General features: G+C 62.2%; 59 protein-coding genes (1 of these 59 only partly in view). 34 read left to right on the top strand and 25 right to left on the bottom strand.

Features of this window, described 5'->3' with window-relative positions:
* The 20 genes from JQ863_RS14210 to JQ863_RS14115 form a co-directional block, all read left to right on the top strand.
* Positions 1–829, top strand: partial view of an NADH-quinone oxidoreductase subunit E gene (locus JQ863_RS14210; protein ID WP_204114809.1) — the 3' portion only. 323 nt of this gene lie to the left of the window's left edge; the window shows 829 of its 1152 coding nt (coding positions 324–1152); the start codon falls outside the window, past its left edge; the stop codon is at positions 827–829.
* 3 nt (positions 830–832) lie between these two features.
* The gene (locus JQ863_RS14205) at positions 833–1060 is read left to right on the top strand and encodes a DUF5337 domain-containing protein (RefSeq protein ID WP_204114808.1); all 228 of its coding nucleotides are present in this window, start codon (positions 833–835) and stop codon (positions 1058–1060) included.
* 4 nt (positions 1061–1064) lie between these two features.
* Positions 1065–2360, top strand: coding sequence for an NADH-quinone oxidoreductase subunit NuoF (nuoF, locus tag JQ863_RS14200; protein ID WP_204114807.1), 1296 nt, complete (start codon positions 1065–1067; stop codon positions 2358–2360).
* 8 nt (positions 2361–2368) lie between these two features.
* Complete coding sequence (locus JQ863_RS14195) at positions 2369–2647, top strand: hypothetical protein (RefSeq protein WP_204114806.1); 279 nt, start codon at positions 2369–2371, stop codon at positions 2645–2647.
* Positions 2640–3137 carry a DUF3291 domain-containing protein gene (locus JQ863_RS14190; protein WP_204114805.1) on the top strand — a complete coding sequence of 166 codons (498 nt, stop codon included), beginning with the start codon at positions 2640–2642 and terminating at the stop codon, positions 3135–3137. The genes JQ863_RS14195 and JQ863_RS14190 overlap by 8 nt, the downstream gene beginning before the upstream one ends.
* On the top strand, positions 3134–3469 hold the full coding sequence (locus JQ863_RS14185; RefSeq protein ID WP_204114804.1) for a hypothetical protein: 336 nt from the start codon (positions 3134–3136) through the stop codon (positions 3467–3469). The genes JQ863_RS14190 and JQ863_RS14185 overlap by 4 nt, the downstream gene beginning before the upstream one ends.
* A gap of 149 nt (positions 3470–3618) precedes the next feature.
* Positions 3619–4032 (top strand): DUF5333 domain-containing protein, encoded by a 414-nt coding sequence (locus JQ863_RS14180; protein WP_204114803.1) that lies wholly within the window; start codon positions 3619–3621, stop codon positions 4030–4032.
* Between the two features lie 3 nt (positions 4033–4035).
* Positions 4036–6048, top strand: coding sequence for an NADH-quinone oxidoreductase subunit NuoG (gene nuoG, locus JQ863_RS14175; RefSeq protein WP_204114802.1), 2013 nt, complete (start codon positions 4036–4038; stop codon positions 6046–6048).
* An 11-nt stretch (positions 6049–6059) separates the two neighbouring features.
* Positions 6060–6479, top strand: a complete 420-nt coding sequence (locus JQ863_RS14170) for a hypothetical protein (RefSeq protein ID WP_204114801.1) — start codon at positions 6060–6062, stop codon at positions 6477–6479.
* A gap of 6 nt (positions 6480–6485) precedes the next feature.
* Complete coding sequence (gene nuoH, locus JQ863_RS14165; protein WP_204114800.1) at positions 6486–7526, top strand: NADH-quinone oxidoreductase subunit NuoH; 1041 nt, start codon at positions 6486–6488, stop codon at positions 7524–7526.
* A 3-nt stretch (positions 7527–7529) separates the two neighbouring features.
* A complete protein-coding gene (gene nuoI / locus JQ863_RS14160) occupies positions 7530–8024 on the top strand; it encodes an NADH-quinone oxidoreductase subunit NuoI (RefSeq protein WP_204114799.1) in 495 nt (164 codons plus the stop codon).
* On the top strand, positions 8021–8428 hold the full coding sequence (locus JQ863_RS14155; protein ID WP_204114798.1) for a carboxymuconolactone decarboxylase family protein: 408 nt from the start codon (positions 8021–8023) through the stop codon (positions 8426–8428). Before nuoI ends, JQ863_RS14155 begins: the two co-directional genes overlap by 4 nt.
* Entirely contained in the window at positions 8425–9033 is a 609-nt protein-coding gene (locus JQ863_RS14150) for an NADH-quinone oxidoreductase subunit J (RefSeq protein WP_204114797.1), read from the top strand. Before JQ863_RS14155 ends, JQ863_RS14150 begins: the two co-directional genes overlap by 4 nt.
* A gap of 125 nt (positions 9034–9158) precedes the next feature.
* Positions 9159–9464, top strand: a complete 306-nt coding sequence (gene nuoK, locus JQ863_RS14145) for an NADH-quinone oxidoreductase subunit NuoK (protein WP_204114796.1) — start codon at positions 9159–9161, stop codon at positions 9462–9464.
* 5 nt (positions 9465–9469) lie between these two features.
* Positions 9470–11671, top strand: coding sequence for an NADH-quinone oxidoreductase subunit L (nuoL, locus tag JQ863_RS14140; protein ID WP_204114795.1), 2202 nt, complete (start codon positions 9470–9472; stop codon positions 11669–11671).
* A complete protein-coding gene (locus JQ863_RS14135) occupies positions 11671–13212 on the top strand; it encodes an NADH-quinone oxidoreductase subunit M (protein ID WP_204114794.1) in 1542 nt (513 codons plus the stop codon). The genes nuoL and JQ863_RS14135 overlap by 1 nt, the downstream gene beginning before the upstream one ends.
* Before the next feature lie 15 nt (positions 13213–13227).
* A complete protein-coding gene (gene nuoN / locus JQ863_RS14130) occupies positions 13228–14667 on the top strand; it encodes an NADH-quinone oxidoreductase subunit NuoN (protein ID WP_204114793.1) in 1440 nt (479 codons plus the stop codon).
* Positions 14668–14758: 91 nt separating this feature from the next.
* Positions 14759–15511, top strand: coding sequence for a biotin--[acetyl-CoA-carboxylase] ligase (locus JQ863_RS14125; protein ID WP_204114792.1), 753 nt, complete (start codon positions 14759–14761; stop codon positions 15509–15511).
* A gap of 13 nt (positions 15512–15524) precedes the next feature.
* Positions 15525–16298, top strand: coding sequence for a type III pantothenate kinase (locus JQ863_RS14120; RefSeq protein WP_204114791.1), 774 nt, complete (start codon positions 15525–15527; stop codon positions 16296–16298).
* A gap of 4 nt (positions 16299–16302) precedes the next feature.
* The gene (locus tag JQ863_RS14115) at positions 16303–17973 is read left to right on the top strand and encodes a ribonuclease J (protein WP_204114790.1); all 1671 of its coding nucleotides are present in this window, start codon (positions 16303–16305) and stop codon (positions 17971–17973) included.
* A 62-nt stretch (positions 17974–18035) separates the two neighbouring features.
* Here JQ863_RS14115 and JQ863_RS14110 read toward each other — a convergent pair whose 3' ends face one another.
* The 5 genes from JQ863_RS14110 to JQ863_RS14090 form a co-directional block, all read right to left on the bottom strand.
* Complete coding sequence (locus JQ863_RS14110) at positions 18036–19490, bottom strand: DEAD/DEAH box helicase (RefSeq protein ID WP_204114789.1); 1455 nt, start codon at positions 19488–19490, stop codon at positions 18036–18038.
* Between the two features lie 195 nt (positions 19491–19685).
* Positions 19686–20639: a glycosyltransferase family 2 protein gene (locus tag JQ863_RS14105; protein WP_204114788.1), complete on the bottom strand. Its 954-nt coding sequence runs from the start codon at positions 20637–20639 to the stop codon at positions 19686–19688.
* The gene (locus JQ863_RS14100; protein WP_204114787.1) at positions 20639–21400 is read right to left on the bottom strand and encodes a hypothetical protein; all 762 of its coding nucleotides are present in this window, start codon (positions 21398–21400) and stop codon (positions 20639–20641) included. The genes JQ863_RS14105 and JQ863_RS14100 overlap by 1 nt, the downstream gene beginning before the upstream one ends.
* Before the next feature lie 49 nt (positions 21401–21449).
* Complete coding sequence (locus tag JQ863_RS14095) at positions 21450–23057, bottom strand: peptide chain release factor 3 (protein ID WP_204114786.1); 1608 nt, start codon at positions 23055–23057, stop codon at positions 21450–21452.
* Between the two features lie 41 nt (positions 23058–23098).
* The gene (locus tag JQ863_RS14090) at positions 23099–24121 is read right to left on the bottom strand and encodes a Hint domain-containing protein (protein WP_204114785.1); all 1023 of its coding nucleotides are present in this window, start codon (positions 24119–24121) and stop codon (positions 23099–23101) included.
* A gap of 139 nt (positions 24122–24260) precedes the next feature.
* Here JQ863_RS14090 and JQ863_RS14085 point away from each other — a divergent pair, with 139 nt between their 5' ends.
* The 3 genes from JQ863_RS14085 to JQ863_RS14075 all read left to right on the top strand — a co-directional run bounded on the left by JQ863_RS14085 (position 24261) and on the right by JQ863_RS14075 (position 27388).
* Positions 24261–25040: an SDR family oxidoreductase gene (locus JQ863_RS14085; protein WP_204114784.1), complete on the top strand. Its 780-nt coding sequence runs from the start codon at positions 24261–24263 to the stop codon at positions 25038–25040.
* 7 nt (positions 25041–25047) lie between these two features.
* Positions 25048–26184, top strand: a complete 1137-nt coding sequence (locus JQ863_RS14080) for a hypothetical protein (protein WP_204114783.1) — start codon at positions 25048–25050, stop codon at positions 26182–26184.
* Between the two features lie 70 nt (positions 26185–26254).
* Positions 26255–27388, top strand: coding sequence for an ABC transporter ATP-binding protein (locus JQ863_RS14075; RefSeq protein WP_204114782.1), 1134 nt, complete (start codon positions 26255–26257; stop codon positions 27386–27388).
* 35 nt (positions 27389–27423) lie between these two features.
* On the opposite strand, the gene JQ863_RS14070 is transcribed toward JQ863_RS14075, so the two are convergent.
* Positions 27424–28089 carry an HTH domain-containing protein gene (locus JQ863_RS14070; RefSeq protein ID WP_204114781.1) on the bottom strand — a complete coding sequence of 222 codons (666 nt, stop codon included), beginning with the start codon at positions 28087–28089 and terminating at the stop codon, positions 27424–27426.
* A gap of 210 nt (positions 28090–28299) precedes the next feature.
* Here JQ863_RS14070 and tatA point away from each other — a divergent pair, with 210 nt between their 5' ends.
* The 4 genes from tatA (at position 28300) to JQ863_RS14050 (ending at position 31048) form a co-directional block, all read left to right on the top strand.
* Entirely contained in the window at positions 28300–28515 is a 216-nt protein-coding gene (gene tatA, locus JQ863_RS14065; protein WP_204114780.1) for a twin-arginine translocase TatA/TatE family subunit, read from the top strand.
* Positions 28516–28530: 15 nt separating this feature from the next.
* Positions 28531–29190, top strand: a complete 660-nt coding sequence (tatB, locus tag JQ863_RS14060; protein ID WP_204114779.1) for a Sec-independent protein translocase protein TatB — start codon at positions 28531–28533, stop codon at positions 29188–29190.
* Positions 29187–30074: a twin-arginine translocase subunit TatC gene (gene tatC, locus JQ863_RS14055; protein ID WP_204114778.1), complete on the top strand. Its 888-nt coding sequence runs from the start codon at positions 29187–29189 to the stop codon at positions 30072–30074. Before tatB ends, tatC begins: the two co-directional genes overlap by 4 nt.
* Positions 30075–30205: 131 nt before the next feature.
* Positions 30206–31048: an ATP-binding protein gene (locus tag JQ863_RS14050; RefSeq protein WP_204114777.1), complete on the top strand. Its 843-nt coding sequence runs from the start codon at positions 30206–30208 to the stop codon at positions 31046–31048.
* 30 nt (positions 31049–31078) lie between these two features.
* On the opposite strand, the gene JQ863_RS14045 is transcribed toward JQ863_RS14050, so the two are convergent.
* The 7 genes from JQ863_RS14045 to purF all read right to left on the bottom strand — a co-directional run bounded on the left by JQ863_RS14045 (position 31079) and on the right by purF (position 36994).
* Positions 31079–32275 carry a peptidoglycan DD-metalloendopeptidase family protein gene (locus JQ863_RS14045; RefSeq protein ID WP_204114776.1) on the bottom strand — a complete coding sequence of 399 codons (1197 nt, stop codon included), beginning with the start codon at positions 32273–32275 and terminating at the stop codon, positions 31079–31081.
* Positions 32276–32396: 121 nt separating this feature from the next.
* Positions 32397–33044 carry a protein-L-isoaspartate(D-aspartate) O-methyltransferase gene (locus JQ863_RS14040; RefSeq protein ID WP_204114775.1) on the bottom strand — a complete coding sequence of 216 codons (648 nt, stop codon included), beginning with the start codon at positions 33042–33044 and terminating at the stop codon, positions 32397–32399.
* Positions 33041–33823 (bottom strand): 5'/3'-nucleotidase SurE, encoded by a 783-nt coding sequence (gene surE / locus JQ863_RS14035; RefSeq protein ID WP_204114774.1) that lies wholly within the window; start codon positions 33821–33823, stop codon positions 33041–33043. The genes JQ863_RS14040 and surE overlap by 4 nt, the downstream gene beginning before the upstream one ends.
* Positions 33824–33916: 93 nt before the next feature.
* Positions 33917–34561: an SDR family NAD(P)-dependent oxidoreductase gene (locus JQ863_RS14030; RefSeq protein ID WP_204114773.1), complete on the bottom strand. Its 645-nt coding sequence runs from the start codon at positions 34559–34561 to the stop codon at positions 33917–33919.
* 31 nt (positions 34562–34592) lie between these two features.
* Positions 34593–35015, bottom strand: a complete 423-nt coding sequence (locus JQ863_RS14025; protein ID WP_204114772.1) for a DUF1284 domain-containing protein — start codon at positions 35013–35015, stop codon at positions 34593–34595.
* A gap of 36 nt (positions 35016–35051) precedes the next feature.
* Positions 35052–35306 (bottom strand): pilus assembly protein PilZ, encoded by a 255-nt coding sequence (locus JQ863_RS14020; RefSeq protein ID WP_204114771.1) that lies wholly within the window; start codon positions 35304–35306, stop codon positions 35052–35054.
* Positions 35307–35512: 206 nt separating this feature from the next.
* Positions 35513–36994 carry an amidophosphoribosyltransferase gene (gene purF / locus JQ863_RS14015; protein WP_204115168.1) on the bottom strand — a complete coding sequence of 494 codons (1482 nt, stop codon included), beginning with the start codon at positions 36992–36994 and terminating at the stop codon, positions 35513–35515.
* Between the two features lie 243 nt (positions 36995–37237).
* Between purF and JQ863_RS14010 the strand changes: the two genes are divergently transcribed.
* Complete coding sequence (locus tag JQ863_RS14010) at positions 37238–38170, top strand: homocysteine S-methyltransferase family protein (protein ID WP_204114770.1); 933 nt, start codon at positions 37238–37240, stop codon at positions 38168–38170.
* A gap of 12 nt (positions 38171–38182) precedes the next feature.
* Here the strand turns inward: JQ863_RS14010 and JQ863_RS14005 are convergent, their stop codons facing one another.
* From JQ863_RS14005 to secG, 9 genes are all read right to left on the bottom strand, one after another.
* Entirely contained in the window at positions 38183–38737 is a 555-nt protein-coding gene (locus JQ863_RS14005) for a CvpA family protein (protein WP_204114769.1), read from the bottom strand.
* 34 nt (positions 38738–38771) lie between these two features.
* Positions 38772–40139, bottom strand: a complete 1368-nt coding sequence (gene radA / locus JQ863_RS14000; protein ID WP_204114768.1) for a DNA repair protein RadA — start codon at positions 40137–40139, stop codon at positions 38772–38774.
* A 17-nt stretch (positions 40140–40156) separates the two neighbouring features.
* Positions 40157–40585: a paraquat-inducible protein A gene (locus JQ863_RS13995; protein ID WP_204114767.1), complete on the bottom strand. Its 429-nt coding sequence runs from the start codon at positions 40583–40585 to the stop codon at positions 40157–40159.
* Positions 40586–41026: 441 nt separating this feature from the next.
* The gene (locus JQ863_RS13990; protein ID WP_204114766.1) at positions 41027–41773 is read right to left on the bottom strand and encodes an ABC transporter ATP-binding protein; all 747 of its coding nucleotides are present in this window, start codon (positions 41771–41773) and stop codon (positions 41027–41029) included.
* Positions 41770–42552 (bottom strand): MlaE family ABC transporter permease, encoded by a 783-nt coding sequence (locus JQ863_RS13985; RefSeq protein WP_204114765.1) that lies wholly within the window; start codon positions 42550–42552, stop codon positions 41770–41772. The genes JQ863_RS13990 and JQ863_RS13985 overlap by 4 nt, the downstream gene beginning before the upstream one ends.
* Positions 42549–43583, bottom strand: coding sequence for an alanine racemase (gene alr / locus JQ863_RS13980; RefSeq protein WP_204114764.1), 1035 nt, complete (start codon positions 43581–43583; stop codon positions 42549–42551). The genes JQ863_RS13985 and alr overlap by 4 nt, the downstream gene beginning before the upstream one ends.
* 160 nt (positions 43584–43743) lie before the next feature.
* Complete coding sequence (locus JQ863_RS13975) at positions 43744–44295, bottom strand: hypothetical protein (protein WP_204114763.1); 552 nt, start codon at positions 44293–44295, stop codon at positions 43744–43746.
* A 116-nt stretch (positions 44296–44411) separates the two neighbouring features.
* On the bottom strand, positions 44412–46055 hold the full coding sequence (locus JQ863_RS13970) for a CTP synthase (RefSeq protein ID WP_204114762.1): 1644 nt from the start codon (positions 46053–46055) through the stop codon (positions 44412–44414).
* 185 nt (positions 46056–46240) lie between these two features.
* Positions 46241–46597: a preprotein translocase subunit SecG gene (secG, locus tag JQ863_RS13965; protein ID WP_204114761.1), complete on the bottom strand. Its 357-nt coding sequence runs from the start codon at positions 46595–46597 to the stop codon at positions 46241–46243.
* Positions 46598–46842: 245 nt separating this feature from the next.
* Between secG and nthA the strand changes: the two genes are divergently transcribed.
* Genes nthA through JQ863_RS13950 form a run of 3 tightly spaced genes read left to right on the top strand, consistent with a single transcriptional unit; the run spans position 46843 to position 48433 of the window.
* Positions 46843–47460 (top strand): nitrile hydratase subunit alpha, encoded by a 618-nt coding sequence (gene nthA, locus JQ863_RS13960; protein WP_204114760.1) that lies wholly within the window; start codon positions 46843–46845, stop codon positions 47458–47460.
* The gene (gene nthB / locus JQ863_RS13955) at positions 47457–48125 is read left to right on the top strand and encodes a nitrile hydratase subunit beta (protein WP_204114759.1); all 669 of its coding nucleotides are present in this window, start codon (positions 47457–47459) and stop codon (positions 48123–48125) included. The genes nthA and nthB overlap by 4 nt, the downstream gene beginning before the upstream one ends.
* Entirely contained in the window at positions 48125–48433 is a 309-nt protein-coding gene (locus JQ863_RS13950; protein ID WP_204114758.1) for a nitrile hydratase accessory protein, read from the top strand. Before nthB ends, JQ863_RS13950 begins: the two co-directional genes overlap by 1 nt.
* Before the next feature lie 87 nt (positions 48434–48520).
* Here the strand turns inward: JQ863_RS13950 and JQ863_RS13945 are convergent, their stop codons facing one another.
* The gene (locus JQ863_RS13945) at positions 48521–48916 is read right to left on the bottom strand and encodes a DUF6524 family protein (RefSeq protein WP_204114757.1); all 396 of its coding nucleotides are present in this window, start codon (positions 48914–48916) and stop codon (positions 48521–48523) included.
* Between the two features lie 142 nt (positions 48917–49058).
* Here JQ863_RS13945 and JQ863_RS13940 point away from each other — a divergent pair, with 142 nt between their 5' ends.
* Together JQ863_RS13940 and JQ863_RS13935 are read left to right on the top strand one after the other, a co-directional pair.
* Positions 49059–50354 (top strand): adenylosuccinate synthase, encoded by a 1296-nt coding sequence (locus JQ863_RS13940; protein ID WP_204114756.1) that lies wholly within the window; start codon positions 49059–49061, stop codon positions 50352–50354.
* 14 nt (positions 50355–50368) lie between these two features.
* The gene (locus tag JQ863_RS13935; RefSeq protein WP_204114755.1) at positions 50369–50602 is read left to right on the top strand and encodes a DUF2842 domain-containing protein; all 234 of its coding nucleotides are present in this window, start codon (positions 50369–50371) and stop codon (positions 50600–50602) included.
* Positions 50603–50711: 109 nt separating this feature from the next.
* On the opposite strand, the gene JQ863_RS13930 is transcribed toward JQ863_RS13935, so the two are convergent.
* Positions 50712–52784 carry a hypothetical protein gene (locus JQ863_RS13930; protein WP_239113291.1) on the bottom strand — a complete coding sequence of 691 codons (2073 nt, stop codon included), beginning with the start codon at positions 52782–52784 and terminating at the stop codon, positions 50712–50714.
* 142 nt (positions 52785–52926) lie between these two features.
* Here JQ863_RS13930 and JQ863_RS13925 point away from each other — a divergent pair, with 142 nt between their 5' ends.
* Positions 52927–53607 (top strand): thiamine diphosphokinase, encoded by a 681-nt coding sequence (locus tag JQ863_RS13925; protein ID WP_204114754.1) that lies wholly within the window; start codon positions 52927–52929, stop codon positions 53605–53607.
* Here the strand turns inward: JQ863_RS13925 and JQ863_RS13920 are convergent.
* Positions 53531–54472 (bottom strand): DMT family transporter, encoded by a 942-nt coding sequence (locus tag JQ863_RS13920; protein ID WP_204114753.1) that lies wholly within the window; start codon positions 54470–54472, stop codon positions 53531–53533. The genes JQ863_RS13925 and JQ863_RS13920 overlap by 77 nt on opposite strands.
* Positions 54473–54707: the final 235 nt, after the last annotated feature.

Here is a 54707-nt window from a genome sequence, read left to right as displayed (position 1 = left end):
CCTGATCGCGGTCTGCAAGGAAAAGATCGCCGACAAGCCGCACACCCTGTCGGCGGATGGCAAGTTTTCCTGGGAAGAGGTCGAATGCCTTGGCGCCTGCACCAACGCGCCCATGGCCCAGATCGGCAAGGATTACTACGAAGACCTGACCGCCGAAGGCTTTGCCCAGCTTCTCGATGTTCTGGCTGCCGGAAAGGTGCCGACACCGGGTCCGCAGAACGGGCGCTATGCCTCGGAACCGCTGGCGGGTCTGACCAGCCTCAAGGAATTCGACAGCGGTCATACGAAGTATAACGCTTCGGCCCAGCTTGCGACCGACCTTGGTGACACCGTGAAGCGGATCGACGGGACCGAGGTTCCGTTGCTGACGCCGTGGCTGAAAGATGGCGTGCCTGCGGGCCGCGCCGCCGAAGCAGGCCCGGCGCCCAAGGCTGCCCCCGCCGCGAAACCTGCGGTGAAGCAGGCGGAAGAGCAGAAGATCGCCAAGCCCAAGGTCGACAAGAAAGCCGATGCCGAGAAACCGGCCAAGGCAAAGCCTGCAAAGAAAGCGGCGAAACCGGCCAAGGCAGCAACCGCAGCGGCGGATGATCTCAAGCAGCTGAAGGGCGTTGGCCCGGCGCTTGAGAAGAAACTGCACGAAGCCGGGGTCACCTCATTCGCGCAGATCGCGGCCTGGGGTGCCGATGATATTGCCGAAATGGACGACAAGCTGTCGTTCAAGGGGCGCATCGAACGTGACGGCTGGGTCGAACAGGCCAAGCAACTTGCCGCGGGCGGGGACACCGAGTTCTCGAAGCGCGTCAAGGATGGCGACGTCTACGAGGGTTAAGACATGACGCGGACGGAAACAGATCTGGCCATTGCGAAACGAGGGCGTGTTGTCGCCCTCGTGATCGCGGGTGCCATGATCCTGTGGATGGCCGCACAGTTTGTGGGTGGAAAATACGATCTGCCGGGGCGCTATGCCCTGTTGATCGATTTCGCCGCCATCGCCGCGCTGATCTGGGCGCTGGTGAACATTTTCTGGATCTGGCGCGCACGCCAGCAAGACAAAGGGTAACGGGATGCTGAAGGATCAGGACCGGATCTTTACCAACCTCTACGGGATGCACGAACGCACCCTGGCCGGCGCCAAGGCGCGTGGCCACTGGGACGGCACGGCAAAGATCATCCAGAACGGGCGCGACTGGATCATCGACCAGATGAAAGCATCCGGTCTGCGTGGTCGCGGCGGCGCGGGCTTCCCCACGGGGCTGAAATGGTCCTTCATGCCGAAGGAAAGCGACGGGCGCCCGGCCTATCTGGTCGTGAACGCCGATGAATCCGAGCCCGGCACCTGCAAGGACCGCGAAATCATGCGCCACGATCCGCACACGCTGATCGAGGGCTGCCTGATCGCCAGCTTCGCGATGAACGCGCACAGCTGCTATATCTACATCCGCGGCGAATATATCCGCGAGCGCGAGGCGCTTCAGGCCGCGATCGACGAAGCCTATGACGCCGGTCTTCTGGGCAAGAACGCCGCCGGTTCGGGCTGGGATTTCGACCTTTATCTGCATCACGGGGCAGGGGCCTATATCTGCGGCGAGGAAACCGCGCTTCTGGAATCGCTGGAAGGCAAGAAGGGCATGCCGCGCATGAAGCCGCCATTCCCGGCGGGTGCGGGTCTTTATGGCTGCCCGACCACGGTGAACAACGTGGAGTCGATTGCCGTTGTGCCGACCATCCTGCGGCGCGGGCCTGAGTGGTTTTCGTCCTTTGGGCGTCCCAACAACGCGGGCACCAAGATTTTCGGCATCTCGGGTCATGTGAACAACCCATGTGTGGTCGAAGAAGCCATGTCGATCAGCTTTGAAGAACTGATCGAGAAACATTGCGGCGGCATTCGCGGCGGCTGGGACAACCTTCTGGCTGTGATCCCCGGCGGCTCGTCGGTGCCGTGTGTGCGTGGTGAGAACATGAAAGATGCGATCATGGATTTCGACGCGCTGCGCGAGGTCGGGTCGAGCCTCGGCACCGCTGCGGTGATCGTGATGGACAAGCAGACCGATATCATCAAGGCGATCTGGCGGCTGTCGAAATTCTACAAGCACGAAAGCTGCGGCCAGTGTACGCCGTGCCGCGAAGGCACCGGCTGGATGATGCGCGTGATGGACCGTCTGGTGAAGGGCGAGGCCGAGATCGAAGAGATCGACATGCTGTTTGACGTGACCAAGCAGGTCGAAGGCCACACCATCTGTGCCCTTGGCGACGCGGCCGCATGGCCGATCCAGGGCCTGATCCGCAACTTCCGCGAGGAAATCGAAGACCGTATCAAAGCGCAGAAATCGGGCCGTATGGGCGCGATGGCGGCGGAGTGATGTGAACCTTGGGCGGCCTGATCCATATCCTCGCATTTGCAGCGCTTCTGTTCTTTGCAGGAGCGATGTTCACGCTTGCGCGAGCGGATGGCCGGACCGTGATTTCCACGCTTTTGTTCATTGCCGCTGCGATCGTCCTGCCGGCTGTGTTTGTTTTCATGGCAAGCATTTCGCCTAGCTTTCCCATTCCGCATGACGTCGCGTTTTCGGTTGCTGCCGTGGTGCCGATGTTGGCGCTGTTTGCCCTGAGCAAGTCGGTAGCGCGAAAGGTGGTGGCGAATGACTAGTGGATTCCACCTCGCGGAACTGAATGTCGGGCGACTTGTCGCGCCGACCGATGATCCGCGCGTGGCCGAGTTCATGGACAATCTCGACCGGATCAACGGCATGGGCAAGCGCATGCCGGGGTTTGTCTGGATGATGGAAGGCTCGGGCGAGCCGGGCACCGGCAATACCGAGAACAGCATCGGCGATGACCCGCAATCCGTTGCCAACTTGACTGTCTGGCAGGACGTAAAGTCGCTGGAAAACTTCGTCTGGAACACTGTTCACCGCCAGTTCTATGAGCGCCGTCAGGAATGGTTCGAGGTTCTGAGCGAGATGCATTTCGTCATGTGGTGGGTGCCGGAAGGCCATCAGCCGACACTGGACGAGGCGCTGGACCGGCTGGACCATCTGCGCGCAAAAGGTGCGTCGGACCACGCCTTTGACTGGGCCTGGCTGAAAGAGGCCGAGGCATGGAAAACCCATCAATGCACGGGGGTGGCCGCCGAATGATCCGAATTCTGACCCCGATCCTTGTGCTGTCACTTGCTCTGGCTGTTTCGGCCTGCAACCGCAACAAGCCCGGCATCGCCTTTGACGGCGCTTTCTTCGACACCAAGGTCACCAAAAGCGATGACGACCGCAGCGTGTTCACCGTTGTGATCGAGGACGTGTCGCAGTCGGTTTCCGGCGCGATGGAGGCCGGGCGGCACGCGGGCACGACCTATTGCATCAAGAATTACGGCTCGTCCAAGATCGACTGGGCGCCGGGCCCGGATGACGATCCAGCGACGCTGACCATTGTCGAGAACACGATGACCTTCCGCGGACGGTGCCGGGTATGACGAAGTTTCGCGCATATCCCTGCAAGGACGGGCCGGATTCCGCCGGTTCGGTCCGTGGTTATTGCATAACCAGCGGGGAGAAGACCTGTTTTGACATGGAAAAGGGCGCATCCCGCGCCCCCAGAACCATGTCCAAAAGGAATATTTCGATGCGTTTCATCCTGACCGTGGCCACCGCCGCTTCGCTTGCCCTGACACCCGTTGCCTCTGCCGCCAATTCCCGGCCGCCTTTGTCGGAAGTCAAGGAAATCACCGATGGAATCATGGTGCTTGGCATTGCCAACACGATCCGCCGCAAATGCGACGGCATTTCCGGCCGCATGGTGCGCGGCTGGAGCTATGTGCAGAAGTTGAAGGCACGCGCGAACGAGCTTGGCTATTCGGATGCCGAAATCCGGGCGCTGCTCAGCGACAAGGAGGCCGAGAAGCGCCTTGTCGAGCAAGGGCTGGCCTTTGTGGAAACGAAGGGCGTGGATCGCAACGATCCTGCCACGCTATGCGCCTACGGGCGCGAAGAAATCAAAAAGTCGAGCCTTATCGGCTCGTTTCTGAGGGCGAACTGACACATGTCTGACCTACGCAAGATCATCATCGACGACACCGAGATCGAGGTAGAGGGCGCAATGACCCTGATCCAGGCCTGCGAAGAGGCCGGGGTCGAAATTCCGCGTTTCTGCTATCACGAACGCCTGTCGATTGCGGGCAACTGCCGGATGTGCCTTGTCGAAGTGGTTGGCGGCCCGCCGAAACCGGCGGCCTCCTGCGCGATGCAGGTGCGCGACCTGCGCCCCGGTCCCGAAGGCCAGCCGCCTGTGGTCAAGACCAACTCGCCCATGGTCAAGAAGGCCCGCGAAGGCGTGATGGAATTCATGCTGATCAACCACCCGCTGGACTGCCCGATCTGTGACCAGGGTGGTGAATGTGATTTGCAAGACCAGGCAATGGCTTACGGGATTTCGAACACCCGTTTCAAGGAAGCCAAGCGCGCGGTGGATGACCTGAACCTCGGCCCGCTTGTGTCGACCACGATGACGCGCTGCATTTCCTGCACCCGCTGTGTGCGCTTCACGACCGAGGTCGCTGGCATCACCCAGATGGGCCAGACCGGGCGCGGCGAAGACGCCGAGATTACCAGCTATCTGAACCAGACGCTGGATTCGAACCTTCAGGGCAATATCATCGACCTGTGCCCGGTTGGGGCGCTGACCTCGAAACCGTATGCGTTCACCGCCCGTCCGTGGGAACTGACCAAGACCGAGACCATCGACGTGATGGACGCGCTTGGCAGCAATATCCGCGTCGACACCAAGGGCCGCGAAGTGATGCGCATCCTGCCGCGCAACCATGACGGCGTGAACGAGGAATGGATTTCCGACAAGACGCGCTTTGTCTGGGACGGGCTGCGCCGGCAGCGTCTGGACAAACCCTATGTGCGTGTCGACGGCAAACTGAAGCCCGCCACATGGGGCGAGGCCCTGGCCGCTGCCGCCGGTGCGATGAAGGGCAAGAAAGTTGCCGCTCTAGTGGGCGATCTGGCCCCGGCCGAGGCGATCTTTGCGCTGAAGGGCATCGTGGACGGGCTGGGCGGCACCATCGAATGCCGCACCAACGGCGCGGTTCTTCCGGCGGGCAACCGCTCGGCCTATGTCGGCACTGCCGCCATCGAAGATATTGATAACGCAAAGAATATCTACCTGATCGGCACCAACCCCCGGATCGAGGCACCGGTCCTGAACGCCCGTATCCGCAAGGCATGGGCCAAGGGCGCGAACGTGACCGTGGCCGGGCCCAAGGGCATGGACCTGACTTATGACTATTCCTACATGGGGCCGGGCCGCCTGATGGTGAACAAGCTGGTCGATGAGGCGCAGTCGCAGGACGATGCGATTGTCATCGTCGGTCAGGGCGCGATCAGTGAAGGTGACGGAATCGCGGTTCTGGGGCAGGCGATGCAACTGACCGAGAAGCTGGGCGGCAAGATGCTTGTGCTGCACACCGCCGCAAGCCGTGTCGCCGCGATGGACCTTGGGGCCGTGACCGAAGGTGGTCTTGATACCGCGATGGAAGGGGCCGAAGTGGTCTTTAACCTCGGCGCGGACGAGGTCGAGGTTGGCGAAGGTGCCTTCGTGATCTACCAGGGTAGCCACGGCGACCGTGGCGCACATCGGGCCGACGTGATCCTGCCCGCCGCCGCCTATACCGAGGAATCGGGGCTGTTCGTGAACACCGAGGGCCGCCCGCAACTGGCGCAGCGCGCCGGGTTCGCGCCAGGTGACGCCAAGGAAAACTGGGCGATCCTGCGGGCGCTGTCGGCGGAACTGGGCGCGACGCTGCCCTATGACTCGCTGGCGGAACTGCGCCACGCGATGATCGCCGAAGTGCCGCATCTGAAGAAGATCGACCAGGTGATCGAAAACGACTGGCAGCCGCTGCCGGGCAAAGAGCTTGGCAAGGGCGCGTTCAAGGACGCGATCGCCGATTTCTACCTGACCAACCCGATCGCGCGCGCGTCCGAGCTGATGGCAGAGCTTTCGGCCAACGCCAAGGCCCGTGCGGGCCAGAAGATCGCAGCGGAGTAAGACCCGGACCCATGACCGCCCCCCGTTTCATATCGCTTGTCGGACTGGCCGCTCTGGTCGGTCTGCCAGCCTGTGCCACGCAAGGCACGGGCGGCGATGTCTCGCGCGGGTCGGTGGCGTTCACGCCCGGGTATCAAGGGGTCGAAACCCGGCTGCTGGAGGGCGATCTGGTCAATTTCCGCGTGCAGATGACCGGCGCGCGCACCGGGCAGGACGTGCATGACTATGCCGAATGCGCCGCGGCGCAATACGCGCTGATCCGCGGCTTCGGTTTTGCGCGGCATGTGCGCACAACCGCGAAGAATGAGGGTGGCATTTGGCGGGGGGATGCGGTTTACACCATCTCGCCGGCGCTGCCCAAGGGACTAAAAACAATCGACGCAGAAGTGACCGTTTCGAACTGCGCCGAAAACGGAATACCTACGGTGTGAGGACCAATGATTGAATTCTTTACCACCACAACGCTAGGGCAGGGGCTCTTGATCATCGGGCAGATCCTTTTGATCATCGTCCCGCTTCTGGTCGCGCTTGCCTTCCTGATGCTGGCGGACCGCAAGATCTGGGCCGCGGTCCAGCTGCGCAAGGGTCCCAACGTCGTGGGTGCCTTCGGCCTGCTGCAATCCTTTGCCGATTTCATCAAGTATATCGTCAAGGAAATCGTCTATCCGGCGGGTGCGGACAAGGTTGTCTTCCTGCTGGCGCCGATGATTTCGCTGGTGATGGCGCTAATCGCCTGGGCGGTGATCCCGTTCAACGACGGCTGGGTGCTGTCGGACATCAACGTGGCAATCCTTTATGTCTTCGCGGTCTCGTCGCTTGAGGTCTATGGCGTGATCATGGGCGGCTGGGCGTCGAACTCGAAATACCCGTTCCTGGGTTCGTTGCGCTCGGCGGCGCAAATGATTTCCTACGAGGTCTCGATCGGCCTGATCATCATCGGTATCATCCTGTCGACCGGCTCGATGAACTTCGGTGACATCGTGCGCGCACAAGACGGCGATTATGGCCTGTTCTCGTGGTACTGGCTGCCGCATTTCCCGATGCTGATCCTGTTCTTCACCTCGGCGCTGGCGGAAACCAACCGCCCGCCGTTCGACCTGCCGGAAGCGGAGTCGGAACTGGTGGCGGGGTATCAGGTCGAATACTCGTCGACCCCGTTCCTGTTGTTCATGATCGGCGAACTGGTGGCCGTGGTGCTGATGTGCGCGCTGGTCAGCCTGTTGTTCTTCGGTGGCTGGCTGTCGCCGATCCCGGGGCTGCCGGACGGCATCTTGTGGATGGTGATCAAGATGCTGCTGGCGTTCTTCGTCTTCGCGCTGATCAAGGCCATCACCCCGCGCTATCGCTATGACCAGCTGATGCGTGTTGGCTGGAAGGTGTTCCTGCCGATGTCACTGGCCTGGGTTGTGCTGGTGGCGTTCCTTGCGAAGTTTGAACTTTTCGGCGGTGCCTATGCACGCTGGGCGATCGGAGGCTGATCAATGGCGAATATCGACTATAAACGCGCCGCGGGTTACTTCCTGCTGACCGACTGGATTGCCGGGTTCCGGCTGGGGATGAAGTATTTCTTCAAACCCAAGGCGACGCTGAACTACCCGCATGAAAAGGGCCCGCTGTCCCCGCGTTTCCGTGGTGAACATGCGCTGCGCCGCTATCCCAACGGGGAAGAGCGCTGCATTGCCTGCAAACTGTGTGAAGCGGTTTGCCCGGCGCAGGCGATCACCATCGACGCCGAACCGCGCGAGGACGGCAGCCGCCGCACCACGCGGTATGACATCGACATGACCAAGTGCATCTATTGCGGTTTCTGCCAAGAGGCGTGCCCGGTGGATGCCATTGTCGAGGGGCCGAACTTCGAGTTTGCCACCGAGACCCGCGAAGAGCTGTTTTATGACAAGGCCAAGCTTCTTTCGAACGGCGACCGCTGGGAGGCCGAGATTGCCCGCAACCTCGAACTGGACGCGCCTTACCGATGAGTGATCCCAAGAACCCCTTTGACGCGATGATCTCGCAATACCAGGACCTGGCGAAAGCCATGAATCCTGCGCTCGAGTCATTCTCGCTCAAAGGGTTCGAAAAGATGTGGCCCACCATGCCGGCGGATGTCATGGAGATGTTCTTTGGCAATACGCTGAACAAGGGCGGGCTGGACGCCAAGACCCGGCTTCTGCTGACGCTGGGCGCGCTCACCGTTCTGGGGGCGCAGGCCGAAAGCCAGATCCGCCTGACCGTGCGCCACGCGCTGGAAGCGGGCGCAACGAAACAAGAAATTGTCGAGGCCATCGGACAGATGTCGATGTTCGGCGGCATTCCGGCCATGACCAAGGCGCTTGAACTGGCGCAAGAGGTTCTGGCCGACAACGAGGAAAGTGACACATGAGTATTGCAGCGCTTTGCTTTTACCTGTTTGCGATCTGCGTGATCGCCGGTGGCCTGTTCACCGTGATCAGCCGCAACCCGGTGCATTCGGTCCTGTGGCTGATCCTGGCCTTCCTGTCGTCGGCGGGGCTGTTCGTGCTTCTCGGGGCTGAATTCGTGGCGATGCTTCTGATCATCGTCTATGTCGGCGCGGTTGCCGTGCTGTTCCTGTTCGTCGTGATGATGCTGGATATCGACTTTGCCGAATTGAAAGCGGGCATGGCGCAATACATGCCCATCGCGCTTCTGATTGGCGTCGTTCTGCTGATGCAGTTCGGCATGGCCTTTGGCGTCTGGCAGGCATCCGAGCAGGCCGAGGCCCTGCGTGGTGCTGTCACGCCGACCGACATGCACAACACCGCCGCGCTGGGTGTGCTGATCTATGACAAGTATTTCCTTCTGTTCCAACTGGCCGGTCTGATCCTTCTGGTTGCCATGATCGGGGCCATCACCCTGACCGTGCGCCACCGCAAGAACATCAAGCGCCAGGACGTGCTGCAACAGATGTGGCGCGACCCGGCAACGGCGATGGAACTGAAAGACGTGAAACCGGGGCAGGGGCTCTGACCCGGATGTGTCCCGGGGCTGACCGGGGCGCGATGATTGAGGCCGCGTGAGGCGGCAGAGAAACGGACCGCCCGCAATGGGCGCAAACCAAGGGCAAAAGCCCGAAACGAGGACCGAGGGACGATATGATCGGACTTGAACATTACCTGACGGTGGCAGCGGCGCTGTTTACCATCGGTATCTTTGGCCTCTTCCTGAACCGGAAGAATGTCATCATCCTTTTGATGTCGATCGAGCTGATGCTCTTGGCGGTCAACATCAACCTCGTGGCGTTTTCCAGCTTCCTCGGCGATCTGGTCGGGCAGGTGTTCACCCTGTTCGTGCTGACGGTCGCGGCGGCGGAAGCGGCCATCGGCCTTGCCATCCTCGTTTCGTTCTTCCGTAACCGCGGCACCATCGCGGTCGAAGATGTCAACGTGCTGAAAGGCTGACACAGATGGAAAAGATCATCCTCTTTGCCCCGCTCGTTGGCAGCCTGATCGCCGGTTTCGGCTGGCGGCTGATCGGTGAGAAGGGCGCGCAATATGTTACGACGGGCCTGTTGTTCGTCGCCTGTTTCCTGTCCTGGATCGTGTTCCTGACGCTGGGGGATGAAACCCAGCACATCCACATCATGAACTTCATCCAGTCGGGGTCACTTGATACCGCATGGTCGATCCGTCTGGACCGCCTGACCGCGATCATGCTGATCGTTGTGACCACGGTTTCCGCGCTGGTTCACCTCTATTCGTTTGGTTACATGGCCCATGACGAAAACTGGGGTGAGGGCGAGAACTACAAGGCGCGCTTCTTTGCCTACCTGTCGTTCTTCACCTTCGCCATGCTGGCGCTTGTGACCGCCGACAACCTTGTCCAGATGTTCTTTGGCTGGGAAGGCGTGGGCGTCGCGTCCTATCTGCTGATCGGGTTTTACTACAAGAAACCCTCCGCAAACGCCGCCGCGATCAAGGCATTTGTTGTCAACCGGGTTGGCGACTTTGGCTTCGCGCTTGGCATTTTTGGTCTGTTCTACCTGACCGACTCGATCATGATGGACGACATCTTTGCTGCCGCGCCTGCGCTGGCCGAGACCCAGCTTCACTTCCTGTGGACCGAGTGGAATGCCGCCAACCTTCTGGCCTTCCTGCTGTTCATCGGCGCGATGGGTAAATCGGCGCAGCTGTTCCTGCACACCTGGTTGCCGGACGCGATGGAAGGCCCGACGCCTGTGTCGGCGCTGATCCACGCCGCGACCATGGTGACCGCCGGTGTCTTCCTTGTCTGCCGCATGTCGCCCCTGATGGAATACGCGGCCGAGGCGACGGCCTTCATCACCTTCCTTGGGGCCGCCACCGCCTTTGTCGCGGCGACCATCGGCCTGGTGCAGAACGACATCAAGCGCGTCATCGCCTATTCGACCATGTCCCAGCTGGGCTACATGTTCGTGGCCGCCGGTGTCGGTGTCTATTCGGTTGCGATGTTCCACCTGTTCACCCACGCCTTCTTCAAGGCGATGCTGTTCCTTGGCGCCGGTTCGGTGATCCACGGCATGCATCACGAGCAGGACATGCGGAACTATGGCGGTCTGCGCAAGAAGCTGCCCTATACGTTCTGGGCGATGATGATCGGCACGCTGGCCATCACCGGCGTCGGCATTCCGCTGACCCATATCGGTTTCGCCGGGTTCCTGTCGAAAGACGCCGTGATCGAAAGCGCATGGGCCGGAACCCAGGGCGGGTTCGCGTTCTGGGCGCTTGTGGTCGCGGCGCTGTTCACCTCGTTCTATTCTTGGCGGCTGATGTTCCTCACCTTCTACGGCGAAGCGCGCGGCGACAAGCACACCCATGAACACGCCCATGAAAGCCCGACCGTCATGCTGGTGCCGCTGGGCGTGCTGGCGCTGGGGTCGATCTTTGCCGGGATGATCTGGTACGGCTCGTTCTTTGGTGACCACAACCAGGTCAACAAGTTCTTTGGCATCCCCGCCCATCACGAGGCGGCGGAAGGTCATGGCGACGATCACGCGACCGACACACATGCCAGCGACACCATGGCCAAGGACGATCACGCATCGGACGATCATGGTGCGGACGCGGACGATCACGCGGCCATGGCGGATGAGCATCACGGCGACGAGAACGCCCATGACGCGGCCCATGACGATCCCGGCCACGCGGTTGTTGCCGCCGCGCATCATGGCGAAGCCCCCAAAGGTGCGATCTACATGAGCCCCGACAACCACGTGATGGACGACGCGCACCATGCCCCGACCTGGGTCAAGGTCAGCCCGTTCATCGCGATGATCATCGGTTTCGCCGTGGCGTTCTGGTTCTACATCGTCAACCCCGCCATGCCCAGGAAACTGGCCGAGGTTCAGCGCCCGCTTTACCTGTTCCTGCTGAACAAGTGGTATTTTGACGAGATCTATGACGCCGTCTTCGTGCGTCCTGCCTTCGCCATCGGCCGTTTCTTCTGGAAACGCGGTGACGGCAATGTCATCGACGGCTTCCTCAACGGTGTCGCAATGGGCGTTGTACCCTTCTTCACCCGCCTCGCCGGTCGCGCACAGACGGGATACATCTTCACTTATGCCTTTGCCATGGTGATCGGCCTTGTGGTGCTGATCACGTGGATGACGCTCAGCGGAGGAGCGCACTGATGGATAACCTGCTTTCCATTGTAACTTTCGTTCCTGCGCTGGCTGCCGCGATCCTGGCGATCTTCCTGCGTGGCGACGACGCGGCCTCGAACCGCAACGCCAAGTGGGTGGCGCTGGTGGCGACGGTCCTGACCTTCCTGGTCTCGCTGTTCATCCTGGCCGAGTTCGACCCCGCCAACACGAACATGCAGTTCGTGGAAGAGCGTGAATGGCTGCTGGGCATGAAATACAAGCTGGGCGTCGACGGGATCTCGATCCTGTTTGTCCTCCTGACGACCTTTATGATGCCGCTGGTCATCGCCGCGTCGTGGAATGTGGAAGTTCGCGTCAAGGAATACATGATCGCGTTCCTCCTGTTGGAAACGCTGATGCTGGGCGTGTTCATGGCGCTTGACCTGATCCTGTTCTACCTCTTCTTCGAGGCGGGCCTTATCCCGATGTTCCTGATCATCGGTATCTGGGGCGGCAAGGATCGCATCTATGCGTCGTTCAAGTTCTTCCTCTACACCTTCCTCGGCTCGGTGCTGATGCTGATCGCGATGGTGGGGATGTTCATGGATGCCGGCACCACCGACATTCCGACGCTGATGAACCACCAGTTCGCGTCCGAGACCTTCTCGGTCATGGGCATCACCGTGATCGGCGGGATGCAGACCCTGATGTTCCTGGCGTTCTTCGCGTCCTTCGCGGTGAAGATGCCGATGTGGCCGGTCCACACCTGGCTGCCGGACGCCCACGTGCAGGCGCCCACGGCGGGGTCGGTCGTTCTGGCGGCGATCCTGTTGAAGATGGGCGGCTATGGCTTCCTGCGCTTCAGCCTGCCGATGTTCCCGATCGGGTCGGAAGTGATGACGCCGCTGGTTCTGTGGATGTCTGTGATTGCCATCGTCTACACCTCGCTTGTCGCGATGGTGCAGGAGGATATGAAGAAGCTGATCGCCTATTCGTCCGTCGCCCATATGGGGTACGTGACCATGGGTATCTTTGCCGCGAACCAGCAGGGCATCGATGGCGCGATCTTCCAGATGTTGTCCCACGGCTTCATCTCGGGCGCGTTGTTCCTGTGCGTCGGCGTGATCTATGACCGCATGCATACCCGCGAGATCGACGCCTATGGCGGCCTCGTGACCCGGATGCCGGCCTATGCGCTGATCTTCATGTTCTTCACCATGGCCAATGTCGGTCTGCCGGGCACCTCGGGTTTCATCGGGGAATTCCTGACGCTGATGGGGATTTTCCAGGCCAACACATGGGTGGCGCTGTTTGCGACCTCGGGTGTGATCTTCTCGGCCGCCTATGCGCTTTACCTTTATCGCCGCGTCGTCTTTGGCGACCTGATCAAGGAAAGCCTGAAGACGATCAACGACATGACCGCCCGCGAGAAATGGATCTTTGCGCCGCTGGTGGCGATGACCCTGATCCTTGGCGTCTACCCGTCGCTGGTCACCGACATCATCGGTCCCTCGGTCGAGGCGCTGATCACCCAATATGACACCGCACTGGAACACGGATCTGCCGTGAACCAGGTCGCGTCGCACTGACAGGAGCCCTGAAAGATGATCTCTAGTGATCTGAACATCATTCTGCCGGAAATCGTCCTGTCGCTTTACGCGATGACGGCGCTTCTGGTGGCGGTCTATACCGGCAAGGACAAGACCGCACCGATGCTGACCACGCTGACCGCCGCGGTCATGGCCTTGATCGGGATCTGGATCGGCGTCTCGGGGGGCGGCACGGAAACCGCCTTTGGCGGCATGTTCATCGACGACGGTTTCTCGCGTTTTGCCAAGGTGGTGATTCTGTTGTCCGCCGCCGCCGTGCTGATCATGGGGCAGGACTATATGAACCGCCGCGGGCTGTTGCGCTTTGAATACCCGCTGCTGATCGCGCTTTCGGCGGTTGGCATGATGGTCATGGTTTCGGCCGGAGACCTGATGGCGCTTTACATGGGGCTCGAACTGCAATCGCTGTCGCTCTATGTCGTCGCCTCGCTGCGTCGCGACAGTGTGAAATCGACCGAGGCGGGCCTCAAATACTTTGTTCTTGGCGCGCTGTCGTCGGGCATGCTGCTGTTCGGCTCGTCGCTGGTTTACGGCTTTGCCGGCACCACGCTGTTCTCGGGCATCATCCAGGCGGCGGGCGAAGGTCACGTGTCGCTGGGGCTGCTGTTCGGGCTGGTCTTCGTGACCGTGGGTCTGGCGTTCAAGGTTTCGGCCGTGCCGTTCCACATGTGGACACCGGATGTCTACGAAGGGTCGCCCACCCCGGTCACCGCCTTCTTTGCCACCGCGCCGAAAGTGGCGGCGCTGGGTCTGTTTGCCCGCGTGCTGCATGACGCCTTTGGCGGCGTTGTCGGCGACTGGCAGCAGATATTGGCGGCGCTGTCGTTGTTGTCGATGTTCCTTGGCGCGGTTGCCGCCATCGGCCAGACCAATATCAAGCGACTGATGGCCTATTCCTCGATCGCCCATATGGGGTTTGCGCTGATGGGTCTTGCCGCAGGCACCGCATTCGGCGTTCAGGCGATGCTGATTTATGTCACCATCTACGTGGTGATGAATGTCGGCACCTTCGCCTTCATCCTGATGATGGAGAAGGACGGCCAGCCGGTCACCGATATCCGCGCGCTGAACCTTTATTCCAAGGCGGAGCCGGGCAAGGCGCTGGCGATGCTGATCCTGTTGTTCTCGCTGGCCGGTGTGCCGCCGCTGGTCGGGTTCTTCGGCAAGCTTTACGTGTTGCGCGCGGCATATGAATCCGGGCTGGCATGGCTGGCGATTGCCGGTGTGATCGCTTCGGTCATCGGTGCCTTCTACTATCTCCGCATCGTCTACTACATGTATTTCGGTGAAGAAGGCGAAGGGCTGGACAGCGTCAAACGTCCCGTCCTGTCGGTGCTGCTAGCGCTGTCGGCGGCGATCATGCTGGTCGGTGTCGTCAACCTGTTCGGGATCGAGAGCATCGCCCAGGCTGCCGCCGCGACGCTGGTCAACTGATCCTTTCGGACCGCATCAATCGGAAACAGCGCGCCTTCGGGACGCGCTGTTTTCATTTTGAGTATTTGGACAAGAAAGAAGGAAGTGCGGGATGACGGATTGGCCAACGGGATATGACCGCCGTGTGCTGGCCGAGGTTGACAGCACCAATGCCGAGGCCGCGCGGATCGCGCCAACCCTGTCCGGGCCGACCTGGATCCTTGGGCTGCGCCAGACCGCCGGGCGCGGGCGGCGCGGGCGGGCGTGGGCCGATCCGAGCGGCAATTTTGCCGCGACCCTTGTCATACGCCCCGCCGAAAGCCCCGACCAGGTGGCGCTGCGGTCCTTCGTGGCCTCGCTTGCGCTGTTTGACGCCTTTGTGGCCGTGACCGGGCGGGGCGAGGGGTTTTCGCTGAAATGGCCCAATGATGTGTTGCTGAATGGGGGCAAGCTGGCCGGGATCCTGTTGGAAAGCGCAGGGATGGCCGGGGGCGCGGTCAGCCATATCGCTATCGGGATCGGAGTGAACCTGCGCGCGGCCCCGGATATGGGCGAGGTCGAGCCGGGCGCGACCCGGCCCGTGTCGCTGCTGTCGGAAACCGGCGCGGATGTCGACCCGGAGACCTTCCTTGACGCGCTGGCCCCGGCCTATGCCCATTGGGAGGCGCAATTCACCACCTACGGCTTTGCCCCGATCCGCACCGCATGGCTGGCGCGGGCGGCGAAACTGGGCGAGGTCATCACAGCGCGGACGTTGCGCGACCAGACGTCGGGCACCTTTGAAACGGTGGACAGCGCGGGCAATCTGGTGTTGAACACCGCGAAAGGCCGGGTTGCGATCCCGGCGGCCGAGATTTTTTTCTGAAAGGACGCGCGCGATGCTCCTGGCGATTGATTGTGGCAACACCAACACCGTCTTCTCGATCTGGGATGGCGAAAAATTCCTCTGCACGCTGCGCACCTCGACCCACCATGCGCGCACGGCGGATGCCTATTTCACCTGGTTCTCGACCCTGATCAAGCATTACGAGATCGACCTCGACATCTCCGATGTCATCATCTCGTCGACCGTGCCGCGTGTTGTTTTCAACCTGCGTGTCTTTGCCGACCGGTTCTTTGGCTGCCGCCCGCTGGTGGTGGGCAAGCCCGAATGCCTGCTGCCTGCGCAGCCGCGGGTGGACGAGGGCACGATTGTCGGCCCGGACCGGCTGGTCAATGCCGCCGGTGCCTTTGACCGGCATGGCGGCGACCTGATCGTCGTGGATTTCGGCACCGCGACCACCTTTGACGTTGTGGCCCCGGATGGGGCCTATATCGGCGGCGTGATCGCGCCCGGCGTCAACCTGAGCCTCGAAGCCCTGCACATGGCCGCCGCCGCGCTGCCTCATGTCGACATTGCCAAGCCGCAGAAGGTGATCGGCACCAACACGGTGGAATGTATCCAGTCGGGTGTGTTCTGGGGCTATGCCGGCCTGGTGCGCGAGATCTGCGCCCGCATCAAGGCCGAACGTGACCGCGACATGCGGGTGATCGCCACCGGCGGGCTGGCGCCCCTGTTCCAGCAATCGGTTGACCTGTTCGACGTGTTCGAGGACGACCTGACCATGCACGGGCTGACCGTGATCCACGACTACAACAAGAAAAACGGATAAGCCCATGAGCAGCGACCGACTGATCTATCTCCCGCTTGGCGGGGCCGGTGAAATTGGCATGAACGCCTATGTCTATGGCTATGGCGCGCCGGGAAAGGAACGGCTGATCCTTGTCGATCTGGGCGTGACCTTTTCCGATATGGACACCAGCCCCGGGGTCGACCTGATCTTTCCCGACATCAGCTGGCTGGAACAGAACAAGGACCGGCTGGAAGCGATCTTCATCACCCATGGCCATGAGGATCACGTCGGCGCGGTTGGCCACCTGTGGCGGCGTCTTGGTGTGCCGGTCTATGCCCGCGCCTTTACCGCGCGGCTGGCGCGGCACAAGATGGCGGACCGGGGCAATGATGAAAACGAGGTCATCACCGTCTCGCCCTGGCCCGAGGTCATCAAGGCCGGGCCGTTTTCGGTTGGCTTCGCGCCGATCAGCCACTCGATCCCGGAAAGTGCGGGGCTGGTCATCGACACGCCCGCGGGCCGGGTGGTGCATTCGGGCGACTTCAAGCTGGACGAGACACCGATCGTGGGCGAACCGTTCGACCCCGAGATGTGGGCCGATATCGGCAAGGGCGGGGTGCAGGCACTGATCTGTGACTCGACCAACGTGTTCTCGGCGCATCCGGGGCGGTCCGAGGCATCCGTGGGGCCGGCCATCGAGAAACTGGTCAGCGCAGCGCCGAACATGGTGGTGGCGACGACATTTGCCTCGAACGTGGCGCGGGTGAAAACGCTTGCCGAAGCCGGTGAGCGGGCCGGGCGGTCGATCTGCCTTCTGGGGCGTGCGATGCGGCGCATGATCGAGGCGGCGGTGGAAACCGGAATCCTGACCAGTTTCCCCAAGGTGGTCAGCCCGGAAGAGGCGCAAGCCATCCCGCGTGAGAACCTGATGCTGTTGGTCACCGGGTCGCAGGGCGAACGCCGCGCGGCCTCGGCACAGCTGGCGCGGGGCAAGTATAACGGGCTTGAACTGAAGTCGGGCGACCTGTTCCTGTTTTCATCCAAGACCATTCCCGGCAATGAGCGCGGCGTGATCCGCATCATGAACCAACTGTCCGAGATTGGCGTCGACGTGGTGGATGACGACGGTGGCAATTACCACGTATCGGGCCACGCCAACCGGCCTGACCTTGAGCGGCTGCACGACATCCTGAACCCGAAGATCGTGGTTCCGAACCACGGCGAACATCGCCATCTTCGCGAACATGCCAAGCTTGCCAGCGCTGCGGGCCGCGCGTCGGTTGTGGCGGTGAACGGCACGATGGTGGATATCTCGGGTGAGGCGCCGACCGTTGTCGACTACGTCGAAACCGGCCGCACCTATCTTGACGGACAGGTGCAGATCGGCGCGCTGGACGGGATCGTGCGTGACCGCATCCGCATGGCGCTGAACGGCCATGTGGTAGTGACGGTGGTTCTGGATGAGGATGACGAGCCCCTCGGCGACGCCTGGTGCGAACTGAAAGGTCTGCCCGAGATCGGCAGCAGCAACGCCGCCTTGATCGAGGTGCTGGAAGAGGACCTGACCCAGTTCCTGGGCCGCGCCAAACCCAAGACGCTGCGTGACGACGACCGGCTTGAGGAAGAGTTGCGCCGCATTGCCCGCAACAGCTGTAACAGCGAGATCGGCAAGAAACCCGAGGTCACGGTGATCGTCAGCCGGTTGAGCGAATAACGCTTGAGAAAACGAAAAAAGGGGCCGCCTGGCCCCTTCTTTTTTGCCGCTGCGTTCGCCGTTTACTCGGCGTGGCGTTCTTCAAAGCTCATCGCGATGAAGCTGGGCATGTGGTCACCCATGCCGACGACCTTGTCGTCGTCGCGGCGGCTGCGGCTGGACCGCGACCGGCTGCTGCGCGACGAGGACGACTTGCTGCCGCTGTCGCGCGTGTCGGACTTGGCGGCGTCTGCCTTGGTCTGCGTTTGGGTCTGCGAATTGTCGTCCCGCGTGTCGTCTTTCTTGCTGCGCGAAGACGATGACCTGGACGACGATTTCGACGCGCTAGACGATTTGGACGCGGTCGATTTCTCAGCAGATTTGGCCGACGGCACCGGGCTTTCGACGCGCGTGATTTCCTTCTGGATCAGCTTTTCGACGGCATCAAACGCCTTTTCATCGCGCGGGGTGCAGATGGTATAAGCCTTGCCTTCACGTCCCGCGCGACCGGTCCGGCCGATGCGGTGGACATAGTCCTCGGGGTGGCCGGGCACGTCGAAATTGAACACGTGGCTGACCGAGGGGATATCCAGACCGCGTGCGGCAACGTCCGACGCCACCAAGAGCTGCAATTCGTTGTTGCGGAAGGCATCCAGCGTTTTCATGCGCTGCGACTGGTCCAGATCGCCATGGATCGGCGCGGCGTTATAGCCGTATTTCTTCAGCGATTTCGCGGTGATATCCACATCCGTCTTGCGGTTGCAGAAGATGATCGCGTTGGTGCATTTCTCACCCTCGGCGTCGATCAGTCCACGCAGAACCTTGCGCTTTTCGCTGCCTTCGCGGTCACGCCGCGAGGCTTTGAACATCACAACGCCCTGTTCGATGGTCTCGGACGCGGTGGCCTGACGCGCAACCTCGATCCGCGCAGGCGCAGACAGGAAGGTGTTGGTGATACGTTCGATCTCGGGCGCCATGGTTGCCGAGAAGAACAGCGTCTGGCGGGTAAACGGCGTGAGCGAGAAGATGCGTTCGATATCGGGGATGAACCCCATGTCCAGCATGCGGTCGGCTTCGTCCACCACCATGACCTTCACGCCGGTCAGCAACAGCTTGCCGCGCTCGAAATGGTCCAGAAGGCGACCGGGCGTGGCGATCAGAACGTCGACGCCACGGTCGATCAGTTGATCCTGCTCCTTGAAGCTGACCCCGCCGATCAACAGCGCCTTGGTCAGTTTCAGATGCTTGGTATAGGTATCGAAATTCTCTGCCACCTGCGCCGCCAGCTCACGGGTTGGGCACAGAACAAGGCTGCGCGGCATACGTGCGCGGGCGCGGCCCCGGGACAGCAGCGTGATCATCGGTAGCACGAAGCTGGCGGTTTTGCCGGTGCCGGTCTGGGCAATCCCGAGGACATCGCGCCCTTCAAGAGCGGGGGGAATCGCGCCTGCCTGAATCGGTGTAGGAGTTTCGTAGCCAGCTTCGCTGACAGCTTTGAGGACCTTTGGGTTAAGGTTCAGATCGGTGAACTTTGTCATATGTATCCGTGGTTTACGGACACGCGCGGCCCGTAGCGTCTGGTATGGATCGGGTCCGGTTGACCCCGCGTTTGTCGCCATGTCTGATCCACGGGGCGAGGCATAGCCCAAAGCCGCCATTCGGTCAATGAATTCAGGGTTTTCCACCATTGACCGGGGTGTTCACCCGCCAATTGTTGCCGATTTCCGACCAATTCAGCGGATTTCGGGAAATTGTTTTGCGCGCTTTTCATCCAAGTGCAAAGAATGCCGGACCAGCAGCCCGCGCGAGTCGAGTCGCGCGATCAATCCGGGGCTGGCGACACAGACCTCGTCGAAAAAGGCCCGCAGCCCGGCTTCGCCCTCTTCCGTTTCGAGCATCGCAAAAAGATCATGCAGTGACAGCCCTCCGGCCGTTTCCGGCACGGCGGATTTCAGCTCGGCGCGATAGGACCCCTTGTCGTGACGATAGCGGTAGTGGCGCAGCCAGTGGTCCCAGCTTGTCATGTGCATGTGCAACAGGGTGACGGAGGGCAATTCGCATTGATTGGGGTTTTCGGTGTCACCCTGAAAGACATTGTGGATACGGAAGGTGCAGTCGGTCAGCCCGGTGCGCACGAAGTATTTGCCGGCAACATGGCTGAGAAACCCGCCTTTCACGTAGGTTCCGAAAGTCGGGTAAAGCGCCTGCACGGTGTCCAGCCGCTTGCCATTCGGGGGGACATAGCCCTTGAACAGGGTCTCGCCGGGGGCAGGGGGCGCAGCGGGGTCGGGGGCCAGCGCCTCGGCCGGGCGCATACGGGCGACCCAGCGGTCACCGGGCAGGGCGGACAGCGCGTCGTCCACCGTGGTTTCCGGGGCCAGAAACTCGTCCACGTCGATGTGACACAGCCAGTCGAGCCCCTGAAGCGAGGCATAGGCATGACCCATGTTGGCACCCTGGCGAACCTGGTGCTTGGCCGGGCGCTTGCCGCGCAACCCCTGCCAATAGGCCTGATCGGTGCGGATGACCGAGACGCGCGGATGGGCCGACAGCGCAGCCTGAGCATCATCATTGCGCTCATCCAGATAGATGCGGATATGCGCGGCCCCAAGGTCGAGGTGATAGGCGGCGAAGCGTAGGATATCTTCGACATCGGCCTTGATTGTCGACACCACGCCCCAGCGCATCACGCCTCACCCTTGTCACGGGCGCGGTCCTCGCGCATCAGTTTCAGTCGCCGGAACAGACCCCCCGGTTCCCGGTTCAGGCTGTCCAGCAGGTGATCGGTCAGCGGCGCGATGATCACGTCCTGTTTCGCCAATTGCCAGACCGGGGCCAGCAGGTTGACATCCAAACCACCCGATTTCAGCGAATACTGCTCCATCTCCAGCGGCAGCGGGGCCGTTTGGCGGGTGTCATAGGGCCATTGCTGGTCGGCGGTCTTGCCGCTGCGCATGCGTTCCCATTCATAAAGCTTCATCAGGCCGAACAGCATCCGCAGGGCCTGACCGACCTGCCGCTGAATATCGGTCGCGCCGTGGTCGGCAAATGTCATGATCGACGACACTTTCCAGCGAAGATCAAGCGCCTCGATCAGGTGCGGCGACTGCTCGGCCCAGAGGCGCACGAAAAGGGCGGGGGCATCGACGGGGAAGGTCTCGCGCCGTAGGTTGGCGATCAGCATCGCGTTCAGATAGGCGAGTTCGGAATTGCCGACGAACTCCTTGGCGATCTCGCGCCGCTTGCGCGTCCACGAGGCCATTTTCTTCGGCTCGCCCTCGCGCCGCGCGGTCGCCGCCTCGGGCACAATGCGCCGCGTCAGCGGTTCCAGCGGCGTGTCGAGGTCGGGAAGCGATTCCCTATAGAATTCAAACCCTTCCCGGCGAGAGTTATAGCGGTCCCAAAGGGCATTAAATCCGCCGGGATAGGTTTCGTCTTGCGCACTCATGCGGTGACAATTGCACGGGTGTTTTCGCGGTGCAATTGCCGGTTGAGGCTCAGACCATCATTTCCTTGGTCGCGGTCAGCTTGATGTCCGGGTAATCGCGCTCGACCCGGTCGATATCCCACTGCAGACGGGTCAGGTAAACGACGTCGCCATCGTGGTCATAGCTGATGTGCTGCTTGTTGGATTGGGAAAATTTTTCAACGGCTTGACGGTCGCCGTTCACCCAGCGGGCCGAGGTGAACTGGGATTGTTCGAACCGCACCGGCAGGCCGTATTCCATTTCGATCCGGCTGGCCAGAACCTCGAATTGCAGCGCGCCGACGACGCCGACGATAAAGCCCGAGCCGATCATCGGCTTGAAGACCTTGGCGGCCCCTTCCTCGGCAAATTGCATCAGCGCCTTTTCGAGGTGCTTGGCCTTGAGCGGGTCCCCGGCGCGCACGCCCTGCAACAGTTCCGGCGCGAAGGACGGAATGCCGGTGACGCGCAGCGCCTCGCCTTCTGTCAGCGTGTCGCCGATGCGCAGCTGTCCGTGGTTCGGGATGCCGATGATGTCGCCGGCCCAGCCTTCTTCGGCCAGTTCGCGGTCCGAGGCAAGGAACAGAACCGGGTTCGAGATCGCCATTGGCTTTTTCGAGCGCACATGGGTCAGCTTCATCCCGCGCTTGAAATGGCCCGAGGCCAGGCGGACAAAGGCGACCCGGTCGCGGTGCTTGGGGTCCATGTTCGCCTGAACCTTGAAGACAAAGCCGGAAACCTTTGTTTCGTCGGGAGAAATCTGTCGCGGTTCGGCGCTTTGTGGTTGCGGCTCGGGGCCGAATTTGCCGATTCCGTTCATCAGTTCCTTGACCCCGAACGAGTTGATCGCAGAGCCGAACCAGATCGGGGTCATATGCCCCTCAAGCACCGATTGCGGGTCAAGAGCGGGCAAAAGTTCGCGCGCCATCTCGACCTCTTCGACCAGTTTCTCCAACAGATGTGCGGGCACGTGTTCGGCCAGTTTCGGATCGTCCAGACCGTCGATGGCGATGGTCTCGGCGACCACGTTGCGGTCGGCGCGGTCCATCAGTTCCAGCCGGTCGCGCAAGAGGTCATAACAGCCCAGGAATTCGCGGCCCATGCCGATGGGCCAGCTTGCGGGCGTCACGTCGATGGCAAGGTTTTCCTGGATCTCGTCGATGATGTCGAACGTGTCGCGGCTTTCGCGGTCCATCTTGTTACAGAAGGTCAGGATCGGCAGATCGCGCAGGCGGCAGACCTCGAACAGTTTCTGGGTCTGACTTTCCACGCCTTTCGCGCCGTCGATCACCATGACGGCGGCGTCCACCGCGGTCAGCGTGCGATAGGTGTCTTCGGAAAAATCGCTGTGGCCGGGCGTGTCGACAAGGTTGAAGCGAAACTCGCCGAAATCAAAGGACATGGCCGAGGCCGAGACCGAAATGCCCCGGTCCTTTTCCATCTGCATGAAGTCCGAGCGCGTGCGCCGGGCCTCGCCTTTGGCGCGCACCTGTCCAGCCATCTGGATGGCGCCGCCAAACAGAAGGAATTTCTCGGTCAGCGTGGTCTTCCCCGCGTCCGGGTGCGAAATGATCGCAAAAGTCCGGCGGCGCGCGATTTCAGGCGGCAGGGCGGGGCGGTTTGTGCTCGTGTCCAACATGGCCGGGCGTATATCCGTGGCGCGGGATCAGAGCAAGAGGATCAGCGCGAGGAGGCACGCCGCAGAAGGGCGGCGATGTCGGGATGTTTCAACAGGTCCTCATGCACATCCAGCGCGCGGGCGCTTGACGACAGGCCCGACCGTTCCGATGGGGCGACCTGGTCCTCTAGGTCACCGGGCAGGACGGGACGGGTGCGGGTGTCAACCATCATGGTTTCGGCCGAAATACCTTCGGCAAAGATGATCTGATGTCGGTCGAACAAGAGCTGATAATACTCGACGAACCCGCCTTCCTGCACATGCACCGTGTCGCCGTTCACAAGATGGCGCGCCTTGACCAGAAGCTCGGCGCGGCCCGCGCCGATCTTGTCGTGGCGCTGGTAGATGAACAGGCGGTGGTCGGGGCTGACGATCAGGTCATGGGCGTTGTTCAGCGTATCCTTGGTGATGACAATCGGCGCGAACTCTCCATAGGCGCGGACGGTGTTGTGACCGATCCAGCGGATTTCCTGCGGGCCGTCATCGCGGGTCAGGACACGGTCGCCGACCTGCAATTCTTCAACCGGGATCTGTTCTCCGGTGGCCGAGGTGATGCGTGTACCGCGTGTGAAGCTGACACAGGCCAGCATCGCCAGTTTGCGGCGGGCGTCCTTGGTGGACACACCGACAAGCGAATAGGGCGTCTTGGCGCTGAGCGGGGCCAGAGGCACGGCAAAGATCTGGGCGACATGGCCGTCGCCGTCGACCTCGACCAGTACGAGGATCTCGATCGTGGTGCCGTTCGGTGGCATCAGCGTCACGACGCAGTCGGCATGCAGCACCGCACCGGGCGTACCGATCCGTGACTTGGGTGCTACCGAGAGGGCGCCTCCCTCGCCGACGCTGGCGACAAGCCGCTCCACCCGGGCCGAATGTGCCAGCTCATAGACGTCATCCGGCACCAGTTCGGCGGCAAAGGACAGGCCATCGCCAAGGTTGGCCCCATTGACGACGCGGAAATCTTCCGCATGGTACACGGGCAAACTTTGTGTCGGCAGCGACGGTTGATGCGGAGCGTCTTGCATCTTGGGGTAGGTCCTTGGCTTTATGGGGCGCGCCCTTCTTGACGCGCGAATGTGGCATCACGGGGTCGGCTGATCGGCATTTTACTGGCTTGAGTCCTGTTTGGGAATCTTGAGTGGCTTATGGAACAGGGAAAACACAATGGATCTGGGCATCAAGGGAAAACGCGCGCTGGTATGCGCTTCGTCAAAGGGGTTGGGGCTGGGCTGCGCCGAGGCATTGGCCGAGGCCGGCGTCGATCTGGTGATGAACGCGCGCGGGGCCGAAGCGCTTGAGGCGTCGGCACAGGATATCCGCGACAGTTTCGGCGTCGACGTGGTGACCGTGGCGGCGGATGTCGCAACGCCGGACGGACAAAAGGCGGTTCTGGACGCGGCACAGGGCGTCGACATCCTTGTCACCAACGCGGGCGGCCCGCCTCCGGGCATGTGGACCGACTGGGACCGCGAGGATTTCATCAAGGCCTTGGACGCCAATATGCTGGCGCCGATTGCGCTGATGAAAGCGCTGCTGCCGGGCATGATGGACAGGGGCTGGGGCCGGGTGGTCAATATTACATCCGTGTCGGTCAAGTCGCCGATCCCGGTTCTGGGCCTGTCGAACTCGGCCCGCGCGGGGCTGACGGGCTATGTCGCGGGCACCTCAAGGCAGGTCGCTCCGCATGGCGTCACCATCAACAACCTGCAACCGGGCATCCATGCCACCGACCGCGCCGATGCGCTGGACAAGGGCGCGGCGGCGGCGGGTGGTATCTCGCTTGACGAGGCCAAGGCGCAGCGCGAACAGACGATCCCGGCGCGGCGCTATGGCACCCGGCAAGAGTTCGGCCAGACCTGCGCCTTCATGTGCAGCCAGTATGCGGGTTTTATGGTCGGGCAGAACATCCTTCTGGATGGCGGCGCCGTGAACACGACGATGTAAGCGGCATATGGCGCGCAACACCAACGGTACGGGCTTTTCGCTGAAGGACGAATTGTTCAATGACCAGAGCCTTGGCGTCCTTGCGGCAGAATATGCCGCGGGGGTGCCGGGGTTTGACGCCGATGCCTTCCTTGCCACGGTCCTGCCGGGGCTGGAACCGCGTGGGTTGCTGGAGCGGCTCGACTGGATCGCGGATTGTATCGAGGCGCAATTATCGCCTGATTTCAACGTGATGGCGGATCAGCTTGACGCGGCGATGCCGCCGATACTGAACCCCGAGAAGCGCGATGACGATTTTGGGCGCTTCATCCACGCTGTCCCCGGCATCCTTGCCGTGCGCCACGGGCTTGAACACCACCGCGACCGTGCGCTGGACCTGATCCACGCCGCCACGAAACGCTTTTCGATGGAGTTCTATATCCGCCCCTTCCTGAACCGCTGGCCGGAGCAGACGCTGGCGCGGCTTGACCAATGGGCGGGGGATGAGAATTACCATGTCCGGCGGCTGGTCAGCGAAGGCACGCGGCCGAAACTGCCATGGGCCAGGAACATCGACCTTGATCCACTGGTGCCATTGCGGTTCCTCGACCGGCTGCACGCCGACCCGACGCGCTATGTCACCCGGTCCGTGGCCAATCACATGAACGATATCGCCAAGATCGCACCGGATGTGGTGACGTCGCGATTGACCGACTGGCAGGGCGCGGCGCGGCAGGAGCAAAAGGAATTGGACTGGATCACCCGGCACAGCCTGCGCACGCTGGTGAAACAGGGGGACAGTGCGGCCTTGTCGCTGCTGGGATACCGGACGGATGCGCCGGTCTCGGTCGAGGGGCTGCGTATCGACGGGCAGCCGCGCATTGGCGATGCGCTGTCGTTTTCGATGACATTGACATCGACAGAAAAGGCGCCGGTTCTGGTGGACTACCGGCTGCGGTTTCACCGCCCGTCGGGACGGCCATCGGAAAAGGTGTTCAAGCTGAAACAGGGGCAGGTCGGACCCGGCGCGCCGCTGACCCTGACCAAGCGCCACCCGCTGAAAGGCAATGCCTCGACCTTCACCTTGTACCCCGGCCCGCATGTGCTGACGGTGCAGGTCAACGGACGTGACGTGGCAGAGCAGACATTCGACCTGATCGACTGACCTGATCGACGCGGGGCAGGGCTGAGGGTTGCCCGTTCCGGGGGCGGCTGGTAAGGGTCGGCAAAACCCGATGTTTTTCATCGGAAACGTCAAGAGGCCGACCCCCGTGCAGGACATCCCGCCCCGTCTTGAGATTCGCAACCTGAAGCGCCGGTTCGGGAACCGCATGGTTGTCGATGACGTGTCGCTGACGATCATGCCGGGGCAGGTGACCTGCCTTCTGGGGCCCTCTGGCTGTGGCAAGTCGACGACGCTGCGCATGATCGCCGGGGTCGATATGCAGGATTCCGGCGAGATTTATGTCGATGGCAAATTGATCTGCGACACGGTCTTCCGCATCCCTCCCGAACGCCGCCAGATCGGGCTGATGTTCCAGGATTTTGCGCTGTTTCCGCATCTCAGCGTCGCCGACAACGTTGCCTTTGGCCTGACCGGGGCGGACAAGGTCACCAAGCGCGCCCGGGTTGAGGAACTGTTGGAGAAGGTCGGGCTGCTCTGGGCCATCGACGATTTTCCCTATGTGCTGTCAGGGGGCGAACAGCAGCGCGTCGCGCTGGCCCGCGCCCTTGCGCCGCGCCCGCGTATCATGTTGATGGATGAACCTTTCTCGGGTCTCGACAACCGGCTGCGCGATGAAATTCGCGATCAGACGCTGGCGCTTCTGAAGGAAGAGGACACCGCCGTCATGCTGGTCACGCATGAGCCGGAAGAGGCGCTGCGCATGGCGGACGAGATCGCACTTATGCGCAATGGCAAGATCGTCCAGCAGGGCGCGCCCTATAACATCTACAACGCCCCCGTCGACCGCGAGGCGATGGGGTTCTTTTCGGATATCAACATCATCTGCGGCACCAGCCACGGCGCGCTGACCGAAACTCCGTTCGGGCAGTTCCTGACACCGGGGGTGGCCGATGGCGCGGACGTCGAGATCGTGATCCGGCCGCAGCATTTGCATCTGGATTTCGACCGGGGCGGGCTTCAGCCGTCGCCCTCGATCAGCCACGGCAGCGCGGCGCGCGGAACGGTGCGGCGGGCACGGTTCATGGGCACCGAAAGCCTTGTCGAGTTGGAAATGGAACATGACGGCACGGTCCTGAAATCCACCGTGCCCAATGTGTTTTTGCCCAAAGAGGGCACGCCGTTCTGGGTCACCATCCGTCGGGACCGCTGTTTCGTGTTCCCAGCCAAGGACAAAACTGCCTAGACCATTTTGCAGAATTGGGAAGCTTCCTGAAAATTCTAGGTGTTGGCGCGGGATTCGAAGTCTTCCAGCCGTTTTCCGGGTTCATCGACAAACAGACCGGGCAGCGGCGCGGTGTTTTCGATCTGATCGACCCGCAGGCTGACGAAATCCTCTGAGGTCTCGCTCCAGACAAGGCAGGTCCAGACCCGTCCCCAGTAATCAAGCTTGAGCGGCCGGACGGTCACTTCGTCTCCGCCTTGCAGCCAAAGGCGCAGCTTTTGCCGGTTGCGGATCGCGCCGCGCAGGGTGGTGAGGTGCCGGAACGCATTGGCGGCATCGGCAAAGGGATAGACCGCGAAACCAAAGCTTTTCGGCGCGCCGTGTCGATCCTCGGGCAGGACCGCGTCGATCTTGGCCGACAGGCTGCGGGCGGCTGATTTCAACGCATCATCCTGCGCCTGCCCGACCGCCGCCAGACCCAGATGCAGCGCCTCAAGCTCGGTTTCGGTCAAGTTCAGGGGCGGCAGGGTGATCGCGGCCAAAGCCGAGTATCCGCGCCCGCGCTCGCCCTCGATCGGGATGCCGCTGGCGGCGAGCGTGTCCATATCGCGATAAATGGTGCGGATCGAGACGCCCAGCCGGGCCGCCATGTCCTCGGCCCGGTGCAGTTTGCCGTCCTTCAGAACCTCGATCAGCGCATAAAGCCGGTCGCTTCGTTTCACGGGTGATTCTCTCCTGTTTGAACCCCTATACTGACAAAAACCTGTCAACTGACAACCTGCTGACAAAATGGACCGAAAAAACCCGTGCAAAACCGGGTGAAACGCGCCGGGCGCGGTGCTTTGCCGCTTTTCCATGAGCGATTGAGGGAGTAGGAAAGACATCGGATTTGACCGGGGCCCGATGCGGCCCCGATGCATGGGAGAAAAGCAATGCTTAACAATATCGGCCTTCCCGGCCTTCTTCTGATCGCCGTCGTGGTTCTGGTCCTGTTCGGACGCGGCAAGATCTCGTCCCTGATGGGCGAGGTTGGCAAAGGCATCACGTCGTTCAAGAAAGGCATCAAGGAAGGCCAGGACGAGCTGGAATCCGATGCCGCGGACGTTGCCAAGGACGTCACCCCGGCAGACGAGAAAGACAAGGTCTGAGCGGGCTGACGCGCGATGTTTGACCTCGGGTGGACCGAACTTCTGGTGATCGGCGTCGTGGCGCTGATCGTGGTGGGGCCGAAGGACCTGCCGATCATGTTCCGGCAGGTCGGCCGTTTCGTCGGCAAGGCCAAGGGCATGGCGCGCGAGTTTTCGTCAGCGATGAACGAGGCGGCGGATCAGGCCGGGATGAAGGATGTCCAGCAAAGCTTCAAAAGCGCCACCGACGGGCTGAATTCGATCTCGAACCCGGTGAAGTCCAGCCTTGATGCGTTGAAGGAAACCACCAAGCTGGACCTCGATCCCGACAGCGAGACCGGGAAACTGTCCAAGGAACGGGCAGATGCCGCGCGCAAGATCCGCGAGGCTACGGCGAAAAAGGCGCAGGAGCGTCTGGATGCCGAGGCCAAGGCCGCGGTTGAGGCGGCCAAGACGGATGCGTCACGCAAGCGCGAGGCCAAGAAAGCCGCCAGCGCCGAGGCCAAACCCGCCGCAGAACCGGCCAAGGGCGCTGAACCCGCCCCGAAACCCGCGCCCAAGAAGACCGCTGCGAAAAAGGCGCCCGCCAAGAAGCCCGCGGCCAAGAAGCCCGCGGCCAAGAAAGCCCCGGCCAAAACGGCTGCAAAGAAGGCGCCCGCGAAGAAACCCGCCAAACCCTCTGAGGACAAGGCATGAGCAAGACGGACGAGATCGAAGACACCTCGGCCCCGCTGATCGAGCATCTGGCCGAGCTGCGCACGCGGCTGATCCACTCGGTTGTTGCCTTTATCATCGGCATGGTGATCTGTTTCACCGTGGCGACGCCGATCTTCAACTTCCTGACCGCGCCCCTGTGCCAGGTGCTGGAGCAAGGCGGGCAGGACTGCGCGCTGATCTTCATCAGCCCGCAAGAGGGGTTCTTCGTCGCCATCAAGATCTCGTTCCTGGGCGGGTTCATCCTGGCCTTTCCCTATATCGGCAACCAAATGTGGCGCTTCGTGGCGCCGGGGCTTTACAAGTCCGAGAAGGGCGCGTTCCTGCCGTTCCTGATCGCGTCACCCTTCATGTTCGCGCTGGGCGCCAGCTTTGCCTTCTATGTCGTGACGCCGCTGGCCTATGACTTCTTCCTTGGCTTCCAGCAGTTCGGGGCAGGGGGCGAGGCCGTCGTTGGCGAAGAGGTCAGCCAGGGCCTGTCGGTGGTGTTCCAGGGCTCGGCGCAGGAATATCTGAACCTGACGATCAAGTTCATTGTCGCCTTTGGCCTGTGTTTCCAGCTTCCCGTGCTCTTGACCCTGATGGGCAAGGCCGGGCTGGTCAGCGCCGAAGGTCTGGGCGCGGTGCGCAAATATGCCGTGGTCGCCATCCTTGTTCTGGCCGCGCTGGTCACGCCGCCCGACGTCATCACTCAGGTCATCCTGTTCGTCGTGGTCTATGGGCTTTACGAGGTGTCGATCTTCCTCGTGCGCCGGGTTGAGGCCAAGCGCGAGGCGCAGTTGCGCGCCGATGGATACTATGACGATGAGGAAGAGTTCGACGAGGCAGATGAGGCAGACGAGGACGGGGCCGACAAGACGGCCTGATCCCGCTGGTTTTTCACACTGGGGCGCGGCATTGGCTGCGCCCTTTTGCTTTGGTCAACTCGCCGGGGTTCCGGCCCTTGTCGTTCTGCGCCAAAGATGCTTTTACTCCCGCGACCCAAGGGAGAGATAGCATGACCGACGACGCATTGACCCGCATTGCCGAAGCGCTGGAACGGATCGCGCCCGCACCCTTGGCCGCGCCCGATTTCGCGGCGGCGGACGCCTTTGTCTGGCATGTGGACCCGGATCGCCTTGAGCCGGTGGCGCGCGTGAACCGCATCGACCTGTCGCTTCTGATCGGGGTCAACCGGTCGCGCGATACGTTGCTGGAAAACACGCTGCAATTTGCCCGTGGGTTGCCCGCCAACAACGCCCTTCTCTGGGGCGCGCGCGGGATGGGGAAATCGTCGCTGGTGAAAGCAGTCCATGCCGAGGTGCTGTCGCGGGGCCTGCCGCTGAAGATCATCGAATTGCAGCGCGAGGACCTGCCCAGTGTCGCGCGCCTGCTGAACCTGCTGCGCGGTCGCGCGGAACGCTTCCTGCTGTTCTGCGATGACCTGTCGTTCAGCCATGACGATCAGCACTACAAGTCGCTGAAAGCGGTGCTGGATGGCGGGATTGAGGGGCGGCCCGACAACGTGGTGTTCTATGCCACCTCGAACCGCCGCCACCTGATGCCGCGTGACATGATCGAGAACGAACGCTCATCCGCGATCAACCCGTCCGAGGCGGTCGAGGAAAAGGTTTCGCTTTCGGACCGGTTTGGTCTGTGGCTGGGGTTCCACCCCTGTTCGCAGGACGAATACCTCGACATGATCCGGGGCTATTGCCGCGCCTATGGCGTCGAGATTGACGAAGAAACGCTCTGGGCCGAGGCGATCGAATGGCAGGCGACGCGCGGATCGCGGTCGGGGCGCGTGGCGTGGCAGTATTTCACCGATCTGGCAGGGCGGCGCGGCGTCGTCATCGGCTGACCGCCGCGCCTGTTCCGGTTGCCCGTCAACTCATTTCAGATAGGGCATCGGATCGACACTGTCGAAGCCCTTGCGGACCTCGAAATGCACGAAGGAATCCCCTTTCGGGATCGCTGCCATGGTCTGGCCGCGCCGGACTGAATCGCCCTTGGACACTTTCACCGCGTCCACGTTGTAATAGACGGTCATCAGGTTGTCGTCGTGGCGCAGCACAACGATGGTGACATTGTCAGCATCCTTGGTGATTGCCGCGACCTTGCCGTCATCGGCGGCCATGACCGGGCTGCCTGCGGCGGCCGAGATGTCGATGCCGTTGTTCTTGCCCTTCTGGTAGGTGCGGATGATCTTGCCGTTGGCCGGGTAGCCCATGCGCGCGCTGCTGCTGCTCTGCGACGATCCAAGGTCGGGTGAGGCGGGTTTCTCGACTGCCTTGGTGGTCTGGTTTGGCAGGGGTTTCGTGGCGCTGGGCGGGGTCGGCGTGACCGACCCGGCACCCGGCGCGCTGGTCGCCGCGGCGCCGGCGGCTGCGGCGCCTGCCCCGGATTTGGCAGCGCTCGGGTCAACCGGCGGGATAAGAAGAATCTGACCCTCACGGATCGTGAAGTCCGAACCAAGCCCGTTCCACTCGGCCAACGAGCGGACCGAGACGTTGTAGAGACGCGAGATGGTAAAGGCAGTTTCACCACGTTGAACCTTGTGGCGCAGCGGCTCGATCCCGGTCTGTGCGCCCGGCTGCGGTTTCGGCGCTTCGACCAGTGGCGTTGTGGTCACGCCCGCGGGTTCGGCGCGGTCGATGGCCGAGCCTGCGATGCTTTCGATATCAACGCCCGAAGGTGGCAGAATTACGCCGGTTCCGCCGGTCGCGGCCGAAGGTTCGGCGACGCGGCTGGGCAGGGCCACGATCTCGCCCTGGCGCAGCTGGGTCTCGGGGGTCATCCCGTTGTACCTGGCAAGCGCGTTGGCATCCTGACCGATCCGCCCGGCGACATCGGCGACAGTGTCGCCACGGCGCGCAACGGCGACCTGGTAGTTGGGATAAGAGATGATGCCCCGTTTGTCGGGGTTGGGCCGCGGTGCCGTTGCCTGGCCAGCCGCCGCGCTGGTATCAAGCCCGCCGCCCAGCGTGTCGCGCAGGTCATAGTCCAGCGGGCCGTTACATGCGGCCAAGGCCACCAACGCGCTGCCACACAGCAACGCCTTGAAACTCTTACTAGAAGTCCGGGTCATCTCGATGTCCTCACTGCGCCCCGCTTGTCCCTCGGGGGTGCCTCTTGCCTCTCGTTTCCGGGGTGCGCCCCGGTCGTGTCGCGGGTCCGGGATCATTCTTTGCCCCGGTGCCCGGTTGATCTTAGTGGTCGCGCGCCAGCCCCTCGATCAGCGGGACGAAGCGCACCGGTCTGAGTTCGTCATAGTCGAACCCGTTTTCAAGCCTGCGCACGCGGATCAGGCTTTGAACCGCGTCACTCTGGCCAACCGGCACCACCATGATACCGCCGATCTTCAGTTGTTCCAAGAGGGGCCCGGGCGGGTCCTCGGCAGCGGCGGTGACAAGGATGCGGTCAAAGGGGGCCTGATCGGGCAGGCCAAAGCTGCCGTCGGAGGTGATCGCGGTGATATTGGCGAGGTCCATCGCCTCGAATATCTCGCGGGCTTCGCGCACAAGGCGGCGGTGGCGGTCGGTGGTATAGACCCGTCGCGCCAGCTGACTGAGGATCGCCGCCTGATAGCCCGAGCCGGTGCCGACCTCCAACACCTTGTCGCGGGGGCTGATTTCCAGCGCCTGGGTCATCAGACCGACCACCGAGGGCTGAGAGATGGTCTGCCCGCAGGCGATCGGCAGGGGCGTGTCCTCATAGGCGCGTTCGGCGAACAGCCCCTTCACGAAAGGCGCGCGGTCGATCTTTTCCATCGCCGACAGTACGGCCTGATCCGTCACCCCGTTCGAGCGCAGCGCGAACAGGAACTGCATTTTCTGTTCGGCGTCCCAGCGTGTCATTCGATGGCTTTCAGTGCGGACATGGCGTCATGCGCCGTCAGGTCGGCGCGCATCGGCGTGACCGAGATATAGCCGTCCAGATTCACCGCCGCGTCCGATCCCGCAGCCGCCATTGCCCGCTGATCGCCGCCACGGGCCCACAGGAACCGGCGGCCCGAGGGCGAGTCATGCGGTTCAACCGAGAAGTTCGTCCCCTGTCGGCAGCCTTGCGGCGCAACGCGTGTGCCTTTGACCGCATCGGCCGGAACCGGCGGGAAATTGATGTTGTAAAACAGCCGGTAATCGCCATTTTCTTCCGGGGCCGCGTCAAGAATGCGCCGCACCAGCGCCGCGCCGTGAACGGCGGCGGCTTCGAACGGGTCGTCGATCTGCCAGTTTTCCGGCCCCAGGTATTGCGACAGCGCCATCGACGGGATGCCCTGCAACGCGCCTTCCAGCGCGCCCCCAAGCGTGCCGGAATAGAGCGCGTTCTCGGCCGAGTTGTTGCCCCGGTTCACCCCTGACAGGATCAGGTCGGGCGGGTTGTCCTTCATCACGTCATGGATGCCCGCCAGCACGCAATCCGCCGGGCTGCCCTCGGCGGCAAAGCGGCGCTCGCCCATCTGGGCGATCATGGTCGGGTGGGTGTAGCTGATGCAATGGGCGACGCCCGATTGTTCAAAGGCGGGCGCGACGGTCCAGACCTCTCCGCCCGGCCCGGCAAGATCGTTGGCGATCGCGTCCAGCACCTTCAGGCCGGGTGCGTTGATACCATCGTCATTGGTGATGAGAATGCGCATGTTTCTTTGCCCCGGTTGCCCCTTTTCACCTTGTCTAGTGAAGCTTTGCGGGCTGGGCAAGCGGTGCTGGGTCCGCGATGTCGAACTGCCGCGTCAGAGCGACAGTTCTGCCATCAGGCGCGCGGCCTCGTCACGCGGACTTGCCAGCGTATCCTTGTTCTGACCGGGGAAGAACCGGGCGCGGGTGCCGGTCGGCATCTCGCGCGGGGCAAGGATCGAGACGCGCGGGCCGGTGCGTTCGGTCTCAGCCTGCCAGCTGCGGGCCAGCGCGATCTGCGCCGCCTTGGTCGCGCCGTAAGAGCCAAAGAACTTGGCCCCGCCGCGCGGATCGTCAAAGAACACCGCCTGGCCGGTGTCGCCCAGAAGGGGCGCAAGAAACGGGATCAGCTTGCCCGTCGCGGTGACATTGGCGGCGACCGACTTGTCCCAGTCCTTGGGGTCGATATGGCCCGCGGGCGTCAGCGGCGCGGCATGGATCGCGGCATGGACCCACAGGTCGATCTTGCCCCAGCGGTCGTGGATCGACCGGCACAGCTGGGCCATCGCGTCGACATTGGTGACATCCATCGGCGCCAGCGTCGCGCTGCCGCCCTTGGCCTGAATACGGTCATCCAGCTCTTCCAGCGCGCCGGTGGTGCGCGCCACGGCGACGACGTGGAATTCTGGCGTCAGTGCCTCGGCGAAGGCCGCGCCCAGCCCGCGAGAGGCTCCGGTAACAAGTGCGATTTTATCGTTCATGGGGGTGACATGCGGCCAGACGGGGCCAAGGTCAAGGGGTCGATTGCCGCAACCCGGCAATGGCCGCCTTGCAATAGCCCAACGACAGCCATTGGCAGCCCTGACACAGCTGATCGAGGTCCTCCGGCGCGACGGCCTCGGCGATCCGTGCCTTGGCGTCGCCCCAGGTCAGCCTGTCGCCATCGCCAAGCCCCAGCGCATGGGCATGGGCCTTGTCCAGACGCGCGATCTTGTCGGCCTTGACACAGCTCTGGCCGCGTCGTTCGGGGCAGGGGCCGCAAAGCGTGTCGGCGTGGATCGTGACGGTGATCGTTTCCTCGTCGCCGTTTTCGCCGCGCAGTCGCCTGTTCACCACCTCGGCCATGTTGCGGGTGAAGGCATCGGAGTAACCTTCTCCCCGAAACCCAAGGGCACAGAGGAAGTGATGCGGGCGGAAGCGGATCGGGCTGGTCATGACCGCGTTCTAGCTTCCGTTCCGCCCTTCGGGAAGTCAGTTCGGCAAGGTCAGCGTGACATCGCGCCCGCTGCGGCGCAAAACAACGCGGTCGTCGGCGATGCCGACAATTGTGCCCACGCGACTGGGCTTTCCGGGTTCGGCGGTGACGATATGCCCGGTAGAGGTGCGAAACAGCACACGGCGGTCCGATCCCGCCCCGGCAATGCCGATCAGGGTCAGTTGGCCGCGTTTCAACACGCCTTGCTGGGTGGCCGTATCAGCCACCTTCTTCGGTGTTTTGGTCGACATGGAAAATCTCAACAATCTTTGCAGTGCGCCATGAGTGGCTGGCGCGGCGGTCGAGCTATCATTGACTTTGCGGAAGGGAAAGGGGGACGACGTCACGTCGGCAGGGTCGTGCCGATGCTCGACATGACTTGCCGTTTCCGTAGGTGACTGGCCAAACCTGCTTCAGGGTATTGCCGCCGCCACCCTGTCCGGCAGCGGCACGCCGGTCATTCCGCCGCCTTCAGCTCGAACCCTTTTTCGATCATGTCCGAGGGCGCCACCGGGTATTCCCCCGAGAAGCAAGCATCGCAATATTGCGGGCAGGCCTTGTCGCGGCCATTGGCCTGACCCACGGCGCGGTAGAGGCCATCGAGCGAGATGAACTTGAGGCTGTCGACAGCAAGGTGTTTCGCCATTTCGGCCTCGGTCATGGTCGCCGCCAGCAGTTTCTCGCGCTGGGGCGTGTCGACGCCATAGAAGCAGGGCCATGCGGTCGGCGGTGACGCGATGCGGAAATGCACCTCGGCGGCGCCGGCATCCAGAATCATTTCCTTGATCTTGCGGCTGGTGGTGCCGCGCACAACCGAATCGTCGACCAGGATCACCCGCTTGCCCTGGATCAGGGCGCGGTTGACGTTCAGCTTCAGCCGCACACCCATGTTGCGGATCTGTTCGGTCGGTTCGATGAAGGTGCGGCCCATATACTGGTTGCGGATGATGCCCATGCCGAAGGGGATGCCGCTTTCATGGGCAAAGCCGATTGCCGCCGGGGTGCCGCTGTCGGGCACGGCGCAGACCAGATCGGCATCCACCGGATTTTCGCGCGCCAGTTCCACGCCGATCTGACGGCGGGTTTCATAGACCGACTGGCCGTTGATGATCGAGTCGGGGCGCGAGAAATAGACATGTTCGAAGATGCAGAATTTCGACGGCTGGCGGCGGAAGGGAAAGACGGATTCGACGCCCTTTGCCTCGGTAATCACAACCATCTCGCCCGGCTCGATCTCGCGGATGAACTCGGCCCCGATGATGTCGAGCGCGCAGGTTTCCGAACTCAGGACCCAGCCGTCGCCGATCTTGCCTAGCACCAAGGGGCGCACACCCATCGGGTCGCGCACACCGATCAGCTTGGTGCGGGTCATGGCAACAACCGAGAAGGCGCCCTCGACCCGGCGCAGGGCGTCTTCCATGCGTTCGGGGATATTGCGTTGCAGCGACCGCGCCATCAGGTGGATGATGCATTCGCTGTCGGATGAGGACTGAAAGATCGAGCCGCGCTCGATCAGTTCGCGGCGCAGCGCGTTGGCATTGGTGATATTGCCGTTATGGGCAATGGCCGCGCCGCCCATCGAAAACTCGCCAAAGAAGGGCTGCACGTCGCGGATCGCCGCACCTTTGCTGCCGGCGGTCGAATAGCGGACGTGACCGATGGCCAGCGGGCCGGGCAGGGTCTCCATCAGCGCCTGGCTGGTGAAATTGTCGCGCACATAGCCGAACCGACGGGCCGAGTTGAACCCCTGCACCGGGTCGTGGCTGACGATCCCGCCCGCTTCCTGTCCCCGGTGTTGCAGAGCGTGCAGGCCAAGGGCGACGAAATTCGCCGCATCCGCAAGGCCAACGACGCCAAAGACCCCGCATTCTTCCTTCAGCTTGTCGCCATCGTCAGATGGCCCGATGGCGTCGAAATCAAAGGGATGGGCGGGCGGCATGAGTTTGGACAAGGCGAGTGGCTCCGAATCCGTCTGGGCAGGCTTGCGCCCCCTCATAGAAGGGTTCGCCGCCTATGTCACGAAAGGATCATATTTCAGATGGCATTTGGGTGCGGCGAAGCGCGACATCCAGAGAAACTGCGTGACAACGCGGCGTCACAATGGCGACATTGACCGAATACTGCGCCCTTTTTTGTCCGATGAAAGACTTTTCAGACAGGTTGCTTTGAGCAGGAGAACCTTATGCCCGCCTATCGCGCGACATTTTCCCAAGTGCTGGACCGGCTGTTCCTTGACTATGTCGGGATGGAAACGTACCTGATTTTCAACCGCGGGGTCGATCTGCCGGGCTTTGCCACCTTTCCACTGCTGGAGTCGGATGACGGCCGCAATATGCTGATGGGCTATTGCCGGGAACAGATCGAACTGGCGCGGGAATACGGGCTTGGCGTGATACTGGAAAGCCCGACTTGGATGGCCAATGCGGATCGGGCCGCGCCCTTGGGCTTTGGGGCAGAGGACCTTAGGCGGCTGAACCGCGCCGCGATCTCGCTTGTTGCCGAAGCACGCGACCGGTTCGGCGATGCCCCGACCGTCCTCAGCGCGAATATCGGGCCAAGGCAGGACGCCTATGCGCCCGCCAGTCAAATGACCGTCGGTGATGCGCGCGACTATCATCTGCCGCAGATGCAGTCCCTTGCCGGGACCGAGGTCGACGTCGCCAGCGGGTTCACGATCGCCTATGCCGCCGAAGCTGCCGGGATATCACTGGCGGCGCGGGACGTGGGATTGCCTTGCGTGATTTCCTTCACCGTGGAAACCGATGGGCGCCTGCCCACGGGCCAACCTCTGGCCGCGGCCATCGCCGAGGTCGATGCCGCCTCTGACGGTTATCCTGCCTACTACATGATAAACTGCGCCCATCCCGACCACTTTGGTGCGGTGTTGGGGCAGGACGAAGAACTGTCCCGGCTGAAAGGGCTGGTCGCCAATGCCTCGCGTTGCAGCCATGCCGAGTTGGACGAGGCCAAGACACTGGACGACGGCAACCCCCATGAGCTGGGACAATTGTTGGGTCGGATCAAACGGGATCATCCCGGGATCACGGTTCTGGGCGGATGCTGCGGCACGGATTTGCGGCACATGACCGAAATCGCCGCAGCAGTGTCCGGCTAGAATGCGACGGACTTACTGCCCGCAGGTGCCGACGAGGTCTTCGTACTGGTCGGTGATCCAGCCAAGCGCCGCCGATGGGTCGCGTTCCTCGATCTGGTCGGTCATCCGGCCAAACACCTTGGCGGAACGGGAATTGTCCACAGATTCGAAGCTTTGCGCGGTGATGATGGTTTCATAGACGAAGAATGCGATGGCGACCAAAAGGATGCCGCGCAGCACGCCGAAGATGAATCCCATGCCCTGATCAAGCCCACCAAGCGCCGAACGTTGCACGATCGACGAAAACAGTGGTGTGAACAGTGACACGACCACAAGCGCGACCGCAAAGACCGCGGCAAAGGCGGCGATCACGGACAACTCGCAGCTGTCGGCCAGGTAGTCGCCGACCACCGGGACCTCTTTCACCAGGGGTTCGACCCGCGGCGCGAAGATATAGGCCAGCACAGCGGCGGCCACCCAGCCGACAATTGCCATGCCTTCCCGAACCAGCCCCCGCGAATACGCCAAAAGCGCCGAGACCACGATGACACCCGCAACCACGGCGTCGATGATGGTAAAACCGTCCATGTCTTTCCTGTCCCTTCCGCCCCCAGCAAAGCGCTTATCCCGCGCCAAAAACGTCGCCGACGAAGGCGGTGAGGTCCGCAACCCGGGTAAGCTTCATGCCCGCGCCGACCTGCGCCTTGCCTCCCTTCGGAGCGATTGCAGTTGTGAAACCAAGTTTTTGGGCTTCTTTCAACCTGTTTTCTGTCTGACCCACCGGTCTGAGGGCTCCTGACAGCGAGATTTCACCAAAAACCACGGTATCTGCGGGCAAAGCGGCGTCTTCCCGCGCAGAAAGAAGTGCGGCGGCGACGGCAAGGTCAGCGGCCGGTTCGGTGATTTTCATGCCGCCCGCGACGTTCAGATAGACATCAAGCCCGGTGAAAGGTATGCCGCAGCGCGCCTCAAGCACGGCCAGGATCATCGCCAGCCGCCCGCTGTCCCAGCCCACGACCGTGCGGCGGGGCTGGCTGTGGGGCGAGGGGGCGACAAGGGCCTGCATTTCGGTCAGGACGGGGCGGGTGCCCTCGATCCCGGCAAAGACCACGCTGCCGGGGCTGGGTTGCCCGCGTTCAGAAAGGAACAGGGCCGAAGGGTTCAGCACCTCGGCCAACCCCTTGCCGGTCATTTCAAAGACGCCGATTTCATCCGCCGGGCCAAACCGGTTCTTGACCGCGCGCAGGATGCGGAACTGGTGGCCGCGTTCGCCCTCGAAGTAAAGCACCGTGTCGACCATGTGTTCGACGACACGAGGCCCGGCGATCTGGCCGTCCTTGGTGACGTGGCCGACAAGGATCACCGCCATGCCCTTGCGCTTGGCGAAACTGGTCAATTCATGCGCGGCGGCGCGCACCTGAGAAACCGAGCCGGGGGCGGAACCCACCGAATCCGCCCACATGGTCTGGATCGAATCGATAATGGCCAGCGCCGGTTTTTCGGTCTCCAGCGTGGTCAGGATATCGCGCAGGTTGGTTTCCGCCGCCAGTTGCACCGGCGCCTGTGTCAGTCCCAGCCGCTGGGCGCGCATGCGGACCTGCGCCGATGCCTCTTCGCCGGACACATAGATGGTTTTCAGACCCTTGGAGGCGAAACTTGCCGCCGCCTGCAACAACAGGGTGGATTTGCCGATGCCGGGATCACCCCCCACCAATATGGCCGACGATGGCACCAACCCGCCGCCCAGCACCCGGTCCAACTCATCCAGCCCGCTCATGGTGCGCGGCGGGGGTGTCTCCTCGGTGCGCAGGTCGGTCAGCGGGACGGATCGCCCCTTGGCGCTGCCCAGTGTCGCGTTGCTGGGGCCTGATGACAGGGGCGTGTCCTCGGCGATGGTGTTCCATTCGCCACAGGCGTCACAACGCCCGGACCATTTGTTGGTGACATTGCCGCAGGCATTGCACGAGAACTGGGTTTTTGATTTTGCCATGTTCTCGTTTTGGACCACTACCGCTTGCGGGTCAAATGGCTAATCGCGATCGAGGCCAGAATACAGCCCGTGAACAGGTAAAGCCCCCAGCCGGTTTCCACCTTCACATAGCCCGCGCCCTTCACGATCACCACGTAGAGCGCAATCAGGAAGACGTCCGCCATCGCCAGTTTTCCAAGGATTTCAAGCACCGGCAGGGTCTTGCGCCGCAGGTATCCGAACTGGATCAGGGCAATGCCTATGGTCTTCATGTAAGGTGCAAAGATCGCAAGGAAGGTGACCAGAAGCGCCAGCGCGACGTCGGTGTCCCACAGGGCTTGCAGGCCGGAAATCACGCTGATTTCGCTGAGGCCGAAAATCGGCAGGATGCCGGCCCGCAACAGCGGCGCGAACCACGCGATGGGAAACAGGACAAGCAGGGAGAGGTTGGCAAGGCGCAGAAACATGAGGGCTAATCTAGGTTCAGGTGTTCATGAATTGAAGTGCGAAGGGCAGCCCCCGGCCGCGGGCGGGGGAGAAGCCCCCGCCCATGGGGGCGGTCGGGGGCTGCCCGGCGTACCGCCGGGCGGGAAAAAAAGCTACCGGGAATTCCTGATCCTCAGCTTGGCCCGCCAAAAAACATAGGTCGAGAACACCCCGGCAGCGATTGAGATAGACATTCCTCCCAAGTGCCAATCGGGTGCGAAATGGATCAAAGAACGGAAAAGAAATGTGTAAGCCAATAGAATGGCAAAAACCACTCCAAACAGCGTGCCGAAGGATCGAAAATAGAACCTCCGGCGTATCAAGGGAGCATTCAATTTGGGTCCAAGGAGGATTTCAAACAGGACGGACATCATCATGATCAAGGGCATGGCCCCACCCAAGACTATCGTCACGGCAAGCATTTACCGCACCGCCTCGATCGGCCCTTCCGCGCTGCCACTGATGAACTGCGTCAGATAGGGATCGCCCGAGTTGTCCATCTCACCCACCGGCCCGGTCCACTGGATCACCCCGTCATGCAGCATCGCGACTTTGTCGGCGATGGCACGGACGCTTGTCATGTCATGGGTGATGGTCATGGCCGTGGCGCCCATTTCGACCACGATCTCGCGGATCAGGTCGTTGATGACGCCTGACATGATCGGGTCAAGGCCCGTGGTGGGCTCGTCGAAGAAGATGATCTCGGGCTCGGCGGCGATGGCGCGAGCGAGGCCAACGCGTTTCTGCATGCCGCCGGAAAGCTCGGACGGAAACAGGTCGGCGACATCCGGGGTCAGACCGACGCGGCGCAGTTTCTCGATCGCGATCTCGCGTGCTTCGGCCTTGGGGCGCTTCAGCGACCCGCGCAGAAGGCGGAAGGCGACGTTCTGCCAGACCGTCAGCGAGTCAAACAGCGCGCCGCCCTGAAACAGCATCCCGAACCGCGCAAGAAACGCGTCGCGGTCACCCTGCGTGGCGTCCTTGCCATCGACAAGGATGGTGCCCGCATCCGGGTGGATCAGCCCCAGTACGCATTTCAGCGCCACCGATTTCCCGGTGCCCGACCCGCCGATGATCACCATCGACTCTCCCTTCGGCACAGTCAGGTTAACCCCGCGCAGCACCCGTTTTGGGCCAAAGGATTTATGGACGTCCTGAAACTCGATCATGAGGCGAAGAACAGTGAGGTGAGCATGAAATTCGCCGCAAGGATCAACACGGCGGCGGCCTGCACCGATCCCTTGGTCGCGGCACCGACGCCCTGTGCGCCCCGGCCCGAATTCATGCCGAAATAGCAGCCCATGGTCGCGGCGATGCCACCAAAGACCATGCCCTTGACCAGCGAGGACAGGATGTCGGTGAACTGCAGGAAGTTCACCGTGTTCACGATATAGGTCGCCGGGTTGAAACCAAGCTGTTGAATACCCACGATAAACCCGCCAAAGATGCCGATGATATCTCCGATCCCGACCAGAAGCGGCACCACGATCAGAGCCGCCAGAAGGCGTGGCGCGGTCAGGTATTTCATCGGATGGGTGGACAGCGTGGTCAGCGCGTCGATCTGTTCGGTCACCTTCATCGTCGCGATTTCGGCCGCTATGGACGAGGTCACCCGCGCCGCGATCATCAGGCCGACCAGAACCGGGCCAAGCTCGCGCACCATGCCGATGGCGACGATCTGGGGGACGACGGCCTCGGCGCTGAACCGCGCGCCGCCGTCATAGATCTGCAACGCCAGCGCGCCGCCGGTGAAAAACGCGGTCAGGCCGACAACGGGCAGCGACAGCCAGCCGATGTTCAAAAGCGCGACAAGGAACTCGCGGCCATAGAACGGCGGGCGGAAGATATGGGTCAGGCCCTGAAAGGCAAAGATCGCCACGCGCCCGATCAAGGCCATGAACGCCATCGTCTGGCGCCCCAGCGCGGCAAGGGGGGCGGTCAGGATCATCCCTTGTAGCGCCTCTGATACCGCGCCCCGAGCGAGGTCAGGATCTCATAGCCGATGGTGCCGGCGGCATCCGCAAGGTCATCGACCGTCTGGCTGGCGCTCAGAAGCGCGACTTCGGTCACGTCTTCGGAAATGTCCGTAACATCGACGGCGATCATGTCCATCGAGATTCGGCCTACCACCTTGGCGCGCGTTCCTGCGGCCTCGACAAAGGCGTTTGGCCCCATGGCCCGGATGATGCCATCGGCGTAGCCGGCGGCAATCGTGGCGATGCGCGACGGGCGATCCGCCGTCCAGGTGTTGGAATAGCCCACGGTTTCGCCGGGCTCGACCAGCCGGGTCTGGATCACCGGCACGGTCAGTTGCGCCACGGGCAGGGCGTCCGCAAACGGCAAGCCGCCGTAAAGCCCGACGCCGGGGCGGGTCAGGTCGAAATGATAGTCCGGCCCCAGAAGGATTCCACCCGTCGCCGAGAGTGAGCGCGGCACGTCGATACCGTCGGTCATCTCGTGGAACCGGGCCAGTTGATGGGCGTTCATCGGGTGGTCGGGGTCATCGGCACAGGCGAGGTGGGACATCACAAGAACCGGGTTCTGGGACAGGGCCACGTCCCGCACAGCCGCCCATTCCGCGGGTTCGAAACCCAGCCGGTTCATGCCCGTGTCCAGCTGAATGCCAAAGGGTTTGCCCGGCAGCCCCTCGACATGGCGCAACATCTGGTCGACCGAGTTCAGCATCGGGATCAGATCGAGATCGTTGATCATATCCGTATCGCCGGGCATGTGGCCGGAAAAGATCAGGATCTGGGGACCGGGGCCAAGCGCCTCGCGCAGGGCGGCGCCCTCTTCGGTCGCGGCAACAAAAAAGCGCCGCGCCCCGGCCTGCGCCAGCGCCCGCGACACCCGCGCCGCGCCAAGGCCGTAACCGTCGGCCTTGACCACGGCAGCGGTTTCGCAGGATGTCATCGCATCCAGGCTGCGCCAGTTGTCACAAAGGGCGGAAAGGTCGATGGAAAGCTTGGCCGTAGACATGCGCCGTTTGTCAACGGGGGCGCGGGCAAGGTCAAGAGGAAAGCGGTTGGGGGAGGGGTGGAGTGGCATGGGACCAGCGAATTCGTTGGCCGCAATTCGTCAGGTCACGGAGATGTGGCGAATGGCGGGTGAGAGCCCATTTCAGACCAAAGCGTGCCATCTATTTGCAGTTTTGGATCATCGTCTCAAAGTGTCCCCACATAGTTGGTTTGCTATCGAAAAAGAGGGTAATTGACCGCCTTTTCTGAGGGACCTTTTCGCCGGTGCAAGTAACGAGTGTCTTGTTGGAAGTTATCTTGCTTTCGTTGAGGAGACGATCCAACTCGGCAGAAAAATGATCAAATGCAGCCTTATTACCGTAACGCAGCTTGATCATTTGTGTCTTAAATCGAGATGGCGTTGGAACATCAAGCTTGATGTCCACCACTACTCCTTCGCGAAAGGGGCGGATTTTCAAGCTGTTGATTTCATTTAGAGCAATTGCCGTAATTGCCCAGTTCGGTTCAGTTGGATATTTGCACGTTTTCCGAACCTGTGTTTCGATTTTCAGCACACATTGCTCTACGACCACCTTGGTCGTTTCGTTTCTATGTGACAGAAGAGACGCAAATTCCTGGAAAACGTCCGAAGGGTTATCACTCTGCGGGTAAGTGGCCGTCGACCAGGCGTTTCCTAGCAAGAGAACTAAACAAAAAATGGCGAGCTTGGGCATGTATCAGCAACCAGCTGAACCTGACATCAGGCCATCGCTCCATAGAAGAGTATTGTTCTCGACATCTAGTAGCGATTTCCATGGCGGTGGCAAGGTCCGCAATCCGCCATTCCCCCTCACACCAGTCTTGAATTCTCTTTCGCGGCGCGGATGAAGTCGCGGAACAGGGGGTGGGGGTCGAAAGGTTTGGATTTCAGTTCGGGGTGGAACTGGACGCCGATGAACCACGGGTGGTCCTGCCATTCGACGATCTCGGGCAGGCGGCCATCGGGGGACATGCCCGAAAAGTTCAGCCCGCAGCCCTCAAGTTTCTCGCGATAGGTCGTGTCGACCTCATAGCGGTGGCGGTGGCGTTCCTCGATTGCGGTTGATCCATAGACCTCGGCGACTTTGGAGCCAGCGGTCAGCACCGCGTCATAGGCCCCGAGGCGCATGGTCCCGCCCTTGTCGTCATCGGCCTTTCGGGTCACTTTGGCGTTGCCCTGGACCCATTCCTTCAGGTGATAAACCACCGGTTCAAAACGCTTTTTCCCGGCTTCATGGTCAAATTCCTCGGACCCGGCCGCCTTGATCCCGGCGACGTTGCGCGCCGCTTCGATCACCGCCATCTGCATGCCCAGACAGATGCCAAGATAGGGCACCTTGCGTTCCCGCGCGAATTGCGCCGCCTTGATCTTGCCCTCGGTGCCGCGCTCGCCGAAACCGCCCGGAACAAGGATCGCGTCGAACCCTTCCAGATGCGGCGCGGCGTCGTCCTTGTCAAAGACCTCGGCATCGACCCAACTGACGTTGACCTTCACCCGGTTCGCCATGCCGCCGTGGGTCAGGGCCTCTTTGATCGACTTATAGGCGTCCTCAAGCTGGGTGTATTTGCCGACGATGGCGACATTCACCTCGCCATCGGTGTTGTGGATGCGGTCGGCGACGTCTTCCCAGACCGTCAGGTCGGGGCGCGGCGCGGGCGAGATGCCGAACGCGTCCAGAACGGCCTGATCCAGCCCTTCACGGTGATAGGCCAGCGGCGCCTCGTAGATGGATTTCAGGTCATAGGCGGCGACAACGGCCTCTTTGCGCACGTTGCAGAACAGGGCGATTTTCTCGCGCTCTTTCTCGGGGATCGGCTGTTCAGAGCGGCAGACCAGGATATCGGGCGCAATCCCGATCGACTGCAATTCCTTGACCGAGTGCTGGGTCGGCTTGGTCTTCAGCTCGCCCGACGCGGCGAGATAGGGCAGCAGGGTCAGATGCATGAAGATGCACTGGCCGCGCGGCTTGTCATGGCTGAACTGGCGGATCGCTTCGAAGAAGGGCAGGCCCTCGATGTCGCCCACCGTGCCGCCGATCTCGCACAGCATGAAATCGACCTCGTCATCGCCGATGTCGATGAAATCCTTGATCTCGTTGGTGACGTGGGGAACCACCTGGATGGTCTTGCCGAGGTAATCGCCCCGGCGTTCCTTCTCCAGCACGTTGGAATAAATGCGCCCCGACGAAACCGAATCCGTCATCCGCGCCGGGACACCGGTGAACCGCTCGTAATGGCCAAGGTCGAGGTCGGTTTCCGCGCCGTCGTCGGTGACGAAGACCTCGCCATGTTCAAACGGCGACATGGTGCCGGGATCGACGTTCAGGTAGGGGTCAAGCTTGCGCAGACGCACCGTGAAACCGCGTGCCTGCAGCAATGCGCCCAGCGCCGCGGATGCAAGGCCCTTGCCAAGCGAGGAAACAACACCGCCGGTAATGAAGATATAACGTGCCATGTCGTGGCCGACCCCCGTGATATTGGACGCTTCCGCGCCGCAAATTCCAATGTTTCTGGCTGCCCGCCGCCCTAAGAATCGGCACAGCATCACGGGACTTCATTCTATCAGGATTCGCCAAAACTTGGCAACCGGGCCGCAAGATGCTGTTGCGGCCTGGGATCAATCCTCAAACTGTAGTGGTATCAGTCGGCGCGAGGCACCAGCGGCGCATTGTCACCCTCGCTGGGCGGCAAAAGGTCGCCTGCGGGTGCGGGAACCTCGGGTGTGGCATCTTCGGCCACAGGCGCACCAAGACGGTCGATGACCGACGAACCGGCGGATTTCTGTGCCGCGATGATCGTCAGTGAGATCGAGGTAATGATGAACGCAATCGCCAGGATCCAGGTGATCTTGCCAAGGGCCGTCGCTGCCGCGCGCCCGGACACGGCGCCACCGCCCCCGCCGATCCCAAGACCGCCACCTTCGGAGCGTTGCAGAAGCACGACGCCGATCAGCGACAGCGCCAGAAGAAGGTGGATTGTGAGAACGACGTTTTCCATGAGTGCCTTCGGTTCCAAGCCATGCGGATGTTCAGCGGTCTATCTAGGCAAGTTTCCCCCGAGGGGCAAGCGTGTTTCCGGCTGGTGGTTTCATAACAGGTCCGGGGCTGAGGTGTTTGACCATGCGCATCCTGTTTCCGTTGGGCTTTGGGCCGCTTGTCTGTATTGCGGCGGCCTGTTGCAGGTCCGCCTGAACGGCACCAACTGCTCTGGACTTGGCTTGGGATTCCGGCAAGTCTGTGCCTATGCCACATGACAGTCACGATCACCCGCATTCACTTCTGCCTTCCGACCCCGCCCTGCGGGTGAAGGCGCTTGAGACACTTCTGACCGACAAGGGGCTGATCGATCCGGCCGCGCTGGATGAGATCATCGACACCTATGAAAACAAGGTCGGCCCGCAGAACGGGGCGCGGGTGGTGGCCAGAATGTGGACCGATCCCGCGTTCCGCTCGGCAATGCTGGACGATCCGATGCCCAAGCTGATCGAGATGGGGCTTTATGGGCGACAGGGCGAACACATGGTTATTGTCGAGAACACCGAAGACACCCATAACATGGTCGTCTGCACCTTGTGTTCCTGCTATCCGTGGCCGCTTCTGGGTATTCCGCCGGGCTGGTACAAATCCGATGCCTACCGCGCCCGCGCGGTGCGCGAGCCGCGCAAGGTGCTGGCCGAATTCGGCGTCACTCTGGACGAGGGCGTCAAGGTGCGCGTGTGGGATTCCACTGCCGAAGTGCGCTATCTCGTGGTGCCGCGCCGCCCGGTTGGAACCGAGGGGATGAGCGAGGACGAACTGGCGGGGCTGGTCACGCGGGATTCGATGATTGGCTGCGGGTTGGCGCGAGAGCCGGGCGCATGAGCCGGGTGCATGACATGGGCGGGAGGTTTGGCGACGGGCCGATTGATCCCGCGCCCGAACCGGTTTTCAAGCAGGACTGGCACGCCCGCGCGCTGGCGCTGACACTGGCGGCGGGGGCTATGGGCAAGTGGAACATCGACACCTCGCGCCATGCCCGTGTATGTCTGTCGCCTGCCGATTACGCCCGCTTTTCCTATTACGAGAAATGGCTGGCCGGGCTGGCGGACCTGCTGGTGGCGACGGGTGTGGTGACAGAGGACGAATTGCAGAGTGGCTCCGGGGCGGTGTCGGCCTTGTCGGAGAAAAAGCTGCCGGCGGATCGTGTGGCCGAGGTGTTGGCCCGTGGCGGACCCTCGACCCGCCCCAGCAATGTCGCGCCAGTGTTCAAACCGGGGGACTGGGTGCGCACGCGCAAACCCGCCCGCAACATATGCGTCGACGGCGGTCACACCCGCCTTCCGGCCTACCTTGCCGGGGTCGAGGGGAAGGTTGTCCTCTATCACGGCACCCATGTCCTGCCGGATATGGCCGCGCATGGGTTGGGCGAGTCGCCCGAGCCGCTTTATACGGTGGCGTTTGATGCGACAGAGGTCTGGGGCGCGGCAGAGCGCGACGGCGACGAGGTTCTGGCGGATCTCTGGCAATCCTACCTGGAGCCCGCCTGATGCGACCTGAACCGTCATTCGACAAACCCTGGCACGCGCTAGTCTTTGCGCTGACGGTGCATCTGAATGAACGCGGAGTGTTTGACTGGCCGGACTGGGCGGACCGCTTTGGGGCGACGCTGAAACGGCACGGGCTGGCAAAAGAGCTGGATGGTGGTGACGACTATTTCAACGCCTGGCTGGAAACGCTGGAAGGGTTTCTGACCGAGCTGGGGATGGCTGGACCTGCGGAACTGGCGGCGTTGAAACAAGCCTGGCATGACGCCTATCTGGCGACACCGCACGGGGCGCCGGTGCGACTTTCATAGCGGGTCAAGGGGGCGCTGCCCCCTCGTTTGAAAACGCAGGGCGTTTTCAAGCTTCACCCCCGAGGTACTTTGGGCAAGAGGATGGGCTCAGTCATCGACATCGTCGATGTCATACTGACCTGACAGCATGCGCCGGACGATGGACCAGCCAAGGCCGATGCCAAGCACGATGGACAGGGCCAGGATACCGATCCAGGTGTTCAGGTCGCGGTTTTCCAGCGACAGCATGTTCCAGTCATAAAGCACCCAGACCAGCGCCGCGACCACGGCGAGGACCAGGAACATGCCAAAACCGCCAATCGACCGGATCGTGGCGCGCAGGTAGATGATGTAGCCGATCAGCAAAAGCAGTCCCAGAAGCACCGTCAGCGGTGTCTCGGTTTCATAGTTCTCCATCGCCCAGCGGACATAGTTCCACCGGGTCGGGTTGAAGGTCAGCGCCAGCAAAAGGAAGGCAAAGACCCAGCGTAACAGCAATCCCATGTCGATTCCGTTTTGTTTTTCTTCAATGGTTTGTCCAAAACAGGGCCTTGTGTCCAGTGCTGCGGCGAATTTGCGGTTTCACGTCGCAGGGTTCGTCGCTAAAAGGGCGCGGGTTTTGGACTCGTGTAATGAAGGACCGGATATGGCCAATGTCGTCGTAGTAGGCGCCCAGTGGGGCGACGAGGGAAAAGGCAAGATCGTGGACTGGCTCAGCGAACGCGCCGATGTGATCGCGCGTTTCCAGGGCGGGCACAATGCCGGCCACACGCTGGTGATCGACGGCAAAGTGTACAAATTGCACGCGTTGCCCTCGGGTGTCGTGCGTGGCGGCAAGCTGTCGGTGATCGGCAACGGCGTCGTGCTTGACCCCTGGCACCTGGTCAAGGAAATCGCCACGGTCCGCGAACAGGGCGTCGATATCAGCCCCGAAACGCTGATGATTGCCGAGAACACACCGCTGATCCTTCCGATTCACGGCGAGCTGGACCGGGCGCGCGAGGAAGCGGCGTCAAAGGGCACCAAGATCGGCACCACCGGCCGTGGCATCGGTCCCTGTTACGAAGACAAGGTTGGCCGCCGGGCGATCCGGGTTGCGGACCTCGCCGACGACGCCACGCTCGAGGCGCGCGTCGACCGCGCGTTGCAGCACCACGATCCGCTGCGCAAGGGGCTGGGCATCGAACCCGTCGACCGTGACGCCTTGGTCGCGCAGCTGAAAGAGATCGCGCCCCAGATCCTGCCTTTTGCGGGGCCGGTCTGGAAGGTGCTGAACGAACAGCGCAAATCGGGCAAGCGTATCCTGTTCGAAGGCGCGCAGGGCGCGCTGCTGGACATTGATTTCGGCACCTATCCCTTTGTGACCTCGTCCAACGTAATCGCGGGGCAGGCGGCAACCGGGGTTGGCATCGGGCCCGGCTCGATCGACTTCGTGCTGGGGATCGTCAAGGCCTATACCACCCGCGTTGGTGAAGGCCCGTTCCCGACCGAGCTGGACGACGCCGATGGCCAGCGGCTGGGCGAGCGCGGGCACGAGTTTGGCACCACCACGGGCCGCAAGCGGCGCTGTGGCTGGTTCGACGCCTGCCTGGTGCGCCAGACCTGCGCGACCAGCGGCGTGAACGGCATCTCGCTGACCAAGCTTGATGTGCTGGATGGGTTCGAGACGCTGAAGATCTGCGTCGCCTACGATCTTGACGGCGAGCGGCTGGATTACCTGCCCACCGCCGCCGATCAGCAGGCGCGTTGCAAACCGATCTATGAAGAGATGCCGGGATGGTCGGAATCGACCGAAGGCGCGCGCAGCTGGGCCGACCTGCCCGCCAACGCGATCAAATATGTCCGCCGCGTGGAAGAGTTGATCGACTGCCCGGTCGCGCTACTTTCCACCTCGCCCGAACGGGATGACACGATCCTTGTCACCGACCCGTTTGCGGATTGATCGGAGGCAGAGAGATGGCGCTTTCCTACAAGGCCCGCCGGCGCTGGGCGCTAGTGATCCTGCTGATCGGGATGCCGCTTTACATCATCGTGGCGGTCAATGTCGTGGCGATGCTGGGGCGGCCGTCGATCCTGGTGGAACTTTTGGTTTTTGTCGGGTTAGGGATCGTCTGGATCCTGCCGTTCAAGTCGATCTTCAAGGGGATCGGGCAGGCGGACCCGGACGCGCCGCCGGAAGACGACATCTGACTGTCAGGAATGAAAAAAAAGGGGCCGGTAAGAACACCGGCCCCTTTTTTGTCCTGCCCCGCCGACAACCGCCCCGGCAAGACCGGATGCGGTTGCCCGCGGGACAACCTCAGCCCGCGGCGCGATCCGAGGGCGTAAAGCCGATGCGATCCGAGATCGAGAACCGACCGTTGCGGACCTTGGCGATCTTGTTGTCGCGCAGAAGCTGACCAAAACCGCGCAGCCCGTCTTCGCGGTTGAAATTATCCTCGTCGAGGTCGCGGGCGATGCGGATCAGCATCGGACGCGAGAAATCCTCGCGGCCCTCGACGTAGATCAGGTAGCTGGCGGCGGCTTCCAGGATCTCGGGCAGCTTGGTCGCGCCGACATGGTCGGCGTAATCTGCAAAGCTTTCGAAATCCCCAGACGCGGCGCCGACCGGGGCAGCAGGCACCACGCGCGGGGCGGGGTCCTTCCGGTCGGCGGCCGAGACGCGGCGCGGGCGAACAGGACCGCGTGCCGCATCATCCTGGCTGGGTTTGGGCATATCCGCATCGACACGCTGCGACGCCACCAGCTTCAGCGGGGTGGGGCTGGGTTTTTCGGCTTCCGGCGCCTTTGCGACGTCTTTGCCGGCGTCTTCATGTTGTTCGGCGGCGGGTTTCGGGCGCACCACGCTGGCCAGATCATCGCGATAGGGCTCTGCGTCGTCATCCGCCGGCGCAGCGAGACCGGCTTCCTCGTCGGCGCGGGTCGCGGCAACGGCGGCGCGCAGATGCGCGATTGCCTGGCGACGGCGGCTGGATTCGGGTTCGCCAAGCGCGGTGTTGGTCTGGGCCAGGATGCGGGTGACGTCCTCTTCGCGGCCGGGTTCGGTGCCGGTCAGCGTGCGGCCGCGCGTATTGGCGGGGGGTGCGACGACGTCGCCCGTGTCCTCATCGCTGTCGTCATCCTCTTCCTCGGCGTCGGCGGCGATAGCGAACTGTTCCTCCTCTGCGTCGTCTTCATCCTCGTGAAGTTCGGCTTCCACTTCGGCGAGTTCGGCCAGAAGCTCTGCCTCTTCTTCCGGCGAAAGCGAGCTGTCGTCGTCCTCAAGTTCGGCGCTGTCGGCGGCGGTTTCGTCCTCGTCGTCGGCTTCGATCACACCCGAGGCGATCACATCCTCAAAATCGGCGCGTTTCATCCGCACGACCCGCGCTTTCGGGCGGGCGGTTTCCTCGGGTTGGGCTTCGGCGACCTCATCCAGGTCTTCCGCTTCGACAATCTCGGCGTCCTCAACGAGGTCATCTTCGGCAAGCGCCGCTTCGATATCGGCAGCGGCATCCGAGATCACGTTGTCGGCATGTTCATCTTCCGAGAAAATGTCCTGCGACGGAATGGCGTCGGCACGCGAAACCACCTCGCGAATGCGACGCAGCTTGGCTTCGATGCTATCCTCGGCCGGGGTCGGCGCGCGGTCCAGGATGGCGTTGTCCTGCTCTTCGCGGATCGGCTGGTTCAAAACAAACGGCTGGGGCGCTTCCGAGATTTCATCCTCGATATAGTCGATGTCGGCCAGGTCACCTTCGGCCACGGCAAGTTCGTCGATTTCGTCGGCGTCGTCTTCGGTTGCGTCTTCCGCCACAACCTCTTCCGTGACCTCATCGGCGACCGGGTCTTCGGCAGGGGTCTCGTCTTCGACGTCAACCGCCGGAGATTCGGCTGCAACCTCGGTCTCAGGTTCGTCGGGCTCGACGGGCGCGTCGGCTGCGACCTCGGGTTCCGGCGCGGCAACTTCTGCCGTGTCGTCTGTCTCGATCACGGTCTCGGGCGCTTCAACAGCCTCTGCGACTTCGGCAACCGGGGCTTCGGCAACCGGGGCTTCGGCTGGCACCGGTGTCTCGGTCTCAGCGGGGGGCGGGGATGCGACCGGTGCCGCAGTCTGTTGCGTGGCCTCTTCCTGCGCGGCGGCATGGGCGCGCAAAACAATTGCGCCTGCCTCGGTCGAGGCATGCACACGGCGCGCAATCTCGCGCTCGGCGATGCGGGCCAGCATCTCGGCATCTGGGGTGGGGGGTTCTGCCCCGAAATAGCGGTCATCTGCGGCGAGATCGCGAAAATACTCTGCAATCGCCTTCATCGTGTCGAAGGAATCCTCAAACCCCTCCAACGTGCAGGAGAACGTCCCGTAGCTGACCGTAAGAACTTTGTTATTCGTAACCATAATTTACGCGTCCTTTGCACTGCTCGGTGATCTGTTAAACACCGCAGAAGCGTCGAAAGCTGACCGATTCTGTGAAAGTCAGCGTATCATTTTGTGGCCAGATTGTGTCGCAACGCCCGGAAACAGGGGGAAATTGACTGGGATGACGGTCATTGTTCACAGTTCAGAACCAATTTCACTGGTAGGGGCGGGGATTGTTGCGGCAAATGACCTCGAATTGGCGCTTGCCCATGCCCCTCGGGTGGTGGCTGCAGACGGGGGCGGGGCGATTTGTCTTGACCACGGGATCATGCCCGAAGCCGTCATAGGAGATATGGATTCAAGCACCGATTTGGAAGAGCGCGGGCTTGATTCGGCGCGTATCCACTTGATTCCAGAGCAGGAAACAACCGATTTCGACAAGGCCCTGCGCGGTATCGCGGCGCCGCTTGTGATCGGTGTCGGCTTTGCCGGGGCGCGGATCGATCACCAGCTGGCCTGTTTCAACGTGCTGGTACGCCACCCGGACCGGCGGTGTGTCCTGTTGTGCGACAGCGACATCGTCTTTCTTGCGCCGCCCTCCCTGTCGCTGGAGCTTGATCCCGGCAGCCGCTTTTCGCTCTATCCGCTTGGGCTGGTCGAGGCGGTCTCGGATGGGTTGCGCTGGCCGGTCGGGGGGATTTCGTTCACCCCGGACGGGCGAATCGGCACGTCGAATGAAGTGGATGGGCCGGTGTCGCTGACTGTTACTGCGCCCAAGATGCTTGTCATTCTGCCGCGGGCGGCGCTACCACAGGTGGTTGCGGCACTGACGCGGCAGCCCGCGACGTGGCCCGCTCTCTGAACACGACGTAAAGCCCGGCGGCCATGGTGACGCAGATGCCAATGGCGGCCAGGCCGTTGGGCAGGTCACCGAATACCAGCCAGCCGACGGCGGTGGCGAAGGGGATTTCAAGATATTGCATCGGCGCAAGCGTCGCCGAGGGCGCGTATTTCAGCGCCCAGGTCATAACCAGATGCGCCAGCGTCCCAAGCAGGCCAATCGCGATCAGAAGCCCCGTCACCGTCAGGTTCACCGGGACCATTGTCAGCTCAACCCAGCCCATCGACGGGCCGATGGCTACGGCCGGAACAAGCATCACCGTCGCCATGGTGCCACTGACCGCCTGCAAGGATACCGGGTCGATGGCCTTGGCGATCTGCCGCGTCACCAGCATGAACAGAGAAAACACGACGGCTACGACAAGCGGCAGAAGGGCGGGCAGGCCTACTTCGGCAAAGCTTGGCTGGATTACCATGAGCGTGCCGATGAACCCGACGAGGCAGGCCAGGATACGGCGGATGCCGACCTCTTCGTCCAGCACGTATTTGCCCAGAAGCAGCATCAGGAAGGGCATGACAAAGGCAATCGCCACGGCATCCGCCAATGGCAGATAGCGCAACGCCATGAACATCGCGCCAATGCCGGTGATATGCAGGAAGGTGCGAATCAGGATCAGCCCCATCAACCGGGGTGTTCCCCACCAGCGGCCACCGATCCACCAGACGACCGGGACCAGGACCAGGGCCTGCAATGCAAATCGCACCAGCAGAAGCTGCCCCAGCGGGACGGCCTGGCCCAGCAGTTTTGCGATCGCGTCCCCGATGGGCGCGATGAGACAGAACAAGAGCATCAGGAAGATGCCAAGAAGCGGGCGGTCACCTGTCATGCCGCCACGCTATGGAAAACGTTAACGCTTGGCAATCTCGCAATGCGTGTATTTGGAAATGAAGTTTCTCTTGTGATATCGGGCGGCGGTGCGCGAAACGGGCCGGTGCGCAGACCGGCCCGATTTGATGCGATTTCAGACAGCCTGTGCCGTCAGCGGTTCATCCTGTTCTCGATGAGGTCATCGACGACGGCGGGTTCTGCGAGGGTTGAGGTATCGCCAAGGGCGCCATAGT

Source organism: Shimia biformata, from assembly GCF_016888515.1.
Classification (GTDB): domain Bacteria; phylum Pseudomonadota; class Alphaproteobacteria; order Rhodobacterales; family Rhodobacteraceae; genus Shimia_A; species Shimia_A biformata.
Note: the sequence above shows the minus strand (reverse complement) of the source record. Positions and strands in the feature narration are given on the sequence as shown.

What these genes read in the sequence shown, in the direction of transcription:
- JQ863_RS14205 (WP_204114808.1), top strand. Translation starts at nt 833, where the DNA reads ATGACGCGGACGGAAACAGATCTGGCCATTGCGAAACGAGGGCGTGTT.
- nuoF (WP_204114807.1), top strand. Translation starts at nt 1,065, where the DNA reads ATGCTGAAGGATCAGGACCGGATCTTTACCAACCTCTACGGGATGCAC.
- JQ863_RS14190 (WP_204114805.1), top strand. Translation starts at nt 2,640, where the DNA reads ATGACTAGTGGATTCCACCTCGCGGAACTGAATGTCGGGCGACTTGTC.
- JQ863_RS14185 (WP_204114804.1), top strand. Translation starts at nt 3,134, where the DNA reads ATGATCCGAATTCTGACCCCGATCCTTGTGCTGTCACTTGCTCTGGCT.
- JQ863_RS14180 (WP_204114803.1), top strand. Translation starts at nt 3,619, where the DNA reads ATGCGTTTCATCCTGACCGTGGCCACCGCCGCTTCGCTTGCCCTGACA.
- nuoG (WP_204114802.1), top strand. Translation starts at nt 4,036, where the DNA reads ATGTCTGACCTACGCAAGATCATCATCGACGACACCGAGATCGAGGTA.
- JQ863_RS14170 (WP_204114801.1), top strand. Translation starts at nt 6,060, where the DNA reads ATGACCGCCCCCCGTTTCATATCGCTTGTCGGACTGGCCGCTCTGGTC.
- nuoH (WP_204114800.1), top strand. Translation starts at nt 6,486, where the DNA reads ATGATTGAATTCTTTACCACCACAACGCTAGGGCAGGGGCTCTTGATC.
- nuoI (WP_204114799.1), top strand. Translation starts at nt 7,530, where the DNA reads ATGGCGAATATCGACTATAAACGCGCCGCGGGTTACTTCCTGCTGACC.
- JQ863_RS14155 (WP_204114798.1), top strand. Translation starts at nt 8,021, where the DNA reads ATGAGTGATCCCAAGAACCCCTTTGACGCGATGATCTCGCAATACCAG.
- JQ863_RS14150 (WP_204114797.1), top strand. Translation starts at nt 8,425, where the DNA reads ATGAGTATTGCAGCGCTTTGCTTTTACCTGTTTGCGATCTGCGTGATC.
- nuoK (WP_204114796.1), top strand. Translation starts at nt 9,159, where the DNA reads ATGATCGGACTTGAACATTACCTGACGGTGGCAGCGGCGCTGTTTACC.
- nuoL (WP_204114795.1), top strand. Translation starts at nt 9,470, where the DNA reads ATGGAAAAGATCATCCTCTTTGCCCCGCTCGTTGGCAGCCTGATCGCC.
- JQ863_RS14135 (WP_204114794.1), top strand. Translation starts at nt 11,671, where the DNA reads ATGGATAACCTGCTTTCCATTGTAACTTTCGTTCCTGCGCTGGCTGCC.
- nuoN (WP_204114793.1), top strand. Translation starts at nt 13,228, where the DNA reads ATGATCTCTAGTGATCTGAACATCATTCTGCCGGAAATCGTCCTGTCG.
- JQ863_RS14125 (WP_204114792.1), top strand. Translation starts at nt 14,759, where the DNA reads ATGACGGATTGGCCAACGGGATATGACCGCCGTGTGCTGGCCGAGGTT.
- JQ863_RS14120 (WP_204114791.1), top strand. Translation starts at nt 15,525, where the DNA reads ATGCTCCTGGCGATTGATTGTGGCAACACCAACACCGTCTTCTCGATC.
- JQ863_RS14115 (WP_204114790.1), top strand. Translation starts at nt 16,303, where the DNA reads ATGAGCAGCGACCGACTGATCTATCTCCCGCTTGGCGGGGCCGGTGAA.
- JQ863_RS14110 (WP_204114789.1), bottom strand. Translation starts at nt 19,490, where the DNA reads ATGACAAAGTTCACCGATCTGAACCTTAACCCAAAGGTCCTCAAAGCT.
- JQ863_RS14105 (WP_204114788.1), bottom strand. Translation starts at nt 20,639, where the DNA reads ATGCGCTGGGGCGTGGTGTCGACAATCAAGGCCGATGTCGAAGATATC.
- JQ863_RS14100 (WP_204114787.1), bottom strand. Translation starts at nt 21,400, where the DNA reads ATGAGTGCGCAAGACGAAACCTATCCCGGCGGATTTAATGCCCTTTGG.
- JQ863_RS14095 (WP_204114786.1), bottom strand. Translation starts at nt 23,057, where the DNA reads ATGTTGGACACGAGCACAAACCGCCCCGCCCTGCCGCCTGAAATCGCG.
- JQ863_RS14090 (WP_204114785.1), bottom strand. Translation starts at nt 24,121, where the DNA reads ATGCAAGACGCTCCGCATCAACCGTCGCTGCCGACACAAAGTTTGCCC.
- JQ863_RS14085 (WP_204114784.1), top strand. Translation starts at nt 24,261, where the DNA reads ATGGATCTGGGCATCAAGGGAAAACGCGCGCTGGTATGCGCTTCGTCA.
- JQ863_RS14080 (WP_204114783.1), top strand. Translation starts at nt 25,048, where the DNA reads ATGGCGCGCAACACCAACGGTACGGGCTTTTCGCTGAAGGACGAATTG.
- JQ863_RS14075 (WP_204114782.1), top strand. Translation starts at nt 26,255, where the DNA reads ATGTTTTTCATCGGAAACGTCAAGAGGCCGACCCCCGTGCAGGACATC.
- tatA (WP_204114780.1), top strand. Translation starts at nt 28,300, where the DNA reads ATGCTTAACAATATCGGCCTTCCCGGCCTTCTTCTGATCGCCGTCGTG.
- tatB (WP_204114779.1), top strand. Translation starts at nt 28,531, where the DNA reads ATGTTTGACCTCGGGTGGACCGAACTTCTGGTGATCGGCGTCGTGGCG.
- tatC (WP_204114778.1), top strand. Translation starts at nt 29,187, where the DNA reads ATGAGCAAGACGGACGAGATCGAAGACACCTCGGCCCCGCTGATCGAG.
- JQ863_RS14050 (WP_204114777.1), top strand. Translation starts at nt 30,206, where the DNA reads ATGACCGACGACGCATTGACCCGCATTGCCGAAGCGCTGGAACGGATC.
- JQ863_RS14045 (WP_204114776.1), bottom strand. Translation starts at nt 32,275, where the DNA reads ATGACCCGGACTTCTAGTAAGAGTTTCAAGGCGTTGCTGTGTGGCAGC.
- JQ863_RS14040 (WP_204114775.1), bottom strand. Translation starts at nt 33,044, where the DNA reads ATGACACGCTGGGACGCCGAACAGAAAATGCAGTTCCTGTTCGCGCTG.
- surE (WP_204114774.1), bottom strand. Translation starts at nt 33,823, where the DNA reads ATGCGCATTCTCATCACCAATGACGATGGTATCAACGCACCCGGCCTG.
- JQ863_RS14030 (WP_204114773.1), bottom strand. Translation starts at nt 34,561, where the DNA reads ATGAACGATAAAATCGCACTTGTTACCGGAGCCTCTCGCGGGCTGGGC.
- JQ863_RS14025 (WP_204114772.1), bottom strand. Translation starts at nt 35,015, where the DNA reads ATGACCAGCCCGATCCGCTTCCGCCCGCATCACTTCCTCTGTGCCCTT.
- JQ863_RS14020 (WP_204114771.1), bottom strand. Translation starts at nt 35,306, where the DNA reads ATGTCGACCAAAACACCGAAGAAGGTGGCTGATACGGCCACCCAGCAA.
- purF (WP_204115168.1), bottom strand. Translation starts at nt 36,994, where the DNA reads ATGCCGCCCGCCCATCCCTTTGATTTCGACGCCATCGGGCCATCTGAC.
- JQ863_RS14010 (WP_204114770.1), top strand. Translation starts at nt 37,238, where the DNA reads ATGCCCGCCTATCGCGCGACATTTTCCCAAGTGCTGGACCGGCTGTTC.
- JQ863_RS14005 (WP_204114769.1), bottom strand. Translation starts at nt 38,737, where the DNA reads ATGGACGGTTTTACCATCATCGACGCCGTGGTTGCGGGTGTCATCGTG.
- radA (WP_204114768.1), bottom strand. Translation starts at nt 40,139, where the DNA reads ATGGCAAAATCAAAAACCCAGTTCTCGTGCAATGCCTGCGGCAATGTC.
- JQ863_RS13995 (WP_204114767.1), bottom strand. Translation starts at nt 40,585, where the DNA reads ATGTTTCTGCGCCTTGCCAACCTCTCCCTGCTTGTCCTGTTTCCCATC.
- JQ863_RS13990 (WP_204114766.1), bottom strand. Translation starts at nt 41,773, where the DNA reads ATGATCGAGTTTCAGGACGTCCATAAATCCTTTGGCCCAAAACGGGTG.
- JQ863_RS13985 (WP_204114765.1), bottom strand. Translation starts at nt 42,552, where the DNA reads ATGATCCTGACCGCCCCCCTTGCCGCGCTGGGGCGCCAGACGATGGCG.
- alr (WP_204114764.1), bottom strand. Translation starts at nt 43,583, where the DNA reads ATGTCTACGGCCAAGCTTTCCATCGACCTTTCCGCCCTTTGTGACAAC.
- JQ863_RS13975 (WP_204114763.1), bottom strand. Translation starts at nt 44,295, where the DNA reads ATGCCCAAGCTCGCCATTTTTTGTTTAGTTCTCTTGCTAGGAAACGCC.
- JQ863_RS13970 (WP_204114762.1), bottom strand. Translation starts at nt 46,055, where the DNA reads ATGGCACGTTATATCTTCATTACCGGCGGTGTTGTTTCCTCGCTTGGC.
- secG (WP_204114761.1), bottom strand. Translation starts at nt 46,597, where the DNA reads ATGGAAAACGTCGTTCTCACAATCCACCTTCTTCTGGCGCTGTCGCTG.
- nthA (WP_204114760.1), top strand. Translation starts at nt 46,843, where the DNA reads ATGCCACATGACAGTCACGATCACCCGCATTCACTTCTGCCTTCCGAC.
- nthB (WP_204114759.1), top strand. Translation starts at nt 47,457, where the DNA reads ATGAGCCGGGTGCATGACATGGGCGGGAGGTTTGGCGACGGGCCGATT.
- JQ863_RS13950 (WP_204114758.1), top strand. Translation starts at nt 48,125, where the DNA reads ATGCGACCTGAACCGTCATTCGACAAACCCTGGCACGCGCTAGTCTTT.
- JQ863_RS13945 (WP_204114757.1), bottom strand. Translation starts at nt 48,916, where the DNA reads ATGGGATTGCTGTTACGCTGGGTCTTTGCCTTCCTTTTGCTGGCGCTG.
- JQ863_RS13940 (WP_204114756.1), top strand. Translation starts at nt 49,059, where the DNA reads ATGGCCAATGTCGTCGTAGTAGGCGCCCAGTGGGGCGACGAGGGAAAA.
- JQ863_RS13935 (WP_204114755.1), top strand. Translation starts at nt 50,369, where the DNA reads ATGGCGCTTTCCTACAAGGCCCGCCGGCGCTGGGCGCTAGTGATCCTG.
- JQ863_RS13930 (WP_239113291.1), bottom strand. Translation starts at nt 52,784, where the DNA reads ATGGTTACGAATAACAAAGTTCTTACGGTCAGCTACGGGACGTTCTCC.
- JQ863_RS13925 (WP_204114754.1), top strand. Translation starts at nt 52,927, where the DNA reads ATGACGGTCATTGTTCACAGTTCAGAACCAATTTCACTGGTAGGGGCG.
- JQ863_RS13920 (WP_204114753.1), bottom strand. Translation starts at nt 54,472, where the DNA reads ATGACAGGTGACCGCCCGCTTCTTGGCATCTTCCTGATGCTCTTGTTC.